This is a genomic window from Leminorella richardii (assembly GCF_900478135.1).
Classification (GTDB): domain Bacteria; phylum Pseudomonadota; class Gammaproteobacteria; order Enterobacterales; family Enterobacteriaceae; genus Leminorella; species Leminorella richardii.
Window position 1 is genome coordinate 2,147,675 of the sequence record NZ_LS483470.1, and the last position, 57,671, is coordinate 2,205,345.

Genomic DNA, 57,671 nt, shown 5'->3' on the forward strand with positions numbered 1-57,671 from the left:
ATGCGCTATGAATACACTGAATTCGTAAAACTACGTTTCGTAATAAGGAGCCACTATAGCGTTTTGCGAATAGTGCGCCAAGGCTGGCGTTGTGATGCACACACCTTTCTTCTGGCAGGATAAATAAGGATAATGCACTCATAGAAGCCCTCCACATTCAGGCGTTAGCAATAGACATGCTCTTTCATCAAGCCCGTTCAAGCCAAACAGAGCTGCTCTCATGCAGGATGAGGCATCTGCCGTGGTGATAACTCTAACACTGTTAACCCAACTGCTTACTGGAGCAGTGCTAGGCTTGATAATCAGCACGACCGGCGTTGGCGGCGGTATTCTCATTTTACCGGTTCTAACCTGGATGTTCGGTATGGATGCCCTAAGCGCCGTGGCGACCGCCAACCTGATGTCAATGCTGATGAAGCTCTCTTCCAGCTGGATGCACTTTCGGCTGGGAAATATTCCGATAAAGCTTTCACTAATCGTTCTATTCATCATGCTGCCAAGCACTCTGCTGGCAAGCTATGGCATTACTCTTTTGTCCAGCGTTGATGGGTGGCATGACCGCGTGCAGTGGGGAATTAACGGACTGGTCGTTATCGCGATAGCCCTTTCTCTGTTTATCTTTTGCACCCGAATGTTTCACCCTGACAGGGTTGCGGCGCAAAATGTAAACCAAAAGCGAAGTTTGGCCGCCTTTATCGTGCCCGGTACCTGTGCAGGTATAACGATTGGCGCGACCGGCGTTGGCGGCGGTGTGGTTATGCTCCCCCTTCTAATGAAGTACGCCAATATGAACATCAAGCATGCCATTGGCACCTCCGTTTTTGTGACCATGCTGCTTTCCGGCGCGTCAGCCTTTGCCTATGGACAAGGGGGATATACTGACGTCAGGCTGGCGCTGCTTCTCAGCGCAGGCTCTATTCTTAGCCTCCCGCTGGCGCGCTATTTGCTGCGCACGGTATCAGAGCAGGCTTTTCAGCGCCTCACCTTTGGGTTTATTGTTGTCAGTGCAGTAATGATGCTCTATCGGATGGTTTGACGAGATAAAAAAGAGCGGAAGAATCGTTTCTCCTCTTCTGTCTTCTCTCCCTATTTTACGCTTTTATGCGCCAACCTTTACACGACCTGAACAACGCCACGTGGAATCCAACGCTTTATCCACCTATAATAACGGTCGTTATCTACCCGTAAAAGGAAAGAAGAGATGAATAAACGACTTCCGGCCATCGCCCTGATGTTAAGCATCGCCAGCCCCTTGGCCCTTGCGGCGTCAAAAACGCCCGCGCTGAGCGAAGTTGCGCCTTACCCTGACGCGGAGAAAGGTCAGACCCGCTACGCTATTTTTCTTCCAGAAATGAAAAATGAAGACAGCCTGAAGGTTGAGCTGTTAATCGGTAAAGAAATGGACGTTGACTGCAATCGCCACATGCTTGGCGGCAAGCTTGAGTCAAAAGACCTCAAGGGATGGGGATACAACTATTACGTTGTCAACGAGATCAAGGGCCCTGCGGCAACCATGATGGCCTGCCCGGGCGGGGAAAAGAGCAAAGCCTTTGTCACTCTTCCACTGCAAAACGATCTGGTGCGCTATAACAGCAAGCTGCCTATCGTCGTCTATACCCCTAAAGACGTCGAAGTTCGCTACCGCGTCTGGTCCGCTGAAGTGGCCGTTACGCCTGCTGAAGTCAAATAGTTCCCCTGCGGCGATCCGTCGATCGCCGCTGTTTTCTTTGCTCTCTTACGATCGTTAGCCCATCAAGTTCAACCTGTTTTCCCGCTCTGCACCGCTCTAGAGCGATTCACTAGTACGCGCTTGGCAATATATTTAAAAGCACACTGTCGCCCATCTACTTTCTCTAAGTGAAATTAAAAAGCAGTAAGTTAAATAGACGTTATCGTATTTAAATAGATTCAAAACGCTGCGACATTTATACGAAAGAATTAGTGCTTTATTTCCTGAAGGCTTTTATCAAACCATCAGAATTTTCTTTTAAATACACCTTTTAAAAAATGTTAAAACGGTGAGTTATCTTATCCCTTATGAAATCGTTTCCCCAACCAAGGCTGGCAAGGCCGCTCTGACAGGAGATTCAAGAATAAATTGATATATCACCATGCAATAAACTATTAAAGAGAGTATGGTATCGGGGTGAAATTACGACGGGTGATAAAGAGTCTATTTCGATCGATTCTGAGTCCCGCCATTTTTTATTTTATGAGATGGTTAGGTTATTCCCACATGAAAACGCATGGAGTGAACGGCGTTCGACCGTTTAGTGCAATCATTGACGCCTGCTGGCGCGATCCCTATACAGTTCAACGTTTTTTAAAAGACGTTATTGCCGGTATTACCGTCGGCATTATCGCTATTCCCCTCGCAATGGCATTGGCTATTGCCAGCGGCGTTCCGCCGCAGTATGGCCTCTATACTTCCGCCGTTGCTGGGATCGTTATTGCCGTCACTGGCGGTTCTCGCTTTAGCGTCTCGGGGCCTACAGCTGCCTTTGTCGTTATTCTTTATCCTGTTTCCCAGCAGTTTGGCCTCTCAGGGCTGCTTATCGCCACTCTGATGTCGGGCGTTTTTCTGATCCTGATGGGCTTGGCGCGCGTTGGTCGTCTGATTGAATATATTCCGATTTCTGTCACGCTGGGCTTTACGTCCGGTATCGGTATCACCATCGCCACGATGCAAATTAAAGACTTCTTCGGGCTAACGGTAGACGTTCCTGAGCACTATATAGATAAAGTTGCCGCTCTTGCCAACGCGCTCCCCACTATCAGTTGGGCAGATACGCTTATTGCCAGCGTGACGCTGGCAGTTCTGATCCTCTGGCCTCGCCTCGGTCTGCGGCTTCCGGGGCACCTTCCCGCCCTTTTGGCCGGTACTGCTGTTATGGCGGCGCTTTCATGGGCGGGCTATTCTGTAGCAACTATCGGTTCCAAGTTTCACTACCTGATGCCGGACGGCAGCTCTGGGCAGGGCATTCCCCCTATTCTTCCCCAGTTCGTACTGCCCTGGAACTTCCCCGACGCGTCCGGTCAGCCTTTTGTTTTAAACTGGTCAACAATTTCTGCCCTGCTGCCTGCAGCCTTCTCTATGGCAATGCTTGGCGCTATTGAGTCACTGCTCTGTGCCGTAGTGCTCGACGGCATGACCGGCAGAAAGCACCATTCTAACAGTGAACTTCTCGGTCAGGGGCTAGGCAACCTTGCCGCACCGTTCTTCGGTGGCATTACGGCAACAGCGGCAATTGCCCGCTCTGCGGCTAACGTGCGCGCAGGTGCAACATCCCCAGTCTCGGCAATTATTCACTCTATACTGGTTATTCTGGCGTTACTGGTACTGGCACCCGCGCTCTCTTACTTACCGCTGGCCGCCATGTCGTCCCTGCTGCTTTTAGTGGCTTGGAACATGAGCGAGGCGCACAAAGTGGTTGATATCCTCCGGCGGGCGCCAAAAGACGACATCATTGTGATGCTGCTGTGTATGTCGCTTACAGTGCTGTTCGATATGGTGATTGCCATTACGGTAGGGATTGTGCTGGCTTCGCTGCTGTTTATGCGGCGTATTGCCCGCATGACTCGGCTCACAGACATTGCCAATAGCAGTAACGATAGCGACAGCTGTCTAGCCCTGCGAATCAGCGGCCCTCTGTTCTTTGCCGCTGCGGAACGCATTTTTAATGAGCTCACTCATCGCATAACCGGCAAAACCGTCATCGTATTGCAGTGGGATGCTGTACCGGTCTTGGATGCCGGTGGCCTCAGCGCGCTACAGAGATTTATCGATACGCTGCCAGAGGGCGTTGAAGTGATTAACTGTGATATTCAATATCAGCCGCTGAAGACGCTGGCCAGAGCAAAAATCAAGCCCGTTGCCGGTCGCCTCTCATTTTATTCAACGCTGGACGAGGCTCTGGCTGCGGCCAAGCGCTAGCCGGTTTACGTTTCATGCCATAAAAAAACCCTGTCGCCAGACAGGGTTGATAACAAGAGCTCGACAGTCTATTCGCCCCGTTTGCCTTGCGGGGCTTTTTATTTACAGTAGGCTCAGCGCTTCATCCAGCTCTGCCTGGGCCTCTTCAAGCTTACGGGTTTTCTGAGCAATCTTTTTCTGCTTGCCCGTTGACTCAGCCTTCGCTAGTTCAGCTCGGCGTTCAGCGACTTTACGTTCTTTATTCGCCACTTTTTCTTCGAGGTCTGCACGGTAGCTACCGTTAGTGCAGTTTGCTTCGACGTTTCGCAGGGCGCGCTCCAATCCAGCTAGGCGGTGAGGATTATTGTACTTCTTCGCGTACTCTATCTGTTCAGCGATTTTTTCTTTCTTGATCTGGCAGTGGTCTTTGCCTTCATAGCTGTTTCCTGCCATCACTGCGGGTGAAACAACAAGCGGCAGGATAAGTGCGATTTTTTTAAACATCAGTGCTCTCCCTAAGCATTATTTCCAATATCATTACTAATAACTATGGCTATGAGGCTGGCATGTTAGCACGAAAAAACACCCACACAATCGCGGGAAACATTAGGTAACATATCCTGAAGCATTCCTAATGATATCAAGAGAAAACAGACAAATAGCGTAAATATAACGCCTGTCTCTATTCCACAGTAAACCATTCTGGGGGCTTTTAGGCAGGCAAAAAACAAACGGGGGAGCCACTTAGTGATTCCCCCGCATTTTCCAACTTACCGGAAAGTATTAACGCTCGGTATCAAGCTCGGTAAAGCTCTTGACCAGATCGTCAATCGCTTTTATCTGCATCAGGAACGGCTCCAGCTTGTCCAACGGCAGCGCAGACGGGCCGTCGCACTTGGCGCTATTAGGATCGGGGTGGGCTTCAATAAATAGCCCAGCCAGACCCACAGCCATACCGGCACGAGCCAGTTCAGTCACCTGGCCGCGACGACCGCCAGAAGCGGCACCAAACGGATCGCGGCACTGTAGCGCATGGGTAACGTCAAAGATAACCGGGCTACCGCCGCTCACTTTTTTCATAACGTTAAAGCCGAGCATGTCGACAACCAGATTGTCATAACCAAAGTTGCTTCCGCGATCGCACAGGATAACCTTGTCGTTACCGCCTTCTTTAAACTTGTCGACGATATTTCCCATCTGCCCCGGGCTGATAAACTGTGGCTTCTTCACGTTGATCACTGCACCGGTGCGCGCCATTGCCTCAACGAGATCCGTCTGGCGGGCAAGAAACGCGGGCAGTTGAATCACGTCAACGACCTCTGACACAGGCTGTGCCTGAGCCGCTTCGTGAACGTCAGTAATAGTTTTTACGCCAAAGGTCTGCTTAAGCTCTTGAAAAATCCGCATGCCCTCTTCCAGACCCGGCCCGCGGTAAGAGTGAATCGATGAACGGTTAGCCTTATCAAAAGAGGCTTTAAATACATAGGGAATACCCAGCTTTTGTGTGACGGTGACGTAGTGTTCACAGATACGCATCGCCAAGTCACGCGACTCAAGAACGTTCATACCGCCAAACAGGACGAACGGTAAATCGTTCGCTACCTTGATTTCACCAATATTCACTACTTTCTGATTCATTCGGTTGGTTCCTTTGTAGTCATCAACGCAGTTTCGCGCCGTCTGTCAGTGCAGCGTAATGCTGCCGCTGTCTGTCTGCTCAATGTTGTTTAGCTGCATCTTAATCACCTCAGTAACCGGATCCTCTGGGCACTGTTCGATGAAATAGTTCAAGTCTCGCGCAGCGATGTGATTGCAGTCCAGCTGTGCATAAATAAGGCCGCGATCGCGAATTTCATAGGGGTCTTCCGGATCGAAACTCAGCGCAAGCTCACTGGCTCTGAGAGCCATCTCTGGCCTTTTTTCCTGCATCAGAGAGCCTTTAAGCGTGCCGAGCAGCTTAATGATAATCTGACTGTTTTCTGTGTCGTTCAAATCGTCGTAGGTCAGCTTAGCGTTAATGCCAAGGTGCCCCTTTAGCCAAATGTCTAAAACATGACAGGTTAAGGTTTCACCGTTAAGTGGATTAATGACCCAGCTGTCACCGTCAAGCCAGTCGGCCTTAACCAACAGCTGCGTTGGGAACATAACCGGATAAAGCGGGATCCCAAGGCGGTCTGCAATATAAATTAAAATGGTGCCTAATGAAGAAGGCGCACCGGTGTGCGTCTTCAGCACGTTATCCAGCCACAGCGTTTCAGACAGGTTGTAAACACCGTCGGCTGAACCAAATTTCCAAGTGTGGTAAAACAGCTCAAGCAGGCGCTCAAGCTGTAAATCAGCCCCCAGATCTTCTGGTATACGGCTGCGAGCCTGCGCGGCCAAGGTATCGAGTTCACTGCGCACGTCACTTTCAGAAAAGTCATCACGAATAAGCCGAGTGATGAGACAGATACCGTCCAACAGAGAGTGACTATTAAACTCAAAGTTGCTAATGCTATCGCGACTCATGCATACCCCATAATGAACGGCAGTTTAGTTACGGCTACTGTAACAATAAAATAGAAAACGAGCAGCGCAGCCATAAAGGCTGTCACGCGCAGCATTTGACTTATTGTACGACGACTCATGGCCAGATGTCCCAGCCCTATATAAAGCACGACGCCAACCAGCTTCTCTGTCATCCACGCCCCTTGTGGGGTCAAGGGGTAAAAATGTGTCATAAAAATCAGCGAAACGCCGGTAATAAACAGCAGCGTATCGTTAACATGTGGGAAAACCTTAACCACTGGGTGTTGAACCCAGGCGGCTCCTCGCCAGCGCCCTAAAAATCGGGCAATAAACAGCGTAATGCTGATAACAGCTGTTGCAATGTGCAGCCACTTAAACCACAAATACATAGAAACCTTCCCATCAATTAGGCACTAAACGGCCTTGGAGTATGCTAGTGGGTAAACCAGCGGCCAATCGTCACGCGATCGTTACCGCCGTAATCCTGATGGGTAGCAATCAGGTCAAAACCGCGCTGTTTAAACAGCACTCTGACCAACTCTCCCTGCTCCCAACCGTGTTCAACCAGCAGCCATCCGCCCTGTTTCAAATAGTCAGGTGAGTGCTGAACAATCCACTGTAAATCCGCCAGTCCGTTCTGTTCCGCCACCAGAGCGCTGTTTGGCTCGTAGCGAACGTCCCCTTGCCGTAAGTGCGGATCGTTCTTGTCAATATAGGGGGGATTGCTGACAATGACGTCAAAATAGCATTCGCTCAAGGGTTCAAACCAGTTTCCCTGAACAAAATGAACGTTGTCGATTCCCAACCGTTCTGCGTTGTCCTGCGCGAGTGCAACAGCGGCCGGCTGGAGGTCAATACCGGTGACGGAGCTATCCGGGCGCTCGCAGCCCAGCGCAAGGGCTATGGCTCCGGTTCCCGTTCCCAGATCAAGAATGTCACACTCAACCGTAGGCAGATGTTCCAGCGCCAGTTCAACCAGCCTTTCCGTGTCAGGGCGAGGAATAAGCGTTGCAGGAGAAACGTTAAGCATCAGCGACCAAAACTCTCGCTGCCCCACCAGATAGGCAATAGGCTCCCCCTTTTCTCTGCGAGCCAGTAGGCTTTCCAACTGAGCAAGCGCCGACGGTTCCAGCGGTGTTTCGCTGAACGCCATCAAGAAGGTTCTCGTCTTTCCGGTAACGAACCCAAGAAGAATTTCTGCATCGCGCTTGGGGCTATCACCGCCCTTTAAGCGGGCGATAGCCTGTTCCAACCACTGGTTAAAGGTCATCACGAAATCAGGCATCCTGTTCAGAAAGCGCGGCAAGCTGGTCAGCCTGATATTCCTGAACAATCGGCTGGATAAGCATATCCAGTTTGCCTTCCATTGCCTCGTCCAAGCGGTAAAGGGTCAGGTTAATTCGGTGATCGGTCACCCGTCCCTGAGGGAAGTTATAGGTGCGAATGCGATCGGAACGATCTCCCGAGCCCAACAGGTTACGGCGAGTCGAGGCCTCTTCCGATTGACGTTTTTGCATTTCTGCCTGGCGAATTCTCGCCCCCAGCACTGACATGGCCTTCGCTTTGTTCTTATGCTGTGAACGTTCGTCCTGACATTCAACCACAATGCCGGTCGGCAAGTGAGTAATACGAATGGCCGAGTCGGTGGTGTTTACGTGCTGTCCACCGGCGCCGGAAGAGCGAAAAGTGTCGATTTTTAAATCGGCAGGGTTAATTTCTGGCAGTTCAGCTTCAGGCACTTCTGGCATGATAGCGACTGTGCAGGCAGAGGTGTGGATGCGCCCCTGAGATTCTGTTTCCGGCACTCGCTGAACGCGGTGGCCGCCTGATTCAAACTTCAGCTGGCCGTATACACCCTCGCCAGAAATCTTGGCAATAACTTCTTTATAGCCACCGTGTTCACCGTCGTTAGCGCTCATCACCTCAACGCGCCAGCGTCGGGCTTCTGCATAGCGGCTATACATTCTGAACAGGTCACCGGCAAAAATAGCCGCTTCATCACCGCCCGTTCCCGCACGCACTTCAAGGAAGCAGTTGCGTTCGTCGTCAGGATCTTTCGGCAACAGCAGAACCTGAAGCTGCTGCTCTAACTCTTCCGCGCGGCGCTGCCCTTCGTCAATTTCTTCCTGTGCCATCTCTTTCATTTCAGGATCCGCCAGCATCAGCTGTGCGGCTTCGAGATCGTCCTGAACCTGCCGCCACTGGCGAAAGCAGGCAGTCACGTCGCCAAGCTGAGCATATTCGCGAGAAAGCGCACGAAACCGCTCCTGATCGGCGATAACAGTCGCATCGCCTAAATGCGCCTGCACTTCTTCATGGCGCTCCTGCAAAGCTTCTAGTTTGGCAACTATAGAAGGTTTCATTCGTGGCTAAACCCTATGATAAATAAGAAGATCACTAATACTGGTCCAGCCCTAGGCTGTCGCGCAATACGTTTAACTGTTCCAGATCGCCGCTGCTGGCGGCCTTCTGAAGCGATTTGGTTGGTGCGTGGATAAGTCGATTGGTTAAGCGATGGGAAAGCGCTGAGATCGTACTTTCTACGTCTGCGCCTTGGGCAATAGCGTCTAAAGCCTTTTTCACCAGCTCGTCGCGAACGTCCTCAGCCATGGCTCGATAGTCTTTTATCGCCGAAACCGCTGACTGAGAGCGCATCCAGGTCATAAAATTGGCGCTTTCCTGGCGCACAATGTCTTCCGCTTGAACTGCCGCAGCGCGGCGCTGGGAAAGATTATGCTCAATGATGGAGTGCAGATCGTCAACGGTATACAGGTACACGTTCGACAAGTCACCGACTTCGGGTTCAATGTCCCGAGGTACGGCTATGTCGATAAACAGCATCGGCTGGTTGCGACGGGCTTTCAGTGAGCGTTCCACCATGCCTTTACCAATAATAGGCAATGGGCTAGCGGTGGAGCTTATTACGATATCTGCCTTATATAAGGATGCATCGATTTCAGGCAGCGTAATCACGTCGGCGCCGACTTCATCTGCCAGAAGCTGAGCCCTTTCCCGTGTCCGGTTGGCAATAGTCATGGTCTTGACCTGATGCTCTCGCAAATAGCGAGCAACCAGCTCAATAGTCTCACCGGCACCAACCAACAGCACGTTAACGTTACTCATGGATTCGAAAATCTGGCGCGCAAGCGTACAGGCGGCAAAGGCAACGGAAACGGCGCTAGAGCCAATTTCAGTTTCGGTTCTAACCCGCTTAGCGACGGAAAACGACTTTTGGAACAGACGCTCAAGTTCGGTATTTAGCTTCTGACACTCTTGAGATTCAGCAAAGGCTTTCTTCACCTGCCCCAAAATTTGCGGCTCTCCCAGCACCAGAGAGTCCAACCCACAGGCTACGCGCATCAGGTGGTTAACAGCGTCAGAATCGCTGTGCCAGTAGAGGCTATCCGCCAGTTCTTCTTTCGACAGGTGATGGTATTGGCACAGCCAGTTAATAAGCTGCGCCCGCGCGCTGTCGTCAGACTCTACGCTTAAATACAGTTCGGTTCGGTTACACGTAGACAGCACTACGCCGCTTTGCACCAACGGCTGTTGGTGCAAACTGTTCAGCGCCTCACCTAGCGTATCCGGAGAAAACGAAATGCGCTCTCTTAAGGATACCGGTGCGGTTTTGTGGTTGATTCCAAGTGCAAGAAGCGTCATGAACTGCCGTTTTTATTATAAATCGACGGTTGAACCGTTATCTTAATGGCATATTCTACTTGATGCAGCCTGTCAATTAAAGTCGCGTATTGTCGGGGAGGCGCATCGAAAAACATCGCTTAAAAATTCATCACTCGTCGACGGGTTCTATACTGTGAGATAAGATCGTCGTTGACGTTTCGCGTTTCGCCTATTAGCGTTACAACACTCTACCGCAGAGAGGCGGTTATTCACCATCGACAGGATTTGACGATACCATGAAGAAATTCTTACGGCCCACCTCGTTCATTACGCTGCTTCCGCTAGCAAGCGTGCTGCTTACCGCCTGTACGATAACGGATAAACCAGGTCAGACTGGCACCACTCCCGAGTGGAAAACTCATGAACAGCAGGTTAAAGCGCTGGCTCAGTACGAAACGCGCGGCGCGTTTGCCTACCTGACAGACAGCCAAAAGCTTTACGCTCGCTTCTATTGGCAGCAGCAAAATCCTGAGCAGTATCGTCTGGTGTTGACTAACCCGTTAGGCAATACGGTGATGGAGCTTAACGTTCAGCCCGGCATGGTGCAGCTGGTTGATGACAAAGGGCAACGCTACGTCAGCGATAACGCTGAAAAAATGATCCACCAGTTAACCGGCATGACCATCCCTCTAGAGAATATGCGCCAGTGGATGATAGGGCTTCCGGCCAACGCGGAAGACTTTACCCTGACGCCAGAAGGTCGCCTGAAGAAAATCACGCTTGAGCAAAACGGCCAGCAGTGGACAGTGGAGTACCGAAATTACGACACTGAAGCGCAGCCGGTCCTTCCTAGTCTGGTTGAAATTACTCACGGTGACGAGCGCATTAAGCTGAAAATGGACAACTGGACGCGGCAATAATGAACGACTGGCCTTCCCCGCCAAGCTGAACCTGTTTTTGTACATTACTGGCCGTCGACCTGACGGCTACCATACACTACAAACACTGTTTCAGTTTTTAGACTACGGCGACACGCTGAACTTTCACGTCCGTCAGGACAATGACATATGCCTGCTGACGCCTATAGACGGCGTTCCCAATGAGCAAAACCTGATTGTCCGCGCTGCCCGTCTTCTTCAGCAACATACGGGCTGCCTTCTCGGTGCAGATATTACCCTCAATAAACGCCTGCCGATGGGCGGCGGGCTGGGCGGAGGTTCCTCAAATGCTGCCACGGTCTTAGTTGCCCTTAACCATCTGTGGCATTGCGGGCTTTCACAGGAAGCGCTTTGCGAACTGGGGCTGACACTCGGCGCTGATGTACCGGTTTTTATTTATGGCCACTCCGCGTTTGCCGAAGGCGTTGGTGAACGCTTTATTCCGGTTAAACCCGAGGAAAAATGGTTTCTGGTTGCCCACCCGGGCGTAACTATTCCAACCGTGACTATTTTTACCGATCCAGATCTGCAAAGAAATACCCCTGAAAGAAAGCTCGATGCGCTGTTATCTTCACCTTTTTCCAACGATTGTGAACCAATCGCAAGAAAAAGGTACCCCGAGGTTGAACAGCTTATTTCTTGGCTGTTAGAATATGCTCCGTCACGTCTTACGGGTACGGGTGCCTGTGTATTTGCTGAATTCAATACCGAGTCCGCTGCTCAACGTGTGTTACAACAAGCCCCTGAATGGTTACATGGCTTTATTGCGCGAGGCGTTAACGTTTCGCCGCTGAAAACATTCCTAACAGGGCAAGAGTGAGCGCCGCGCTAACGCGGTAAGCAGCGCTATTCTGGAGTCAGCGATGCTTACTGTATTTTGCGGTCTCAAATTTATCGTATGCCGCCCCCTTTCCACATCGGCGGCATCTTTCTGGATGCAAGCCTGAGGTTCTTCTCGTGCCTGACATGAAGCTCTTTGCTGGTAACGCCACGCCGGAACTAGCACAACGTGTAGCCAATCGTCTTTATACTTCTCTGGGTGACGCCGCTGTAGGCCGTTTTAGCGACGGTGAAGTGAGTGTTCAAATTAACGAAAACGTCCGCGGTGGTGATATTTTTATTATCCAATCCACCTGTGCGCCGACAAACGATAACCTGATGGAACTGGTTGTTATGGTCGACGCGCTGCGTCGCGCTTCAGCCGGGCGTATTACCGCAGTTATCCCCTACTTTGGCTATGCCCGTCAGGATCGTCGCGTACGTTCTGCTCGCGTGCCGATTACGGCCAAAGTCGTTGCTGACTTTCTTTCCAGCGTCGGCGTTGACCGCGTATTAACCGTCGATCTTCATGCTGAACAGATCCAGGGATTCTTTGATGTCCCGGTTGATAACGTTTTCGGTAGCCCTATCCTGCTGGAAGACATGCTGCAGCAGAATCTGGAAAGCCCTATTGTTGTGTCTCCAGACATTGGCGGCGTCGTTCGCGCGCGCGCTATCGCCAAACTGCTCAACGATACCGATATGGCTATCATCGACAAGCGTCGCCCTCGCGCTAACGTTTCTCAAGTCATGCATATTATTGGTGACGTAAACGGTCGCGACTGCATTCTGGTTGATGACATGATCGATACCGGTGGAACACTGTGTAAAGCGGCTGAAGCTCTGAAAGAGCGCGGTGCTAAACGCGTGTTTGCTTACGCAACGCACCCAATTTTCTCCGGCAACGCGGTCGACAACATCAAGAACTCCGTTATTGATGAAGTCATCGTTTGTGACACGATCCCTCTGTCGGCAGAAATCAAAGCTATCAACAAAGTTCGCTCTCTGACCCTTTCCGGTATGCTGGCTGAGGCTATTCGCCGCATCAGCAACGAAGAGTCCATTTCTGCGATGTTTGAACACTAAGCTTCACGTTTCAAATCGCCTGAAATGTAAAACCCCGAAAGCCAAGCTTTCGGGGTTTTCTTTTATCTTACGAGAATATCTTACAGGCAAAATTCAGAAGACGTCTCCCTTAAGCAGAAATATTTCCGCCTTCGTCTTACCTCCTGCCGTCACTCTTGCTGGGATCTACAGGTGTTTATGGCGATAGCGACGATTGTCGTAATGTTTAATCCACCAGTAGCGATCGGCAACCTTGTCACGTCCGCTGATACGCGCCCCAACTAGCCAAACAAAGGCACCGATGAAAATACCGGCTATCGGTAAGTTGGCCAAGTCGCCCGGCAGCATAACAACGTCCTTAACGTGAGAAATAATCGTCAGCCCTGCTCCGCAGATCATAAAGACGAGTCCCAGCACCATAAGAATGTTGCCCAGAATAACGAAGGTTTTCCGTTTCATAAGCACCTCCACATATTGCTTGCCAAAGTAATTATTAAGTCGCTTACCTTTGATATGAGTATAGGCAGCGATGCTGGGTAAATGTGTGGTTACGATCACAGGATGGACATTAATCCTTACAGTTTCCTTACACTCCCGACTCAGACACGGCTAATCCCCTCTTTTTTTTACGTTTAGGCTCTTTACACAAGTTTAAATATGCCGTTTTGTGATTTAGCCTATCGAAGGTTAGAATAGTCGCCTGTTTTTTTACTACGGACATCGCCTCTCCTGTCCGAGATCTCTCAATCTGGAAACCGTTCGTGAGCAGCATTAAACTGATTGTCGGTTTAGCGAATCCCGGAGCTGAATACGCACAGACCCGCCATAACGCAGGCGCTTGGTTTGTTGACCTATTGGCCGAACGCTATCATCAACCGCTGAAAGAAGAGCCTAAATTTTTTGGCTACACCTCTCGGCTCAACGTTGACGGTCAGGACATCCGCCTTCTGGTTCCTACCACTTTTATGAACCTCAGCGGCAAGGCCGTCGTTGCTATGGCAGGATTTTTCCGCATATCTCCCGAAGAGATTCTGGTCGCTCACGATGAGCTTGATCTTCCCCCTGGCGTAGCCAAGCTCAAGCTCGGCGGCGGTAACGGTGGTCATAACGGGCTGAAAGACATTGCTAACAAGCTGGGCAATAACCCTAACTTCTATCGATTGCGTATTGGCATCGGCCACCCGGGTGATAAAAATAAAGTCACGGGATTCGTTTTGGGTAAGCCGCCAGCCTCTGAACAAAAGCTGATCGATGACGCCATCGATGAAGCGGTACGCTGTACAGACATTCTTATAAAAGAGGATGTGACCAAGGCGATGAATCGGCTTCATGCGTTTAAAGCAAGTGCCTAACACAGCTCGTTGAAAGATAAAGAAAGAAAGAACCGCCGGTAAGCACCGGCGGTTACCGTAGATGGAAACTACCCCTTAATCTTACGGTATATAAACAGCACCAGCAGCGCGCCCAGAATCGCGATAGCCAGGCTGCCAATATTAAAGCCGTCTACCGTCCCCATACCCAGACGGGAACTGATAAATCCGCCAACCAGCGCGCCTATGACACCGAGAATCGTTGTCATAATGAACCCACCGCCGTCTTTACCCGGCATAATCCACTTGGCTAATATGCCAACGATAAGGCCCAGTACAACCCAAGAGATGATCCCCATATTTCCTCCTAAATACTTCTGTTAACAATGTCATCTTCATTTGAATTCAAGCCACCGGTATGAAGATGATGCGATCAGATCATAGAAGCCAAACCGCTATTACGCTATTTTTCCCAATTCTATGGCTCAAAAGATAAACAGCTTACCGTTAACCTCATGAAAAGATTAACATTGATAATTTTTTGTAAATAACTGAAAGATATTCCCTCCCGTTATAAACCCTTTTATTACCTCAAAATAATTAAAATGTCTTTAAAGATAAGCTATAACGATAAAAGGATATTTATTCAATCGTTGCTTTAAAAAACAATGAGAAACGCTTTTAATGCAAACAATAAATATACATTTTTACCCTCTTTCCCTTTAATACAAAAACACTTCTTCAACTTTACCCTCAACGCTTTTCATTTTTGTAAATGAATCCACAACGGAATCGTGTAAAGCACAAAGGCAAAAAAAGCGCATGGCACCAACATGAAAAAAATTCAAAAAAAATAAATAATATCAATAAATTAAATTAAACAAACGTACAAATAAACACCATGATAATAATCCCATAGCTAACATATAAAAGATGTTACCAAAGCCGTATTGAACGACACAGCTGCTATTATTAACGGCAATGACCGCAAAAATCACATCGTATTAAGCCGATTGTTTTATACACAATCAGCTAACTTAACATACTGACTTTATTGTCACTCGCGGTGAGTCATACTATTAGCGTTATGGCATAATTTGCTACTATTTTTCACTTTTCAGGCATTGTGTATTAAGGCCTATTGCGGTAAGCTGTGGAAAGTAAATCTATAATGGATGATAGATGAATATGCACTCGCACAATGATGAAGTGCATAAATCGAAAGGTGCACATGTGTGCAGTGATTTATGCCACTTAACTAAGATATCATTAAAACACGCTCACAATATGAAAAAGGTTGAAGCCCAATCATATTGGCGTCGTTGTGTGCTTTTTCTTTGCGCAAGTGCCGTTGTCACCCTCTTCTTTGGCATCGTTTTCTTTACTACCCCTACGCTTATTTCCTATGTAATTGAAATGGTTATTTCCATTATGGGGATTACTATCTCTCATGCTTGGTATCGCGTCACAGTGAATAATATTCACTGGCACAAAAGCTGGTATAAACACGTTAGCGGTCTGGAGAAGCAGCTTGCCGACTGTCCGAAAAACTCAGTCAGAATGATAACTGGGTTGCAATCGCCGCAGAGACTGAGTGATGCATTCATTCTCAATCGAACGCTTAACATCGTCTTTTTTCTGTTTTGGTGCACGCTTCCGGTTATTTCACTACTCAAGTTTTTCTATTACTTTGTTTACGTCAACGGTGTCTCGCTTTCCTTGGCCAATACCCTCTTCCTTTGCATTCCATTCCTCGTGATGATCTTTCTCTCTATCGCGCTTAACGTTTTCATGTGCATGTTCTCATCAAAAGACGATGCCGAAATTGATAACAGAGAGCTCGACATTACTCTTCAGTATAAAAACACCCCAAATCAGCAAGGCTAAGTTAAAACTCCTTTTTACCTCCCCCTTTTCTAACAACGGCTAGCAAATGCGATATTCTCAACAGTCGCACGCATGAAAGCTGACTCAGTGACCATTATCGGGTATTATTCTGCGGTTTCTTTTTTATCGTGAAACAGGCGCGTTCATTTCATACTGAATATGCGGCCTCGTTTCCATCGCAGCATACAACGAATAGTCTATTCTCGCTGGTGCAGTGATAAACCATATGACGCTGTTATAAGGTAATTCGGTGAATATACAGGCTCTCTTATCAGACAAAATTACTCAGGCTATGATTGCCGCAGGTGCGCAGGAAGACTGTGAGGCTCAAGTCCGCCAGTCTGCAAAATCCCAATTTGGGGACTATCAGGCCAATGGCATAATGGCTGTCGCAAAGCGACTGGGTCTTCCTCCTCGCCAACTCGCCGAACAGGTTTTATCCCATCTCGATCTTTCCGGCATTGCCAGCAAAGTTGAAATGGCTGGGCCAGGATTTATTAACATTTTCCTAGATACCCAGTGGCTGGAAAAGAATGCAGAAACTGCGCTGCAAAGCGACAGATTAAACGTCACGCTGGCTGAAAAGCAGACCATCGTTGTCGACTATTCTGCTCCTAACGTGGCAAAAGAGATGCACGTTGGTCACCTGCGCTCAACCATTATCGGCGACGCCGTGGTGCGCACGCTGGAGTTTTTAGGCCATAAAGTGATTCGCGCCAACCACGTTGGCGACTGGGGAACCCAGTTCGGTATGCTTATTGCCTATCTGGAAAAGATGGAAAACGAACACGCGGACAACATGTCCCTTTCTGACCTCGAGTCCTTCTACCGTTCCGCCAAGCAGCACTACGATAGCGATCCCGTCTTTGCCGAGCGAGCCCGAGAGTACGTCGTGAAGCTTCAGAGCGGCGATGAATACTGCCGCACCATGTGGCGTAAGCTGGTTGACGTCACCATGCAGCAGAATCTTGAAACCTATCAGCGTCTGAACGTGACGCTGACCGTCGACGACGTGATGGGTGAAAGCATTTACAACGCCATGCTGCCGGGCATCGTTGCTGACCTAAAGGCTAAAGGTCTGGCGGTAGAAAGCGATGGCGCAATCGTGGTTTATCTGGACGAGTTCAAAAATAAAGACGGCGACCCGATGGGCGTTATCATCCAGAAAAACGACGGTGGCTACCTCTACACAACAACAGACATTGCCTGCGCCAAGTATCGTTATGAAACACTGGGCGCCGATCGCGTTCTTTACTACATCGACTCTCGCCAACATCAGCACCTAATGCAGGCCTGGACGATTGTTCGCAAAGCCGGTTATGTACCTGATAGCGTACCTCTTGAGCACCACATGTTCGGTATGATGTTGGGCAAAGACGGTAAGCCGTTTAAAACTCGCTCAGGCGGAACTATTAAGCTATCCGATCTGCTGGATGAAGCCGTTGAAAATGCTGACGGCAAACTGCGGACACTGATCCTTGAAAAGAACCCGGACATGTCAGAAACCGAACTGCAAAACGTCATCGACACCGTCGGTATTGGCGCAGTGAAGTACGCTGACCTGTCCAAGAACCGCACAACGGACTATATCTTTGACTGGGATATCATGCTGGCGCTGGAAGGCAATACGGCTCCCTATATGCAGTACGCCTATACCCGCACCGCCTCTATCTTCAAGCGTGCAGGCATTAGCGAAAGCGCCCTTGCAGGCAGCCTAACCATTGGCGATGACCGCGAGAAGGCGCTGGCGGTTCGACTGCTCCAGCTTGAAGAAACCCTGTACAGCGTCGCCAAAGAAGGTACGCCTCACGTGATGTGTGCCTACCTTTACGACGTCGCGGTACTGTATTCAAGCTTCTATGAAAACTGCCCAATCTTAAACGCCGATAGTGATGCAGTGCGTCAGAGTCGTCTGAAGCTGGCTGCCCTCACCGCCCGCACTCTGAAGCTGGGACTAGATACTTTAGGTATTAAGACGGTTGAGCGCATGTAGTCCGCTGCGTGAATCGTTGCTGTTCTGCAAAAAAGGCGCCTTCTAGGCGCCTTTTACATTCACTTGGTCTCTCTACGTGATATAGCCAGACGGCTAAACGCCTCTGCGGGCAAAGTCGCGAATGCGGAAGCCCATCGCGGCCAGCGAGCCAAAATAGGCAACAACACCAGTAATCACGACCGCTAGCAGCCTTAAAATACGCATCAGCATGTTACCTTCATCCCATGCGGGCATCAGATATACCATCCCCAGCAGCGCCGCTGTCATCACTAAAAGCGCGATAATGAGTTTGATAAAGAAGGTTCGCCATCCCGCCTTCGGCTGGAAGTGGTTGCGTTTACGCAGCTGCCAGTACAGCAATCCGGCATTAATACAGGCCGCAAGGCCGATAGAAAGAGACAGCCCAGCGTGCTTCATCGGCCCAATAAACGCTAGGTTCATTAACTGAGTCGCACACAGAGTAAAGATAGCGATCCTGACTGGTGTCTTGATGTCCTGTCGAGAATAAAAGCCCGGTGCCAACACTTTCACCAAGATAAAGCCCATCAGGCCAACGGAGTAGGCAACCAGTGCCTGTCGCGTCATCATCGAGTCGTGAGCGCTAAACTCCCCGTATTGGAACAGGGATTTAATCAGCGGCTCTGACAGTACGCCCAGTGCCACCGCACAGGGTAAGGCTAAAAGGAAGCAGAGGCGCAGCCCCCAGTCCATCAATCCTGAATAGGCTTCTTTATCACCGCTGGAAAAGCTTTTTGCCAAAGACGGCAGAAGAATCGTTCCCAGCGCCACGCCCAGCACGCCAGACGGCAGCTCCATCAGGCGATCGGCGTAATACATCCATGAAACGGATCCCGATGCCAGAAACGAAGCAAAGATAGTATTGATGATCATCGAAATCTGCCCTACCGACACACCGAAAATCGCCGGTCCCATCTGTCTAAGAACCCGCCACACGCCGCTGTCTTTCAGGTTGACTTTCGGCAACACCAGCATGCCGATTTTTTTAAGATGGGGAAGCTGATAAACCAGCTGCAACACACCACCCACGACGACAGCCCAGGCCAGTGCCACGATCGGCGGGTCAAAGTATGGCGCGCCGAATAGCGCAAAGCCAATCATGCTGATGTTTAACAGCGTCGGCGCAAACGCCGGTACGGAAAAGCGGTTCCAAGTATTAAGAATAGCTCCAGCCAGCGACGCTAGCGAAATGAGCAAAATATAGGGGAACGTAATCTGTAGCAGCTGGATAGTAAGGGCATATTTGTCAGCATCGCGGGTAAAACCGGGAGCCGTCGCCCAAAGCACCCAAGGTGCGGCGAATATGCCAAGCAGCGTCACCAGCGCCAGCACCAGCGTCAGCAGGCCGGACACATAGGCGATAAACGTCCGGGTTGCCTCGTCTCCCTGCTGGGTTTTGTATTCTGCAAGAATCGGCACAAAGGCCTGAGAGAATGCGCCCTCTGCAAAGATCCGACGCAGCAGGTTCGGCAGCTTGAACGCCACAAAGAAGGCGTCGGTCGCCACGCCAGCGCCGAATGCGCGAGCAACGATCGCATCGCGGGCAAACCCCAGCACTCGGGAAACCATCGTCATTGAGCTGACGGCGGCCAGCGATTTTAGTAGGTTCATAATGTTAAAAGGCTTTGTATTTATCGTATTGCATTTATCGTATTGCCCACAGCGGCAATACAGAACTGGGCGTAGTTTACGTTGAGTCGGTGGAATCACCAATCGAAATGCGTATAAAAATGTGTATTCCCGCCGCGCCAAGGCTCTTCAGGGCGCAGCGGGATAGTATAAAACAGCTTAAAAATGTGACATTGTCACCAAGCTAGCCAATAAGATCGTCTAACGTTGTGTTGAGCTTCTCGACCAATGCTTTAAGCTGAGCGACCTCTTCCTCCAAGCATTCAACGCGCTCGGCTAAATCACCACTCGCCTGTGAACCAACAGCTGCGGCGCTGGCTGCTATCGAGCTGTCAACAGAACCACTGAACAGATGAGCGTAGCGAAGCTCTCTCTTCCCTGGCTCACGCGGCATTCTGACAACGAACGGGCCGTCCTCACGCTCGATCAGCCCCTCTAGCGCGTTTTCCACTTCTTCAACGTCATTAAACTCAAATAGCCGATTGGAGCGAGTACGCAGTTCCCCGGGCGTTTGCGGGCCTCTCAACAGCAGCAGACAAACAATTGCCAGCTCAGCCGCCGTCAGCTTCAGGTCACCGAATTCGGTGTTACAAAAGCGGTGAACATATTTAGCAACTCGGCTTCCTGTACCGCTAGAGGGGCGAACCAAATGCTTTTTCTGTAGTGTATCCAGCGTATCCTGTACGTCGCCCTCACTGAGCGACATGACCGGTTCACGGCTGGTTTTCTGGTTGCAGGCCAGCGTGAGGGCATTAAGAGACAGAGGATACTGCTCAGGCGTGGTAACCTCTTTTTCCAGCATGCAGCCAATAACGCGCACTTCTTTTTCATTTAAAACGTATTTCATTACCTGCGGTTCCTTACGCTAAAGGTTTCCAATCTGGATTTATCAACGCCATCATCACGTGATCTCGCCACTCGCCGTTAATGCGCAAATAGTGCTTTGCGTAACCCTCTCGCTCAAAGCCAAGCCTCGTTAGCAGATTGCCGCTGCGGTGATTATGGGGCATATAGTTAGCCATAACGCGGTGCATTCTCTGCTGTTGAAACATGTACCGTAGCGTGGGACGCAGCGCTTCGTACATCATGCCCTGTCCCTGCCACTTTTCCCCTAGGGAGTAGCCTAAAATGCAGGCATAAAAATCCCCTCGGATAACGTTGCTAAAGTTTGCAACGCCTCTAACTTCTTTCTCTTCTTCATCAAGCAGTAAAAAATAGAATGCGCTTCCCTGCTTGTGCAATTCATTAATGACATTCAGGCGAATCTGCCAGCCAGAAGGATAACAGTAGCTTTGGTCTCTGACAGGCTCCCAGGGACGCAAAAAATCCCGGTTCTCAGTGTAGTAATCTGCTAGTCGATAAGCATCGCGATCGCTGGCCAGTCGAACGACTAATCGATCTGTCGTTAAAGAGACTCTGGGTATATTTGAACGATAGCCAAACATTTCCCCCCCAAAAATTAATCTAGCGCATTAAAAGGCAAAGATAGTCTACTAAAATAGTATCTCTATTACGTAAATAAGTTCAGAATAGTCAAAAAAATCCTACTACTACTTATTTTTTCGCTTACGGTGAAAACATGCCTCGGGTATCGCACGTCAGGAATTTGGGTAAATACTTTTTGCTCTTGGATAACCTGCTGGTCGTTCTCGGTTTCTTTGTCGTATTTCCTCTCATATCCATTCGCTTTGTCGACCAATTGGGCTGGGCAGCGCTCTCCGTTGGGCTAGCGCTCGGTCTGCGCCAGTTTCTCCAACAGGGGCTGGGCATTTTCGGCGGTGCGCTAGCTGACCGATTCGGTGCAAAACCATTGATCGTCATGGGGATGCTGATGCGAGCCGCGGGCTTTGCCTCAATGGCTCTGGCAGACGCGCCGTGGATCCTGATGCTATCCTGCATGCTTTCTGCCTTCGGTGGGACACTGTTTGACCCACCTCGCATTGCTCTGGTTATCAAACTCACTCGTCCTCATGAACGAGGCCGCTTTTACTCCCTGCTCATGATGCAGGATAGCGCAGGCGTCGTTATTGGCGCACTGTTGGGAAGCTGGCTGCTTCAATATGACTTTCAGTGGGTATGTTGGTCCGGCGCGGGCTTCTTTATTCTAGCTGCCGCTCTTAACGCTTTCGTGCTGCCCTCTTATCGCGTATCCACCTCGGTGCGCGCCCCCATTATGAACGGCATCAAGGCTGCTGTTCGCGACCGCTTTTTCTGCCGCTATGTGCTGACGCTCACGGGTTACTACGTGCTATCGATTCAGGTCATGCTGATGCTGCCGCTCCTGATCAACGAAATTTCCGGCAAGCCAGAGACCATTCGCTGGATGTACCTGATTCAGGCCATACTATCTCTTACTCTGCTTTATCCCATTGCTCGCTGGAGCGAAAAGCGCTTCAAACTGGAAAGTCGCGTGATGACAGGGCTTCTGCTGATGACGTTTAGCCTGATGCCGCTGGGCTTTGTTAACTCTCTTTCCCTAGCTCTTGGGCTAATTTTCTTCTTCTATCTGGGGCTGATTATCGCCGAGCCTGCCCGTGAAACGCTAAGCGCCTCGCTTTCCGCCCCGCAGGCTCGCGCTAGCTATATGGGATTCAGTAAGCTCGGTCTGGCACTGGGCGGTGCCATTGGCTACACAGGCGGTGGCTGGCTGTATGACATTGGTCACCAGTTTAATCTGCCTCAGATACCCTGGGTGCTATTGGGCGTTACGGGGATCGTTACCGCACTGGCGCTCCATCGGCAGTTTATGCCTCACCAGATGAGGCCCAAAAAAGCCGCAATGTCGTAGCATGATGAAACTATTGCCTACCGACGCGGCGGCTTGTACCCTACGCAAAGAATCTCTCGTTTATTATTATCAAAGGTCAGCATGTTGAAACACATTCCACGCCTCGTTTTTTGCCTGTTCGTCGCTTTTCTGTTTGGCTGTAGCCAAATGTCACAGTATTCCTTAAGCGAGCAGGACATTAATAAGTACCTCAGCAAAAATACCGAGAAGGCTAGCCGCAGCTTTAGCCTAAGCGGTCTGGCTCAGGCCGACCTTTCACTGAACAACTTAAACGCTCAGATTGGTCGTTCAACACCAAACAAGATAACGCTTTCCGGTAATGCCTTGTTCTCCGTCTCTTCTCTACTCGGCAAACAGGATGCCAACCTTCAGTTGACCCTTAATGCCCGCCCTGAGTTTGACCCGGTGAAAAGCGCAGTCTATCTCAAGGATTTAGAACTGGTGGACTACGACCTAAAAACCAGTCAGGGAAAAGTGAAAAACGTCAAAACCTTTATCCCACTGCTCAACAGCGCGCTGCAGATGTACTTTAACGATCAGCCGGTTTATGTGCTGAATCCGGGCAATAGCGCTCTGGAGGCCTCAGCGCAAAAGCTGGCAAAAGGCATTCAGGTAAAAGAAGGTAAACTGGTCTTCGAATTTATCAAGTAGCTTACGCAGTGACCTAAAAAAAACAGGGCGCCAAGGCGCCCTGTTTTACGTTTCGAGAGCAGTTTATTCAGCCCTTCCTGATTTCACTGAACGCAACACAACAAACTTGCTGTTAGACGCCAAAAGCTCACAGTGGCCAAACAGCTTTTTCAGCTTCTGATGATACCCTAAATGGCGATTGCCAATAACCCGCAGCTCACCGCCGCCTTCCAGACATCGGCGCGCGTCGATAAACATCTGCCAGGCAATATCGTCAGTAATCACCTGCTGCTGGTGAAACGGCGGATTACAGATAACCGCGCTCAGGCTCCCATCTACAATCCCCATCAGTGAATGTCCCGCTTCAAAGCAACTGCGCGAGAGCGCCTGAGGCACGTTTTTCTCTACGTTCAACTGGCTAGAAGCCACCGCCATAAAAGACTCATCGCGAAATATCACGCTTGCTTGCGGATTTTGCGCCAGAAGCCTAAGCCCCAGAACGCCATTGCCGCACCCTAGATCGACCATATTTCCCGTTAAGTTTGACGGCAGGAAGTCAGAGAAAAAGCGTGCACCAATATCCAACGAGGAGCGGGAAAATACGCTGGGGTGGTTATAGAGAGTATAGGGAGTCCCTTCCAGCGGCCACGAAGCCAGCTCATTAAGGGGAGCCACGTCAGGCTTCTCTACTCGACAGAAAATCAGCCGAGCCTTTTTCCATGCCAGACTGGTGCGAGTTGGCCCCAGAATGTTCTCAAACAGGCGCAGCGTGGAGGTGTGCACGTCGCGAGCTTTTGCCGCAGCGATAATCTGCGTATCGGGCGTCACAACGTTTCGCAGCGCGTGCAGCTGTGATTCTAGCAGCGCCAGCGTCTTTGGCACTTTGATAAGAACCACCGACGGCGAGGCAGGAAACGGCGTCAGGCAGTCAATCAAAGTGACAGCGTCACCATCAAGACCATTGCGTGCAAGATTGCTTCGCGTTGCATACTGGCTGATAAAAGAGTCACCGCTGCAAACCGGATGATACTCTGCCAGAGCACAGGCTAGCGCGCCAAAGGCGTCATTGATGATAACCAACGGCCCACCGCTCAGGTTTGAACGGTCTAGCTCGTTGAGCAAATACTCGTCTGCTGCCTCCCACGCCCGCAGCGGGCTTTCGCGGCCGGGGTCAGGAAAGCGCTTTAGAGAAAGGAGAGACAGCGTTCGTTCTCCCAGCGATATCTGCGCCTCGTTTTGATCAGTCATTCTGCGCCGTCGACTCCGCCAGCTCATCGCGCATCGCCTGCAGCGCTTCACGGGTCACTATCGCCAAAGTGCGGTAAAACGCCGTTGTTGCATGGGATTCCACTCGGCCTAAAAAGCGCCCGCACCAGGAAAAAAGGTAGTCGTCAAATAGCGCCAGCTGTGCCTGAGTTTCGTCAGCATCAGTCTGATTATCTTCAATCCAGGAAGCAGCCAGCAGCAGTTGACCAAAGCCGTTGGCCGGTGCAGAAGACAAAGGCACACCGCGTTCAGTTAAAAACGCTCTGGTCTCTTCTTCGCCCGGCCCTTCATAACCAGACGCCAGCGGTGAAACGCTGCCGTCTGTACCGAACATGCTGAAATAGTCTTCCGCCAGCGTCTGGCGATTGACATCACTCCCCATGCGCTCTAGCAGCTCGTCCTGCTCCAGCGGCCAGTGCTGCTTTAGCTTACCCTCACTCAAAAGCCCAAACAGCGGATCCAGCACCGCATCGTCCGGAGAGCGGGAAAACAAAGAGCCTAATATTCGACAAACAATTGAAAATTCATTCATGGCGTTCACTCACTCATTCACACTATAGGCCCTGCACACGACCATCTTTTGGATACTTCACCGTATAGGAAAGGCCAAGCGTGCGGGACTCGTTGGGAGCCAAATTCAAAGACCACTGAACCTCGCCCTTCTCTTTATCAAACGTTGCGCCGTCATAGCTGACATTATCGACTACCACGTCGCTGCTGCGGCTCATCGGTACCTGATCGATAACCGTCAGGGCGATGGGTTCGCTGCGCGTATTCTTCATTTCCATTTTATAGGCATAGCGGCGCTGGCTGGCATTGCCGAAGAACTCTGCCTTTTCCGTTGTCTTGACGTCATTGTCGCGGCTCACCAACACTTTTCTATCCCGACCAAGGGAGATATCCAGCGTCTTTTGAATACGCCACGGATCGATAGTTCCCTGACCGACAAAAGCGCCCTCATAAAACACACTGGAGCGCCCCGGCAGCAGATTCAGGCTTTCCCATTCCTTCAGCTGCACCTGTAAGAAAGCCTCCCGCTCTATTTTCGGCACGGCAACATAGCGATAGTCGCCCTGAACATCAAGCTGTTTTATCACAACCGAGTGCCCCTTTCCGTCAGCCGCAATGCGATAAGGTAAAGAGATACTAAACCGCGCGTTCAGCCCGCCGGAGTCGGTCACAACATAGTTTGACATCGACTTTTTGGCAAAAGCCGCACCGCCGGACTTCTCTCTCTCGCTCTCATCCTTCATTTCCATGAGTGGTGCAGGAGGCGCAGCGTCTAATACCTCGGTTCTAACTTCAGCTCGACTACTCACCTTGCCGGAAAAGGATGATGGGCGATACAGATCGATATACCACGGCGACACGGTTGGAGCCTGAGCTCCCCGGCTTGGGTTGCCGGTCGATAGGGTAAGCTTGACGTTGTCCCAGTCAATACCGCTGTTTTGATAGACGCTGGCTTTATAGGTCAGCTGTACCGGCTGAGAAATGCTGTCCACTCTGACATCATAGGTAGGAACCCATCCGGCATCGACAACCGCGTAGGACAGGCTAACGTTACTGGTGATAGCTTTAGGGGTATAAAACTTCACTACTAGCTGATTGACTGCCCGCTCATCTTTTTGCTGTGCGTCCGCTAGTTGCTGATTGAGCTTCGCAATATTCTTCTCAATCTCTTCAGCGCGCTCTTTCAGGGTGATATCAGCCATCAGCGCTTCATTCATCTTGTCACTCACCAGCTGTAGCATCTGGTTGACCTGATCGACAGTCGCCCCTTCCCGTTCCCCGCCCACACTGCGGTTACTTTCCAACACCGCCAGCTGTGCCTGAATAACCTGACGGCGGGCGTTAATCCGGTTTTGCTCACGCAGTTCTGTTTCCAACTGTTTTTTCAGCGTCTCAACCTGAGTAGAAATGCGCTCGTTCAGGTAGTCACGGCGAACGCTAAACGACTTGATAACTGCACCGCCACTAGCCTCTAATTGGAGGCTCTGTTCATTAAGCCCGTTAGCGATATTGGTAAATACTACTTCGCTCTCGCCTGCGGGCAGCGACACACTATTGGCGTTAAACAGCTCCGCTCCACGCAAAAAAACCGTCACGTCGTGCAGGCTCGCTTTTTCCATCGGCGGATTGGCCAGAGCCGATGCAGAAAAGGCTAAAGCCATGGCGCTGCACAGCAGCGAAGAAGAGAAAGGAAAGGCATATTTCATCGTTTTATCCTTAAAATCGTCATGAGATGCCGCGCGTTTGCGCGTTAAAGATTGGCGAATTCCGCAATGTGCGGCTTTCCGTGAGACTCAAGAAAGTCGAGAACCCGGCGAGGCGTCACGTTGAGAATGCGTGCTTCAGGGAAATCGACCTGTTGTAATGCTTCCATTGCCTTTTCAAAGCCGCCCAGCGAATGAGCGAAATGAGAATCCGAACCAAGTGCCACCCAACCGCCCGCATCGCGAACCGCTCTGGCAACCTCAACACAGTTTTTCTCACTGCCTGCGCGAGAATGCAAAAAAGAGGAATTATTGATTTCTAGCGCAACGCGATGTTTAGCGGCAGCTTCAGCAACCGCCTGAACGTCAATTGGGTACTTGGGATTGCCCGGATGGCTTATCATCTGAACTTTACCGCTGGCGATAGTCGCGATCATCGCCTGTGTGTTTTCCGCTTTGCTCATTGGAGCAAGCACCGGCTCGTGAAAGCCTGCAATCACTAAGTCCAGTCCTTTGGCTATTTGCTCATCGCAGTCCGTTTCGCCCTGAATATTTTTAATGTTAGCCTCAATACCGTACAGCAGGCCAACACCGTCAATCACGCGGGGGATCACTGCCATATTCATAAAGTGCCAACGGTGCGGCGCATCCACCATTCCCGGCCCGTGATCGGTGATAGCAAACAGCGTAATGCCTTTTTGTTTGGCTATGGCAAAATAGTCACTGACCGTGCTGTAAGCGTGGGTACTGGCAACAGTATGAGCGTGTAGATCGACCGGATACATAGCTGACTTCCTTTTTTAATACCAAAACACGATGCCTCAGGATAGTTACAGCACTTCCCCCTTCTCCGCTAGGGTTTAGCCCTTTCCTGACGCAGCTGAACAACAGTATACCTTGAGTTATTCGCATTCCGGATAATTACTTTCCCGCGCGCTTTTATCTTGAAGTTGCTGATAGCTTGAGCAAACGGATAAAGAACGCGAATTTATGCTTGACCGAATCAGGTCTTCTCCCTATAGTAGCGCCCCGTTGGCCTTTGTTATAAAGGCAACAGCAAAATACGGTGAGATGTCCGAGTGGCTGAAGGAGCACGCCTGGAAAGTGTGTATACGGCAACGTATCGAGGGTTCGAATCCCTCTCTCACCGCCATATTTTAAGACTCGCTCTATAGCGGGTCTTTTTTATTTCAGCAGACATCCTCTGCATTTTTGCTTCCACTATCCATCTCTATTTCGTCTATAAAAAGCCAGTTTATTTATTTCATTTGATGCAATAACACGCTTTACGCCGCTTTCAAAATTCAAATAACGCGACATTTTTCAACATTATCTGTAGAAATGCGAAGCAGATCGCCAACGCTTATTAAATCACCGATATAATAAGGTGACTTATCATTTCTAACGGTAGCGCCTATCGTGGAAAAAATGAATTTCGATCTGCACCAGCTTCGCGCCTTCGTGACCGTTGTCGAAACCGGGTCTTTTAGCGCAGCGGCTAACAGACTAAACCAGACCCAGTCGGCGGTATCCCAACTGATTCTGAACCTCGAACAGGCGCTAGGGCAAAAGCTTATAGACAGAAGCACGCGGCCGGTAAAGTCGACGCCAGCGGGCGCTGAGTGCTATAAGTTCAGCATAAAGATCCTCTCTCAGTGCCAACAAATGCTCAGTTGGCTACGCCGTTCAGACAGCAAAAGACTAGCTACGCTTAAGATCGGACTGGTTGATTCAGTGGTCGCGACAGTCGGAATTCAGCTACTAAAATGCCTACAGCCTAGAGTAGAACGGGTAACTCAGATCACGGGAACGCCCCCTGAGCTACTGTCCGCCCTGCAAAACGGCTCATTGGATCTGGCTGTGGCGTTAACCTATGATGAGATCCCCGACGGCATAACAAGCTACCCGCTGCTCACTGAACGCTTTTTCTCAGTCATGCCCAGTCAGTGGCCTATGCAGACCATAGAACAGCTTTGCCAAGATCACAGCATGATTGCCTATGCTCAGGGAATGCCAACCGGCAAACTCACCCAGCGCTGGCTTGAACAGCACCAGCTGCGCCCTACCATTCAGTTTGAGCTAACGCGCTCCGATCACGTGCTCTATCTCGTCGCCGCAGGCCACGGCTGGCGCTAACCGCTCCAATGTTTTTAGCCAATGACCTGAGCCTGATGCCGTCCCTCAACTGCTGCCCTATTCCTGCCCCAGGGCTTACCCGTGAGATTGCTATCTTTTGTCGAACTGGAGAGTTTGAAGACATTGTTCCCTCTTTAGCGAACGACGTCAGAAGGCTTTTGGATGCCTCTATCTATCAGCACCTGTCAGAACGCTGGCCGTGGATCAGCGTAGAGAGTGCGGAGAGTGCGGAGAGTGCAGTAACAGAATAGACCTGCCGATCGCCCATAAAAAAACGGCTCCCGATGATAAGGAAGCCGTTTTTTATGTATTACTGCTTGCACGATGTGTTGTGCAAGCAGCTAATCCGCTTAGAAGCTATAGCGAACGCCAAGATGGCCGCCGTAAGGCATTTCTACGTGGCTACCCTCAGCATAGTTAAATTCCGCGTAAGTTGACCACTTGCTGTCCAACTGAGCCGTAAAGCCTACGCCGTATTTACCTACAGTACCGGACATATCGTTAGAGAAACGCTCGGTGCTGTTGATAGTTACGTCGTTATCCTTCTTGAACTCATGACTTACAGCCAGTCGCACATAAGGCTTAATCAGCGCACCATTTTCCAGCAGGAATGACTTGCCAAAGGTCGTACCGACTTCACCCTTCATAGACTCCGCCGAGTCGGCCTTCACCTTCATGCCGCTGCTGAAGCGATATCCGGTTTTTTCACCGCGGAACACGGAGCCCAGCACGTAAGGCTCAATAAAGTAGCTGTCCACTTTAATGTGCTTGCCCGCTTCAAGTGAGAAGCCGATGCCGTTGCTGTTGTCCTTCGCCGTCGTTTTACCGTCGTTAAATCTGGCGCTGTTTTCCGTTCTGAAGTGGTTAGCCTTCAGCACGCCGTCCAGATAGAAGCCGCTGTCGTGCATCCAAGTGGTATACAGACCCAGCGCATAGCTATCTACTTTACCGTCACTGCTGCTCGCATCCAGTTCAGAGTGGGTATATGAGAACATGCCGCCGATCAGCAGGCGAGCGTTGTCCAGCGCAATCGCGTGGTCACCACCCAGCATGACACCGTTCATGTCCTGCTTATAGCCAACGTTGTCGGTAGAAATGCGATAGCGGTTAGTAATGTATTTACCCCATGCGCCATCCTGTGCGCTTTGGTTATCTCGCAGATCGCCCAGACGCGTTCTCAGAGTAGAGAGTTCACCGTCCCAAATAGTCGGCGTCACGTTAGCCATCGCAATGGCGTTTTTACCGCCTTCGGAGATTTCAGGCTTCGGATTTGGGTTAGGCCCTGGATTTGGGTTCGGATCGGGATCTGGATTCGGGTTTGGATTTGGATCCGCAGCCTTCGGAGACAAATACCAGTTATCGCTGTCTGTGCCAGTGCCCTGTACTAGGTAGTACTTATAGGCACCCAGATCGACACTGCCGTTCACCAGCGTAAAGTTGCTGCTGTCGCTGCCGTTGGCGAAAATCAGGTGATGAGGATTAACCCCAGCGCGGCTTCTTAACTCGCTGCCGGAATCCATGACCTTGACGTTAAACGCACCGTCGATACTGTTGCTGACATTCAGGAAGTCGCCCAGTCCGCCGTTGATGTTGGTGTTCATCACGAAAGTACCTGAACCTTTCAGATCCTGAACCTCCAGACGACTGTATACACCAGCGTCTCCTCCGTCCTTACGCCCGAAGACCACGGTGCCGTTGTTAGTCAGCGTTTCAACCGTAGCTTCAGATTCAGCCGTATTTCCATTGTGCTGAACGTACATGAACGCCGTGGGGCTAGTCAGGTTGACTTGTGTAGCATAAGCGCCTTTACCACCCAGATCTCCCGTCCACGAGTGAAGGTCACCGCCTTCCATTGTCAGAGAACCGTCGTTGACGTCCAGCGTACCGGTAGAGTATGCACCGTAGGCGATCGTCGACTCACCGCCGTTTTGAATCGTGGTGTTCGAAATGTGGCCAAGCTCGTTAACCTGCTGCTTGCCGCCATCAACCAGCGTTTTATCCGCATCTGCATAGAATTCGACGCGCTGTACGCCGCCCTGATGAATAACAGAGTCGGTAGCAATCTGCGTTTGACCAAGCACGTTCTCACCAACCCAAACGCCCTGCCCGGTCCATTCACCGTTAGCCCAGCCGCCTTTTTCACCGCTGACGATTTGTAGACCATACACCTGAGTTCCGATCGCTTCGCCGGTTTGAAGACGCTGTACACCACCGGCATACACCGTCGCACCTTTCACCGTTTGGCCATCAACGCGCATGTTAGCGTCAGAGGTCCACACGCCGTTCTCCCACGAGCCGTCAACGCCGCTGATGACCTGAATACCGTAAACCTGAGCACCTTCGGAAACACCGCGAGTGACGAGCTGAGTTGCGCCACTGAGTACGGTGGTATTTTTATCTGCCGTCCAGTCTTTACCTGCACCAGAGTAAACCTGCTGGATAGCGCCGTCATACAGCACAGTATCAATAGCCAAACCGCTGGTCATCTGGTGGCTGCCGCTGCCAATATGGGTATTGGTGGCCGTCCCGCCGTAAATGACGTGCTTACCGCCGTTGATGACTAAAGTATCTTTGGTATTGGATGTGCTGGTTACCGACTGTTCCAGATAGCCGCCGTCAATCAGGTTAGCCTGTGCGTAACCCCGGGTGCCAACAACCATTCTGCCACCGGTGTTAACCACTGTATTATAGGCTTTGGCGTCGTTACCCAGACTGATGCTGCCGAGATTTCCAACCACTGTGTCATAGGCAATAGAGTCTTCCATCATAGAGAGGAAGCCACTGTAAATTTTGTTCGGATCGGTTGGACTAACAATGCCGCCTTTCACCTCGTTGCCAATTGCAACGCTCCCGCTTCTAAACGTCAGCTGTAAAGAATCTACTTTGTTGTTCAGACTATAGGAATTATTTTCAACATAGAGAAACTGTTCAGGGAACCAGGTTCTGGTAAACGTTTCACCATTGATATACTGATTACCAGTAATAATTGACTGATATTTAGCATCCCACTTTCCCTTTGCCGTCGGCCAGCCGTCAGTCGCTGTGCTGAGGATGTTATTTATATCCGGCGTAGCAACTTCGGAAGGAAACGGTTTTGGGGGAACAGGGGCATCTGAGCCGTAAGCTGCAAAAGAGGCTGAAAACAGTGCAGGCAATGCCAACACTAGCTTATTAAGCTTCATATATAAGTCCTTTTTAAAAAGATAAATTCCTATATCAACTTAAATGATAACGATACCTGTTTAACTTCATATCCATGCGCGCTTTGATGAGAGCTTCCAGCTTAGATTGAGTAACGTCCATTAAAGTCTCTATAGGGATGACGCATATAATAAATATGTTGTTTTCATATTTCAATGAAATAAAAAATTATTATAAAATCACAATTTAAAGAGTTGTATTTTTTGTTTTATAATGGAAAATTTCTTTAAAAACAAAATGATATGAAATTTTAATCAATTACTTAATGGGGTGTAAAATATATATCCCCATAGAAAAAATGCAAATAATAAGAAAATGAATATTACCCCATTAAAACCATTTTAAAAAATAATGAAATAAATAATTTTCTTTATAAATCAGCATGATTCGGCTATTTCTTGAAGAAACCCAATCTGTTTTTACCCAACTAAAATATTTATCTATCGTTTAAATAGATATAGCCTATCTTATATTGCTTTTTGTCATATTAACAATAGTGAAAAAGACTAGAACAGGAAGGCTGATAAAGAAAAAGCGGCATTCATTTATGCCGCTTTTTCTCTGACTACGCTCAGTCGTGCTGAGTCACTCGATGCTGGTCAGTCTTTTGTCGAATTTCCTGACAGGCTGCACCAGTTATTTTTCTCGTTAATTCCACCATCTGGAGACGTATAGCCAAGGCAGCCCATAATACTGTCATATAGCTCTACATGACGACGGGTGAGATCTTTATCTGCCTGCGCCTTCAGGCTTTCAAACATTTTTGCTTTCTCTGGCGACTCCAGATAGCTATCTGACATCCACACCAGCAGAGGAACCCTAAACTGCTCCGACGGCGCCATATTGCGCGGAGTGCCGTGCAGATGCTCCAAATCATTAATCGACTCACCGTGGTCGGCGGCGTAAAACACAATCGCTTTCTTGTCTCGCAGCAAATCAAACACGCTGCTGATGAAGTGATCGACATAGCTTACCGAGTTGTCATAAGAGTTAATCAACGACTCTTTATCGCACGGGCTGTCTTTTCCTATGCACTCTGGCTGCCACTGGGCAAAACTGCGCGGGTAGCGCTGAGTATAGTTATAGTGTGAGCCCTTAGTGTGAAGAACAATCAAGTGTTTCCCCTGTGGGTTCTCCCGCAGAGATCGACTCATTTCTTCCACCAGAACCATATCGTCTACGTGCTTGCCGCGGTTGCGAGGTTCAGCCCCAATCTGCTCGCGATAGGCAATGTTGTCCGCCATGGTGTTACTGTAAAACCACAGTTCGCTCTGCATAGCGTACAGCGATGAACTAAAGCCAAGCTGTTTAAGCACTGCAAATATATTTTGCTCTTTTAGCGTTCGCTGAGGATTTTCATCCGCACCGCCCTCTCTGACAAACATACACCGTAGAGACAGCTTGGTCGCCGTATCGCAGGCCTCGCCGCGAAAGGCGATAAGATTCTTTTCTTGCGCCAGCTTCGGCGTCGTGTTGCGTTCGTAGCCTAAAATGCCCATGTGATCCCAACGGGTCGTCTCTCCGATAATAAACACCACATAGGCGTCATCCAGATCGCTTGGCGCTCGATAGGTAAATTCCGTTGCCGGATTCAATAGAGAACGACTGTCGGAAGACTCATCAAACTGCGTCCAGGCAAACAGGCCCAGCGCTGACAGCCAGTTGGAAGGTAAATAAGAATTGGAGACAACACCACCGTAGCTGGGTAAGTCTACACCAGTGGTACGCTCCACTTTCTTTTGTTGAAGGTCTAACAGGCGAATCGGTCCCCAGACCAGCAGGCCAGACAGTAAAACAATAAGCAGGCTCTTCACCCGCAGGCCGCGCGTTTTCAGCTGCCATAAAAGGGTATCTCGACCACGGTTAATCCAAATCGCCCCTAGCGGAAGTGCACTAATTAGAATAACCCAGGCGACAAACTGCCACCCAACAACCTCTTTCGACAGATCGATATCCGTGGTCATGACTGATGCAATAATGCCGTAGCCGATCACCACGTTCAAAAATGTCATATAGTAGCTGGCTCCGGCGGAACACAGCACAATAAAAGAAGTCAGCAGACGCCAGACGCAATTGCCCAGCAGAGACAGCACTCTCAGCAGGAAAAATGTCGCCAGTACTGTAGCTGACAGCTCGACTATGGCTGCCGCCCCTTTCCACACGGTAAAGTCGTAAGAGTAACCAATGAATCGACGGTAAAGTACCGCACCGTTCATAAACAGCCCAATGTAAAGGGCCAACAAAAAACTCAGCTTCTGCTGCGTTATCGATCTTATATATTCCATGCAGGCTGCCTGGGAGAAGAAAAACATTACCGCGAATGTGCATATACCTTACGGCTAGGCGTCAAAGCGAATAAGCGCTCCTAAAGTTTTCTTAAAGAGCCTCTAAGTAGACCGCGAACAGTGAAAAAAGTGTCCTATTAAATCAGGAACCGTTCGCTTTTTTGCAATCCCGCGCTCTGAAAGCAAAAACGGGCAAAATCTGCCCGTACTGACGCGCCGTTATAAAGCATTTTCTACACGCTATCTACAAAAATAATTCTCCCAATAAATAGTTAGTCTATTTATTAACCAGCAAAGTGGCTCATTGCAGTTAGCTGACGACCTCAGACAGCCGGACAAACTCCTGCCACGCGGTTCGTTCATAAGTCAGTGGAGTAAGCGTAATGTATCCCTTTTCAACAGCAACAATTTCACCGTCTTCACGCGTCTCCGGCTCACCCTCTTGAATACGTATCCAGTAATAGGCCTCTCCATGAGGATCGAGGGTCTTTGTCGCGCTGAGTTTTTCAACGTTCCCCCTTCCCTGAGTCGTGACTTTTAAGCCTTTAACCTCTTCAGGCGCAACGGTTGGAAAATTCACACTCAGACAAACTTCGGAGTCCCAGCTAAGCTTCACTAGCTTTTGCAGCGTCTCGAGTAAATAGCGCTCGGTACACGACCAGTTCACAGTACCGTCCGCGCTATCGTTCTGGCTTAAGGCAATGGAAGGGACACCCATTAGCATTCCCGTCATCGCAGCGCCAACCGTGCCCGACAGCAGCGTTTCAAAACCAAGGTTTGACCCAGCATTCACCCCAGACAGCACCAAATCGGGGGGAGCGTCTTTCATGATTTGATTTATCGCTAGCGCTACACAGTCAGCCGGCGTGCCGTAAACGCCATAGCGACGTTCACCGCGAGAAACAGCGCGCAGCGGCTCCCTCAGGCTAATGGCGTTTGACACACCGCTTTTATCCAGCGCAGGGGCAACAATCCACACTTCCTCGGCAATCAGACTCGCTGCCCGTTCAAGCAGCGCCATTCCCGGCGCGTCAATACCATCGTCGTTAGTTAACAGGACGCGGCGTAGGCTTTTTTCCACCATTGTTCTTCTCCTTAGGGACGATCGCTTTATCAATGAAATCGTTTCAGCCTACCCAAAAATTCACTGAGGGAAAAGCCAAAACCCCCCTCAACAGAGTCGTCATGGAGATTAACGCGGCATAACGTGTATAATAGCGCATCGTTTTAGGCGAACTCTCGCTCATAAAATTAATAACCAATTGATATTAAAAGATTTAAGGTGATATAAACTATGGGATTCAAATGTGGCATCGTCGGGCTGCCTAACGTGGGTAAATCCACCCTGTTTAACGCATTAACCAAAGCGGGTATTGAAGCGGCTAACTTTCCGTTCTGCACTATCGAACCGAATACCGGCGTTGTTCCCATGCCAGATCCCCGCCTCGACAAACTGGCTGAAATCGTCAAGCCGCAGCGCGTTCTGCCTACAACTATGGAGTTCGTCGATATTGCTGGGCTGGTAAAAGGCGCTTCTAAAGGGGAAGGTCTTGGCAATCAGTTTCTCACCAACATTCGCGAAACCGAAGCCATTGGCCACGTTGTTCGCTGCTTTGAAAACGACAATATTATTCACGTTTCCGGCAAGGTAAACCCGATAGAAGATATCGACGTCATCAACACTGAGCTGGCACTGTCGGATCTGGAAGCCTGTGAGCGCGCGATTCATCGCGTACAGAAGAAAGCCAAAGGTGGAGATAAAGACGCCAAGGCCGAACTGGCCGCGCTGGAAAAGTGCCTGCCCCACTTGGAAAACGCGGGTATGCTGCGCGCGCTAGACCTTTCTGACGAAGAAAAGTCCGCCATTCGCTACCTGAGCTTTTTAACCCTGAAGCCGACTATGTACATCGCTAACGTCAACGAAGACGGCTTTGAGAACAACCCCTATCTGGATCAGGTAAAAGCCATTGCAGAAAAAGAAGGCTCCGTCGTGGTCGCCGTTTGTGCCGCTGTCGAATCCGACATTGCTGAGCTGGAAGATGACGAACGCGATGAGTTTATGGCAGAAATGGGCCTGACCGAGCCGGGCCTGAACCGCGTGATCCGCGCCGGTTACAGCCTGCTTAACCTGCAAACCTATTTCACCGCCGGTGTAAAAGAAGTGCGCGCCTGGACTATCCCTGTCGGCGCAACCGCACCTCAGGCGGCCGGGAAAATCCACACCGACTTTGAGAAAGGCTTTATCCGCGCCCAAACCATCGCCTTTGACGACTTCATCACCTATAAGGGTGAACAAGGCGCTAAAGAAGCGGGCAAAATGCGCTCTGAAGGTAAAGACTACATTGTCAAAGACGGCGATGTGATGAACTTCTTGTTCAACGTGTAATTAGTTTTTATTGCCTCATGAGGTTTCATTAAATCTCGCTGCAATCATAAAAACCCATAAAACCCATGCAATTGCATGGGTTTTTTCATTATCTAACAGTCGGCTAAGAGCAAGTCGCGGATATGGTCATCTAGACACTGTTTGACCTGATATACCGCCATCAGCGGTGAAAATAAGTCTTTAAACTCTACCGTATTTAAAAGCGTCAAAATGATTTTTCGCGAATGGTGAAATATTCTACCGGTTTAAGCTATTCCACCATCGAGAAATTTACTGAGATGTTACTGTGCCCAACGGTATTTTGCAGCGTATCAGACGCAATTATCCTACCGATTGACGTATAGCTGTAGGATGTCTGAAATGTCTGGTAAAAAAGCACCAGGGTTTGGCGACCGTATAGCATGAGCTCCCCCTCGTGAATGGTTCCAGGGCCGATCGGACTAATGGGTAACGTACTGGATAAGTCAGCAAATTTCTCATTTCCGTTAAGCTCCTGCATGGTCAGAGTCAGTGGGAGCCGTTTAATAAGTGCCTTTGTTGTCGGATTATCCTCAAGCTCAACGTCATAACTCTGCTGATGGATGGTCATCTTGATTTTTATCGGGTTCTCCTTGCCTGGCTGGGGCAAGTTATTAGCATGAACTGGAAACACGCCATTTGCGATCAGGCAAAATGATAGAAATAGCCGTTTTTTCAATCTGACTCCCTCCCAAAAATGTGCCACACCTTTACGGGTGTGGCTTTTATCATTATTTCAGGCCGGCTTTGAAGAATGATGTCAGCTTCTCAAAAGGAATTAGGTCAGTACGATCGTACAGATCGACATGGCCTGCACCAGGAACAACATACAGCTCCTTCGGTTGACCTGCACGCCTGTAAGCATCTTCGCTAAATTCTTTCGAATGCGCCTGGTCGCCAGTAATAAACAGCATTGGGCTCGGTGAAATCGTCTCAATATCATTGAACGGATAGAAATTCATAAATTTGCCGATGCTGCTCAACATGGGTTTGGTTGTTAGCTCTTCTTTCTCGCCCTGCGGAGTGTAGCCGCCTCGAGCAGTGCGATAGAAATCAAAAAACTCTCGCTGAATGGCCGGTGTTGATTCATCTAGCTGATTAACGGTTCCCGGAATATAGGCCTTATCTGCGCCTTTAAATTCTGCAAACCGCTGTTCAATGGCCGATTTAATAAAGGCTTTGCGCTGCTCTGGCGTCTGGGAATGGTTCAGACCATTTCGGAAAGCAGAGCCCATGTCATACATGCTGACGGTGGCGATCGCTTTCATTCGTGGGTCAATTTTAGCCGCGTTGATCACAAAGCTGCCGCTGCCGCAGATCCCCAGCACGCCGATATTCTGGGGATCAATATAGGGCTGCGTGCTGAGATAATCGACCGCGGCACTGAAGTCGTCAGAATAAATTTCTGGTGAAATCAGATGTCCCGGCTTGCCTTCACTTTCCCCCCAAAAAGAGAGGTCAATCGCCAGAGTCACAAAGCCCTGTTCTGCCAGTTTTTGTGCATACAGATTAGAGCTTTGTTCTTTTACCGCCCCCATCGGGTGTCCGACAATAACGGCCGGATTTTTAGCATTCCGATTCAGCGTGTTCGGGATGAACAGATTGCCCGCGACGTTCATCTGATACTGATTTTTAAACGTCACCTTTTGCCATGTAACCTTATCGCTTTTATAAAAGTTGTCCGCGCCTTTTGACATGTCCGCCGCGGTGGCGGCGAATGAGCTGATTAACAGCCCCAGCGCCAGAGTCATATTCTTCATGAAGTTCATCCTCTCGTGTGCGTGATATGTTTACGCGATGTCAGAAATGCCAGTCCTGCTGCGGCAATCAGGAGCCCTCCGCTCAGGATAAAAGTGCTCTGCCAGCCGGTGTGGTCGAATGCGAGACCGCCGAGCGTGGAGCCCAGCGCGATGGATAGCTGTATCACCGCGACCATTAAGCCGCCGCCTGTCTCGGCGTCATCTGGCAGCGTGCGTGCCACCCATGTCCACCATCCGGTTGGCGCAGCGGTTGCCATCAATCCCCAGAACCCCAGCAGCAGTGCCACAGCCCAGACGTTGTGACCCAACAGTATCAACGTCCCGGCAATGGCGGCCATCAGCAAAGGGATAACAGTCAGCGTAGGATAAAAGCCCGCTTTCAAAAAAACGCTAATCACCAACGTCCCGATAAAGCCCGCTACGCCGATGGTCAGCAAAATGAGCGTTAACGTGTCGATCTCCACCTGTGTGACGGTTTCAAGGAACGGGCGTACGTAAGTGAATAACGAGAACTGCCCCATAAAGAACAGCCCACAGGCCAGCAGACCAATCACGACAAGCGGGCTGGAGAGAAGGTGAAAAAACGAGCCGCGAGCTCGTGGGCTTTTATCAGCCATCATCATGGGCAGGCTGAAACACTGCCAGATGAAGGCCGCTATCGCCACCGGGACCAGGCACAAGAAGGCTCCGCGCCAGCCAATCACCGCACCGAGATAGCTGCCAAGCGGTGCCGCCACGACGGTAGCAAGGGCGTTTCCGCCATTGAAGATGGCCAATGCACGAGGCACCAGATGCTGCGGCACCAGCCGAAGGGCAGTGGCGGCAGACATCGACCAGAACCCGCCAATCGCAATACCAATCAGGGCTCGGCCCGCCATATAGATCATGTAGTTGGAAGACAGAGCGACAATCATTGCCGATATAGCCATTAACGCCGTCATGCTCAGCAGCAGATATTTACGATTCAGATTTCCAGCCAGAGTGGAAAGAGACAGGCTAGTTAGCACCGCCAACGCCCCAGAAATGGCAATCCCCTGCCCGGCCAGCCCTTCACTCACCCCCAGATCGGCTGCAATGGGTGTCAGCAGGCTCACCGGCATAAATTCCGATGCGATAAGCACAAAGATGCATAGCGTCATCGCCAATACGCCGCTCCAGTAGGCGCGATCCTTATCACGTGCTGTTTCGCAGGTCAGTGTGGACATTATCTACTACCTCTGAATTTTGGCCCGGCTAAATTCAGGCAAGCCATGGCCAAGCGCTATTCACGGGAATAACGACAAAAAGTGCATGAATAAAACGCGTTGTTCACGATTATCTCTTGCTGAAAGTTTTACATGAGAAGTGTAGGCTGACTAGCTAATGAATACTTAATGGGCTTATAAGTCTGACTTATTAATTGGGGATTCCTGCCGGATGAAACGCAATCTGAACGATCTTTTCTATTTTGTCACCGTTGCTCGTGAAGGAAGTTTTACTCGCGCGGCGGCTCATCTTGGCGTGACGCAGCCCGCGCTTAGCCAGGCAATTTCTGCACTGGAAGAACGTATGCAAATTCGTCTCCTCATGCGAACCACCCGCAGTGTGTCGCCAACCGCTGCCGGAGAACGCTTGTTACAGGGCATCGGCAACCGCATTGATGAGATTGAAGCCGAGCTGGATATGCTCACGGAGTTGCGTGATAAACCCGCAGGTACGGTGCGGATCACCTGTGGGCCGGACGTTTTACGTACCACGCTGTTACCCAAACTGACGCCGCTTCTGCACGAGCATCCGGATATCCATATTGAGTTCGACGCCAACCACGGTTTTCGCGATATTGTTGCGGACCGTTTTGACGCCGGTGTTCGCCTGGGGGACACCATTGATAAAGACATGATAGCCATACCAATTGGCCCAGAATTACGTATGGCAGCCGTGGCTTCGCCAGATTATTTCTCGCATCATCCCATTCCGCAAACGCCGCATGAACTGACGCAGCACTGCTGTATTAATCAGCGCATGGTCAAATCCGGCGGGCTGTACGTCTGGGATTTTGATCAGAATGGTGGCGATTTAAACGTGCGCGTTAGCGGGCAGGTAACGTTTAACACTTCAGAACACATTGTTTATGCTGCGCTGGCGGGTTTGGGTATCGCTTTTCTACCTGAGGAAGAATTTGGTACTCATATGAAAGAAGGCCGCCTAATCCGTGTGCTTGAACCATGGTGTCAGCCCTTTCCTGGATACTATTTGTATTACCCCAGCCGCAAGCAAGTCTCTCCCGCATTCTCACTGGTGCTCGATGCCCTGCGCGTTCACCGGAAACGACAACCGGTAAACACGGCAACTTTAGAGGGCAGGAACAACTAACTCATCGCACATAATCAAACAGATAGAGCACTCACCATCATACTGCATAGAAATGGCTCCCCACTTACATCACCCTTGGTACGCTCCTGGGTAAAACATTAATCAATGCATTGATAAATAAAAGAAATATTACTACCTATTCGGATGAACAAGAGTTGGTTGGAGCTGTGATAACTAACCCCAGTTAACAGCATCAACCAAAGTGAGTATAGGCGTGAGTATGAAAATATATTTAAATAATAAAAATGTTAAATATCAATATAATAAATAGAAAATCACGATTCAACGTCTAAATAGTTTTACTGATTTCAGGGCATCTCACGATGCCTTGCGGATAACATATTGATTGTGCGAAATATAGAGCTTACTATCGTTTGCTACACGAGTGCCAAAACGGCGGTTTTTACTTCAAGGAAAGCAAGACTATGATGAAGCATATTGTTTTTTTGCAGTTTAAAGAGTCTTTAACCAAGCAAGATATCCAGCTCGTTTTCGATCGGTTAGGCGAACTACGCGAACCCATTCCGCAGATCAAATCCTATAAGTATGGCAAGTATGACAGTAACGAGGGTGCTAATCAGGGGTTTGATTACGGTTTTGAAATGGAGTTCGACAACGCCGCAGATCGTGACATCTATCTTCACCATCCCGTTCACGTTGCGCTGGCCGGCACTATTATCCCCCAGTTGAAAGACGGCCTCAATTCTCTGCTGGCTTTTGACTACGATCCCACTAAAGGATTGTAATAAATTGCTATATAGATATTAAAAAATATCCTCCGACATAGCCGGAGGATACTTTTTAACGGTGCCATAATTTTCTTACTTAAGCAGACCCGCAAAATTAATCCTGACGCACTGCTTTCGGCTTGCCCTTTATTCGCTGTGTTAAACCCTTGAGAAAATTACGCAGCAGCTGATCGCCGCACTCTCGGTAATTTTTATGATCTGGCTTGCGGAAAATTGCCGTTATCTCCGGTTTGGAAATGCGAAAATCCACGCTTTGATAGATTGCCAACATGTCATCTTCCCTCAGGGCAAAAGCGACTCTCAGCTTTTTCAACATCACATTGTTAGTCACCTTCTTTTCCAGCGGCGGCGGTGGTAAATCATCGTTTTTGCCACGACGGAAGAAGATCAGTCCGTTTAAAAAATGCGCCATCACTCGATCGATACAGGGCTTAAACTCCGGCTCATCCTCTTTTTTCAGCCAGAAAGCCATGTCACCGCGGGTGACTTCACATCCCCCCAGTTTAATAATTTCGACCATCTGAGCGTCGCTTAGCCCCAGCATATAGCGTACGCTGCGCAGCACGGCGTTATTCATCATAATATTTGTTATCCGTTATTTCGTATTCCCCACATGCGATTGGCTCGCGGGGTTTAAACCTGAGTAAGAGGCATAATAAAGAGGAGTATCGATATTCTCAATTGTTATCACTGCAGGGATTGATGCATTCTAACCCTAAGTCATAGCGGCGTTTAGTGAGCGCTTAATAATTTGGCTATGGCTTCCAAAGCAACCTTTAATTCAACCTGACTTTTAGCCGCCGTTAAACTGATTCGAATGGCATTTAGCGGAGCCGTTCTCACAGCGAAAACGTCTGCTGGCACAGCGTTAATCCCCGCCTGAGAACATAGAGCGACCAGTTCAGGCTTCTCGAAAGGAGCCGTAAGCCACACGTGTGGGCTTGCACAATCAATATCCAGCATGTATTTCCCCACAAGCTTACGAGCCAAACGCCACCGCTGTGCCACTTCTTTGCTCTGCCAGTTTAGCCTTTTCTCAGCCGTTCCATCCTCAATCCACTGATTCGCTATCGCTAGACTTAGTGAAGATACTGCCCAATGTGTTAGCTGAGCATCCGGATCTATCCTGCTTAATATGGGGACGGAGGCCGCGATATATCCTAGCCGTAGCCCCGCCGCCACTGTTTTAGAAAAACTGCTGATAAAAACGCTACGATCCGGCACTAAGACGCTCAGCGGTGGCTGTTCAATCAATCCGCCATATACATCATCTTCAATCATAATAATTTGATATTTATTGATAATATCAGCAATCTCGCTACACCGCCGAGGCCCCATAATCGCCCCTGTCGGGTTTTGCAGTGACGGCGTTAAAACAACGACCCTAGCACCCGTAGTTCTAATCATTCGATCAAACTCGTCCGGAATGATGCCCTGCTCATCCAGCATAATTCCGTGCAGCGGTAAATGCAGCTGACGCGCTGCTGATTTAATCCCTGGAGCAGTTAACTCTTCAACCAGAATAGGGTCTCCCGCCTGACAAAGAGAAAGCAATACCGTTAGCAGTCCCTGCTGGGCTCCTGCGCATAGCTTAATATTTTCAGGTAAATAGCTAACTTTACGTAGTTTAAGCCATTCGGTAGCCCGTATTTTTCCTAACTGAATGGCATCCGGCGTTAAATAATTCTGCACGCCGTGCCATCCGTCAGACGTCGTTAACGCTATTAGTGTTGAAGCCATATCCTGATTATCCCGATCGATAGCGGGAAGATTAGTTGAAAGATCGATGTGCTCTTTTAACGGCTGTGGATTCTTTATCAAGAATAGTGATGCCTCTTTGCTCCCTTGCAGCACATAGGTTCCACGCCCCACTTCACCGCTAACCAGATGACGGCGAGCAGCCTCCTTATAGGCTAGCATCGTCGTACTCGGATTTAGTCCCAGCCTCCAGGCCAGCTGTCGCTGTGGCGGCAAACGCTCCCCCACTTTGAGTTCACCTTTTTCAATCGCCTCGGCAATAGCTTCAACCAACAGAATATATTTGGGCTGATTCGTCTCTTTTAATATTGGGATCCACATTATTGCCTGCCATACAATATAATAATTTACCCATACAATATCGATTGCTACTCTCTGAATCAATGAATAACAGCTATGGGAGGTCGGCCATGTTCGATCTAGACGAGTTACGCACCGCTGCCAATAAAGTTCACCGCATTATGCAGGCTACACCACAGTACCCCTGGCCGTTACTGGGTAAACGTTTACACTGCGAGGTATGGGTTAAACATGAAAACCATACGCCAACCGGCGCTTTTAAAATAAGGGGTGGAATTACCTTTATTGACCGTCTATTAAAACAGCAGCCCAACCTTAACGGCATCATTACTGCAACACGAGGGAACCATGGGCAAAGTCAGGCGTTAGCGGCAACAAAAGCCGGGTTGCCTTGTTACATTGTTGTGCCAAAGGGTAACTCACCTGAAAAAAATGCCGCCATGCAGGCTCTAGGTGGCCAAATCATCGAACACGGCGCTGATTTTGATGAGGCCCGAGTTAAAGCCGCTGAAATAGCCAAACAAAAAGGCCTCTACTTTGTTCCCGCTTTCCACAAAGATATTATCCTCGGGGTTGCAACCTACGCACTGGAGCTTTTTGACGCTGTAGCAGAGCTAGACACCGTTTACGTACCAATCGGAATGGGTTCTGGCATCTGTGGCTTAATAAAAACCCGGGATCTGCTTGGAATAAAAACAAAAATCGTTGGCGTCGTCTCTAGCCATGCTGACGCCTTTGCCCAAAGTTTTGAACAGGGGAAGATTATTACGACGGAAAGCGCCAATACCATTGCCGATGGCCTTGCCTGTCGTATGCCGCTGGCTGAATCATTTGCCATGATTAAAGCCGGTGCAGAACGCATTGTGAGAGTCACGGATGATGAGATCTGTCACGCTATTCGCATTTACCATGAAGACACTCACAGCATGGCTGAAGGCGCTGGAGCAGCAGGTCTGGCAGCATTAATAAAAGAACGCGCGTTACAGAAAGACAAAAAAGTGGCCGTCATTCTGAGCGGAGCCAATATCGATCGCCAGCTCTATGCCAGTATTTTGCAGTAACAGCGCGTTCTATTGAGATATAGGATTTTTTCCATCACCCTACTGACTAGCCCTTGAAATAGCCTATTCTTTGTTTTATGGTGTTTTTATATTTAGATAATTATCTAAATATAAAAACACCACGAGGGTCTTATGAAAGACGTATGGAACGCCCTGTCCGATCCCGTTCGACGCAAAATTTTGCAGCTGCTTAAAGATGACAATTTGAATGCAGGTGATATTGCTACACATTTTACAATATCAAAGCCGTCAATTAGCCATCACTTAGATGTGTTAAAGCAGGCAAAGCTGGTTTCTTCGGAAAAGAAAGGACAACAGATTGAATATTCAATTAACACAACGGTATTTCAAGATGTACTTGGGTTTATAGCGGAGTTCTATAAGGAAGGTAAGCATGAAAAAAATTAACCTGTTAACAGTACTGATTCTGTTATCTTCACTCATTGTCGTCTTCCTTGTCACGACGCTGCCAGACAGGGTTCCAATACACCTTGATATGAACGGCGCCGTAGATCAATACAGCTCAAAGTGGTTTGTTCTATTGGGCTCATGCCTCGCCTCTATTGCGACGCTTTTGGTACAGATTTACCTGCGCAAAACACACAATAAAGCACCTGAAGCGTTACAGGGAATGATGTCAATTCTTCTGGTTGTTGCTTTAACCATTTGCTGGCTACCCTATGTTATTGCCACTGAATTTGGTCAGCAAAATTTACTGCTATATATAGGTGTTTTTTTAGGCGGTCTATTTATTGTCATGGGAAACTCGATGGGATTATTGAAAATCAATTCTGTTGTTGGGTTCAGAGTAAAGTGGACCATGACCGATGAAGAGATATGGCGAAAAACCCATCGCTTTGGTGGCTATGTCATGGTCATTGCCGGAATACTCATCCTGATCTCAGCATTGATGGCTTTCTTATTTTTTAGCCCAACGTTCTTATTCATCGCTATTTTGGTCATTACATTATCTATGGTGTTAACAACGACACGTCACTCATACGTACTGTATAAACAAAAGCATAAAATTTAGCGTATCTGGCACCACCACAGCGCGGTCGAAAATGAATACCGGAGTGAGTATAATCCCACAACTTATTCAATGAGCTTAGAAACAAAAATGACAAAACTCACCTTACAAGAGCAGATGCTAAAAGCGGGACTAGTAACCAGCAAAAAAATGGCCAAAGTCCAAAGAACGGCTAAAAAATCACGCGTTCAGGCTCGTGAGGCAAGAGAAGCCGTAGAGGAAAATAAAAAAGCACAGATCGAACGCGACAGGCAGCTAAGCGAGCAGCAAAAGCAGGTGGCGCTAACTAAAGAGTATAAGGCTCAGGTAAAACAGCTCATTGAAATGAACAGAATCGCTATTTCAAAAGGCGATATCGGCTTTAACTTCACAGATGGCAATTTAATTAAAAAAATTGCGGTGGATCAGTTGACTCAGGCTCAGCTTATCAATGGTCGTCTCGCCATTGCTCGCTTGAGTACTGATAGCAGTGGTGAAAGCGAATACGCGATTATTCCCGCCAGCGTAGCCAATAAAATTGCGCAGCGAGATGCGAACAGCATTGTGTTACATAGCGCACTGAGCCAAGAAGAGCAGGATGAAGACGATCCGTATGCTGACTTTAAAGTGCCTGACGACCTGATGTGGTAATGAGCTAATACAGCTAATAATAAAAAACGATGACGTTTGATCGGGGAAAAGCGATAGACGCCTATCATAATCTGCCCTCACTGCTGTTCAATTGCAGCGTGGACATATTAAATCGAAGCGTGAAGACATTATTCTTTTCTCTCCTGCTTTCCCTTTTATACTCCACGCCGTTATCAGTACGGCGTGGAGTTTTACTTTATGGCTCCACTACTGATTGCCCCACCACATTCTCGCCTTTATTCCCCAGTAGCTAGTCCACCCAGTGGTGCTTGAAACCACCTTTCCCTTATCTATAATCACAAAAGTTGGCGTCACGCCGATGCCCCATTCAGCAGAAAGTCTCCCCTGTTCATCGTTAACTACGGGAAAAGTGAGCGCTTTCGCGCTCATACCCTGTATAAGGCGCCGATCGTCACCGGAACGAATAGCAATGCTCAGCACGTTAACCCCTTCCCTGCTCAACTCGTCAACCGTCGGAGAGGTTAGCTTACAGATGCCGCACCAGGTTGCCCAAAAGTAGACCAGCAGCGGCTTTTCAGCACTGAGGGCGACAAACGATACGGTTTGACCGCTAGTCAGTGTCATCTCTGGAAGCGTTGCTATCGCCGGAGGCTCTGGCCTACGCCACTGATCCATTCCCCAGATCAATGCCGCCAGTACCATCATAAAAACGGCCAGCTCCTTGGCCCATTTCTTCCAGCGCATTATGACGACTTCCGTGAGAGTTTGGCTTCAACCAGCTGCTCCAAATCTTCATAGCCAATCGCTCCGGGGATCAGCTTTTCACCAATCAGGGTCGCGGGGGTTCCCTGTACGCCAAGCGCCTCCGCCAGAGTCAGACTGCTGCGCAATTCATCAGCCGCTTTTTCATCGATCCTCAATGCATCGTTGTCTGTTGACTTTAGCGCGTTGGCAATACTGCTTTCGCTGTGATATCCCTTTTTTGACATCAGGCGCTGATGCAGCGCACCAAAGCGTGAAGGGTTCTGCTTCCATAAGGTCAGCGCGTACTCAGAGGCAATGTGTGACGTTTCACCTTTAAACGGCAGGAGCTTAATGACTACAGCAACGTCTGGATATTTGTTAACGATTTTTTCCACAAGAGGATCAAACTGCTTGCAGTACGGACAGTTATAGTCGGTAAACAGTACCAGCGTCAGCTTAGGGTTTTTAGCGCCTATTCTCGGGCTAGCTGCGTCACTAAACAGCGCCTGACTGTGCTGTTTTATCGCTGTGCTGAGCTGGGCACTGGCTCGTTCAGCGCTTTGCTGCTGCCAGGCGGTGACCGCATCCTCCAAAATCTGTGGGTTATTGACTAACGTTTCGCGAATAAGGTCACGCACCTGATTTTGCTGTTCCTGTGTCAATGGCGCCGCCGTGACAATAAAGCTCATTGAGGCCAAAGCCATAAGGCTGATTTTCAAAAAGGTTGAGAGTGAAAAGTTCATTCTGTTATTCCTTCGCGTGAGAAAGCGTATTCAATAGGGTTTGGCGGTCCAGCAGTGGGGACAGTACTTCTCCGCTGGGTAATCCAGGGCCATAGATTTGGTTAAACGGCACGGCAACTGCACCGCGCTTTTGCAAAAACTCGTTGATTTCAGTGGAAGGCTTTGTCCAGTCTCCGCGCAGCGCCACAACGTCTGGCTGACTGAGAGCCTGCTGTACGTCATCGTGCAGCAGCACGTTGTACTTATTGGCTTTACAGGTCACACACCAGTCTGCTGTCACATCGATAAACAGGCGCTTATTTTCACGCAGCGCCTGTACAATCGCCTGTTCGCTCAGCGGCTGCCACGCCACTCTATCGGTCATGGGAGAACGCCAGCCGTTAGCCGTTAACGCTCCAGCAGTTAAAGCCACACCGACAGTCAATAGCAGTACAGCACTCCACGTTAACATCGCTCTACGTCCATAATGTGCACCGGTCAATGTCAACATAACCAATAACAGGGCTACGGCTAATCCCACCACGGCTACTGTACCGATATGCACAAGCAACAGACTAAGCAGCCACAGGCAGGAGGCTAGCATCATCACGCCTAATACAGTGCGCAGGCGGTTCATCCATCTCCCAGGCTTAGGAAGCAAACGGGCAATGGCTGGAAATGCGGCTATCAGCAGCCAGGGAAGACTCATTCCAATCCCTAGTGCGCTAAAGACCAACCATAAGTCGGTTAACGGAGCCGCTAGGGCAAATGCCAGCGCCGTGCCAAGAAACGGTGCAGAACAGGGCGTTGCCAGCAGTGTAGCAAATGCACCTTGCCAAAAATGACTACTGTTTCCCTGTCCTCCAGCCGTGGCCAATTGCGTGGTTGCTCGACTGCCTAAATGGATAGAGAAAAAGCCAAACAGGTTGGCGCTAAAGACTGCCGTCACCAGTGCCATTAAGCCGATAAACCACGGGCTCTGGAACTGAATCCCCCACCCTACAGCTTGCTGGCTTAGGCGCAGAGTGGTCATTAATCCAGCCAGAGCCCAAAATGAAACGAGGATACCGCTGGCAGATACCAGAAATTGTCGCCTCACTACAGCGCACGCACGGTTTTCCATCTGGAGTACTGAACCCAGCTTCATCGCCAATACCGGCAGAACGCAGGGCATCAGGTTCAAAATAAATCCACCCATCAAGGCGAACAGCAATGCACTACCCAGACCTAACGATGAAGTAGAGTTTGGTATTGCATGACTTACACTGACGGCAGCCTGCTGCGACAGATCACCATCGCTAATCACTAGACTGAGGAGCTGCCCATTCATATCAGGAGCGCTTCCCTCCCATCCATCAGTCACCTGTACCGTGGCCAGCAGGCGTGTACCATCAACCCGTATTTGAGGTTTAGAAAAATTCGCGCCTTCAGGCACATCAAAAAAGATTTCCGGCTTCTGCCACCCTTCGGCACGAAGGGCACTCAGGCGCAGTTCACCGCCGAGATAGCCAGCCTGTAGTTCACTAAACACACCCTCTTCCAGCGGCAGAGAGCCCATAGCGCGGCTAAAGGCGTGATCGAAATTCTGAGGTGCAGGTTCAGTGAGATCGATATCGAAAGGAAAATCAGTAAGTACGCAAACGTTGCTACAGGTGGAGAGTGTCAACGTTCCACTCAGATGCGACTCGTTCTTAGGCAGCCGTAACGTAAGAGGAAAGACAGTATCGCCCTGATAACCCTGAGTTGAAATACTGGCAACGTCAAAGCGCTGAGGCGTCGGCCATCCCCAGTTCAAATATTCGACAGGGGTTTGCCACTGAATGGCCGGAGCAATTCCACCTTCTCCGGGAGATCGCCAGTAGGTCTTCCACCCTTTTGCCAGTCGTACGTCCAACAGCAGGCGCACGGTACCGCTTTCAGCAGATTCAGCGCTGAGCTGGACTTGAGCATGGTCATTTTGCGTACTGGTTAACCAGCCGCTGTCGGCAGCCCACGATGCGGGCAGCCCTAGGCACAGGCTGAACGCCAACGCCCTGATAAATAGGTACATATAAGTTCTCCAAAAATGAAGTCTCTACATCATCAATGACGACAGTGAGCTCTTATTCTTGGAACGTACACAGCCTGAGATGAACCCGCAAACGAGGTAAAGAAACGGCGCGCGGAGGCGGGATAAATAGACGAAGCTGGCGAGGGGGCTCAAACAGTAAGGCAACAAACAGCAGCAGCGCAAAAAACAGATGTTCAGCTGCGATACCGCTCACTGCCAGCAGTGACTTAGCGCTGAGCTCACAGGGCGAGTTTTGCGCTTGGCTTTCACCATAATCACTGCCCTGCACAACAGCGGTCGTTTCTGTCTCGATATATTGACTCAGCATATGCAGACTGGCCATGCGCTGCGCCGTACAGGTAAGCACAGCCAGACAGGCCAATATTAAAAACCACTTTGCGATACGCTGCCGTTTAGCCATAAGTCGTTAAGAAATGATACCTTTTCATCATAGTCGCTCAATCTTACTCAGTAACACTGGATAAGCAACTTATTAATATTATCTTTACATTATAGGCAGAAAGGCGCGCAGCCTAAACACACCCCCTCTCGGCGAGAAAGCGCCTTCACGAAGCGATTGTCCACGCCAGCCCAAGCCGGCTGAGTGCGCTCTTCTGTTACGCTCTTAATGTGATAGGATCGTTTTCGCTGTAGCCAAATACCACACTACAGCGAACTCGCTAGCCAATGAGACAGCTTTAGCCGACAAGCCTATCAACAAAACCCAACTATTTTTTACTGCTTATATGAATACTGTACGGCCTTGCTCTGTCAAAATCACGACCGCACAGCCTTTTCATTCATTTTGCTTGAAAAAGCTTTTATCTTAACTGATATATTTATCTTAATTACTTAATAGAATATCAATCATTATTATTTTCAGAAAAAATAATAAAAAAATCCCTTACCTATCTATTTAAAGAGGGAGGTTTTTATAAAAACCCATTAAAAACCACTTATTAAATGAAAACAAAATAGGTATAGTTACGGTATAAATAGCGAAAAAAAACTTAAATGCAGTATTTAAAACCAAAGGAAAGAGACAAGAACAGAGATCTATTAACATTGGAAGAAACAGTTATTAAACGATCTTCTATTGAGTAAATTCATCACCTAAAAGCGCCAGGCCGCCTCAAAAAAACACCAACAACATTCATAGATTAACCGATCAACATAAAAAAACAATATCATGTTTTCATTGGCATTTTGTAACAACAAAGATAAAATTCAATTATATTTAACGATCAATAAAAATATTACAATAGTTAAAATCTATTAATAATGAATTTTCGATCTGTAAAAACAATTTTATTAAGTCTACTGAGTTAACTATAATCCAAAAATACTAACGATAAATAGACCATTATAATAAAGCGGCAACATGCTTCTGAGACCACTTATGTCTAGCTATAAAGTTCCGTTACCTAAATGTCCTCTCTGTGAAAGCCATCAAGGCGTTATCCGCTATGGATACAGCAAAACCAAAGCACAACGCTATCGCTGTATGGCGTGCCAAAAGTCTTTTCAATTAAAATATATTTACTCTAGGGAAAAACACGAAGCCTATTGCTAGCCTTAAAAAATAATAAATAAAATCCACACGTTATCGACAATAGGCTATATATAAAACTCACTCAATGAGTACACATCAATAAAGAATCGGAGGGATATACCTGAAGAACACAGCCCCTCCGTTTGCTACGTCAATATCTACTTCAGCAGTCTGACTTTTACCCCTTTGCCTTTAATTTTTCCCTGCTGTAACTGCTTCCACGCGTGGCGTGCGACCGACTGTTTTACCGCGACATACGCGTGCATGGGGTGAATGGCAATCTTACCGATGTCTGCCCCTTCTAGCCCCAAGTCACCGGTTAAGGCGCCCAGAATATCCCCCGGACGCATTTTGGCTTTCTTTCCACCGTCGATACACAAGGTTGCCATCTCGGCTTCCAGTGGAGTAATACGCAAACCGGACGGCGGCGTCAGCCATGTAAGCTTTAGATTAAGTGCCTCTTCCAGCACGTTGGCGCGCGGAGCCTCTTCCGGCGCACAGAGGCTAATAGCCAGCCCGCTTTCACCGGCGCGGGCGGTACGGCCAATGCGGTGAACGTGCACTTCAGGATCCCACGACAGCTCGTAGTTAATCACCATTTCCAGCGCTTTGATATCCAGCCCGCGTGCGGCAACGTCAGTCGCGACCAGCACCCGACTGCTGCCGTTGGCAAAGCGCACCAGCGCCTGATCGCGATCGCGCTGTTCCATATCACCGTGCAGCGCCAGTGCGCTCTGCCCGCAGTCGTTCAGGGCATCGCATACGGTCTGGCAGTCTTTCTTGGTATTGCAAAACACCACACAGGAAGCGGGCTGTTCGCGACTTAGCAGCTTCTGTAACAGATCGATCTTGCCGCTGCGGGAAACCTCATAAAACTGTTGTTCAACAGCAGGAAGCTCGTCCACGGCATCAATTTCAATCGTCAAAGGAGCGCGCTGAATACGGTGGCTAATCGCGGCAATGGCCTCCGGCCAAGTCGCAGAAAACAGCAGCGTCTGGCGATTTACCGGAGCGTGGGAAATCACCTCATCAATATCATCGGCAAAGCCCATATCAAGCATGCGATCGGCTTCGTCCAGAACTAGAGTTCGCAGAGCATCCAGACTGACAGTCGCCTTTTGCAGGTGATCCAACAGACGGCCTGGCGTGGCGACAATAACGTGTGGAGCGTGGCTCAGCGAGTCGCGCTGGGCATTAAACGGAACGCCGCCGCAAAGGGTCAGCACCTTGATGTTTGGCACATAGCGAGCCAGACGGCGCAGCTCGTTTGCCACCTGCTCGGCTAGTTCACGAGTTGGGCAGAGCACCAGCGCCTGAGTGTTGAACTGCCCGGCCTCAATATGCTGTAACAGCCCCAGCCCGAAAGCGGCGGTTTTCCCACTGCCGGTTTTCGCCTGCGCGCGGACGTCTTTCCCTGCGAGAATTGCCGGTAACGCTTCGGCCTGTACTGGGGTCATGGTCAGATAGCCCAGCTCGTTAAGATTAACAAGCTGTTTGGCAGGAAGCGCGTTAAGTTCAGCAAATGAAGTCACAGAGAAAATTCCAGATAATATAAAAAGGCTCGTAGGCCGCAATATTAGCCTATTGTCGTCTATTAACCTATTGCCATTGACCTATTTTCATTGCTCTCTCGCCATTGACTGACTGCACAATACTCAAAAGGTACACCATAAAAAAACCCGCCTTTCGGCGGGCTTTGCATGGCCATTTGCGCTTAGTCTGCGTTAAAAACTGTACTTTATACCCAGTATTGCCTGAGTATCGCTATAGCCTTTACTCCCCACCTGCTGACCCACGTTACCCCACAGGGTAAGTCCAGTAGACATTTGCCCTTCCACGCCCAGCTTCAGTTCGCCGATATTCTTAGTACCGCTGATACCGTTGTGCTGACCGTTCATGGTTACGCCAAAGTCTTTAGTATTGTGGAGCCAGTTAGCTTCAATAAAGGGTTCAAAGGCACGGTTTTTGCCCTTATCAATATCACTATGGCCGTTGGCGAACGCGCGAAGGCCTAAACGGGTCTGGATATTGCCGCTGCCGTCAAAGGAAACGCGGGTACGACCTTTGGAGTCGTCCTCTACGTGGTCTTTCGACCGCACGCCCATCCAGGTCACCTGCGCCTTTGGCTGCAAATAGAAGGCTGCACCGTCCGCCTGCCGTTCTGCCAGCTTGAAGGTATAGCCGGACTCAACAGACGCCGTCACACCGCGTGACTTATACTTTTCAGTGCTGAGTCTATCGCCGCTCACTTCGTTATCAAACCAGTTGTACAGCGCCCAAGCGTCAACGTAGCTGCCGGTTTTTTCTTGCGTATTCGCATACCAAGTGCCGTAAAGCCCCGCGCTGTAGCCTTCAACAGAGCCTCTGGAGCGATCCGGTGAATATTTAGCTTCCGTATTGCTGTGCTGATTGGCGTAGCCGACCATCGCCCCTAAGTGCCAGCGGTCAAGGCCGTCAGAACTCCACTGCGCCAGATCTCCACCCATCTGCATCACATAGCGGTTGCTCTGCGTTCTAAGCTGACCGCTACTGTCGCGAGAGCGATTGTGCCCGCCAACGTGACGCATCCACATGCTGGTGACGCGCTTTTCACCGGTCAGCACGTCGGTATACTGGGTTTCTCCCAGTCGATCGTGCAGGCGCATTAGGAACAGCGTGTTCGCCGCCATGTGGTTTGCCATATAGCTGCCGGACTCTGGTCGATACTTATTGATAGTCTCTGGCGTCACTGTCGGAGGTGGCGTAATGCCCGGGTCGACAGGTGGAGTCACCGGCGGCGTTACCGGCTCAAGCTCGCTAGTGAGGTACCAGTTGCTGCCTTTTTTCACGATGTCATATTCGTAAAGTCCGGCAACAATGCGCGTATTGTCCATCTTCTTGAACACTGCGTCTGACGCTCCGCCGACGGTCACAATCTCAATACCCTGCTGTGTCAGGGCTCCGCTTCCACCCACCTGATTAATCAGCACGCTGGTTGTGCCCGCTTCAGTATTCCCTTCTACGATCAGCCTGTCCGTTGGCGAAGCGTCATCGTGAAGCACAGTGTTAAGCACTAGCTGGCCGCCGTCACCGCGATAGTTCCCGGTAATGGTTAAAGTATCTCCGGCTGCGCCGTTGTCCATAGCGATACGTCCGTTGTTCTCAACGCTGCCGTAGACGCTGCGAGCCGCCGCGGCAGTGCCGGACTGATGGATAAGACTGGATGAGCCGTCAATAACCAGCTGTCTGGCGCGGTCTAGTGTCGATTCAAACAGGCTATCTGATAGGGTCAGCGACGCACCGTTGTTTAGGCGAACGCTGTCCCAGTTCGCTACGTTTGTCCCTTCTCGGCTGTTGCCAGCCAAAGAGGTATAGCCAACGAAGCTCAGACCGTTAGCCTCAAGCGTGTTATTTTCTGCGTCGGTTTGGACATACATAGGGTCGTGGCCGTTGGCCTTTACCAATCCGGTAATATCAATGCCCTGGTTGAGGATCAGCGTATCGCTGCCGCGCCCCATAATAATTTCACCGTCAATCAGCCCGCTGTTGGCGGTTAAAACGTCATCACCCCGATCGAGGCTGATCACACCGTAAACGCTACCGCCGTCAATACTCACGTACTCAACGCCCGTTCCTTTCCCTTGAATCGCAGTGCCGTTACGCACATCTAGGGTTCCCTTGATGCTGATGTCGCTGATATCCGTCGTCGAGTTATTTACGCGAATACCGATGGCGTCGCTCTGAATATTAGTCAGGCTGGCGTTAGCCCCTACGTTAACGAGAGTTCGAGTGCGATTCGCCAACTGCTGGTCAATAACGCTTTGTGACTCACCCAAGACGATCGCGCCTTTGCTGCCCAGCTTGGTATTCACGTTCAAAATAACGTTCTTACCGCTGTCAACAACGGTCGTTCCGCTAGATGTCAGTGCGGCATCTTCATTGATGCTCACGTCCATACCGCCAGCGCCAAAGGAAGACATGTCCAGATCGCCGAAAGAAACCAGCGACGTGCCGTGCATCATTATCGATGTAGATGAATTCGACAGGTTCTCTATTGTCGTTTTGCCACGGAAAAACAGCTGAGAGTTTGTGCCAGAACCGGTCATGCCCGTCACAATGATGGCACCTCTTAGAGAGGGATCAAGAATTCTGAATATCGATTCCCCTTTTACCTCAACGGTACCGTTAAGCGCGGAGATAAACGAGTTATCGACTCGCCCCAGCATGGTCAGATTTTTTTCAATCGTGAGTGTACCGGGTGAGGACAGCAGAATACCGTAGTTTTGGCTAGGCGTACTGCCGTTAAGATTCACGTTCAGATCGCCGGCAAAGTTAAGCGTCCCGCCGTTTGTCAGGGAAATCGCCTTGCCGTTACTTCCGCTGTTACTGGTAATATTGACGCTGTCTGCTGAAAAAGACAGGCTAGTTCCGCTACCCGCAACACTCACCTGTGTAGCATCGGTAGTGCCCAGCGTGGCGTTTTCAACATAGCTGACATCAGTTGTACATTGACTGTTTGCTGTCGCTGCGATGGCGCTCGTTACGCCCCCCGGACCTCCAGTCTTAGTCGTACAGGCAGCCCAGCTTTGTGCGCTGACGCCAAAGGCTCCAATAAGCACTGCGGCAATTGAGTTGAGATAGAAACGTTTTCCATTACGGCGCGAGATGTCCATACTTCCTCCATGCATGAGTGGAACACTCATTAATATCCATTCTTTTAGCTTAAAAAAAACTTTTCACTATATACCTATGCATAATACAGCAACAAAATAAAAAACGAATCAAAAATAAACAAACACACAATAAATATAACTAAAATAAATATAATTCATTGTTTTAATTGTCATTTAATTAATAAAATAAAATTCATGTAATTCAATGAATTAATGAAACCCACTGAAATTTCAAAAAATTTTAATTTCAAAAAAATATTAAATAGCTTCAATTTGAATTAAATTATGGTGTTTTTATTATATTAGAATCGCTATATTAGATAGTTTCATAGGGAGTTCTAACTAACGGGAGGGAAACACCGTGAAAAAAATACTGGCTGTATCACTTTTACTGTTACTAACAGCATGCTCCAGCACGACGGCCACTGGCGTAGGAGCATCTGGCGGAACGTCCGGCGTAAGTATTGGTGTCGGCGGAGGGATAGGATTTTAACTCTTGAAACGCAAATCAGAGTGAAGCCCATGTTAATCGATAGAGCGTCGTTTTTATTCGATCTTTAAAGTAAGAAACCCTGATTTACTCAGGGTTTCTTGTTAAATACTTATTCTTCATGCAGCGCCAGCTTTGGCCTAGCCTGCCCTGTTTGGCGCTTCCTTAAATACATAAACCAAAAAGGCAGCCCCACCATCATCCCACCGATAATATTTCCAATCGTCACCGGCAGCAGATTTTTCAACAGAAAGCTTTCCACCGTCAGTTCCGCAAATTTCTCGGGGCCAAGATTAACCGCAAGCCAGAATTCTGGTGCTGCAAAATTTTTGATGACAATCCCCATGGGAATCATAAACATATTGGCAATACTGTGCTCAAAGCCGCTGGCAACGAACATACCAATAGGGAAAATGAGAATAAACATTTTATCCATGAGACTTTTGCCTGCATAGTTCATCCAAACGGCCAGACAGACCATAACGTTAGCCATGATCCCTAAAAAAACCGCCTCAATGAATCCGTGCTCAACCTTGTGCAGCGCTGTATTCAGCACGTTTAACCCCCACTGCCCGTTCGCCGCTGTGTGCTGACCGGCAAACCACATGATGGCCACCAGCGACAGCGCGCCGACGAAGTTCCCGACATAAACATTAATCCAGTTTGCAGCCATACTGCTTAGGTTAATCTTTCCACCGGCTCTTGCCACACAGGTCAAAATGGTTGAAGTAAACAGATCGACGCCGCAGGCAACGACCAGCATTAACCCTAAAGAAAAGCAGGCGCCACCGAGAAACTTTGACCAGCCAAAGGGAACGTCGGCCGTTCCCGTCGTCACTGTAATATAGAAAACAAAAGCAATGGAGATAAACGCTCCCGCCAGCAGGGCAGAAACATAGACGTGCGCCAAGGGCTTATTGGTTTTATAAACCCCGACGTCTTCTGCAACCTTAGCCATCTCAGGCGCCGACAGGCACCCTAGGCCTCTGCTATCGCTACTGTTCATACTGTGCTCTCTTAGTTTCAACAGCTACGTGACCTACAGAAGAAGCCACCAAAACAACATAGAATGCGCAGTCCATCCGCATGTCGTAGCCGTATATGTTGAATACATAGGTGAAGCCGCCGCCACAGACCGAATCCGTCAGTCCGCCCGGCGTCTATAAAAAGAAAAGCACGTTCCATGCCAAATCGCAGGAGAAATTAACTTGATGAAAAACAGTAAAAAGGACTTTC

Annotated in this window: 51 protein-coding genes, 1 tRNA gene and 1 pseudogene; 22 read left to right on the forward strand and 31 right to left on the reverse strand. The window is 49.4% G+C overall.

Annotated elements, in window-relative coordinates; translation table 11 throughout:
* The first annotated feature begins 241 nt into the window (after positions 1-241).
* From DQM29_RS09875 to dauA, 3 genes are all read left to right on the forward strand, one after another.
* Positions 242-1,036, forward strand: coding sequence for a sulfite exporter TauE/SafE family protein (locus DQM29_RS09875; protein ID WP_241966738.1), 795 nt, complete (start codon positions 242-244; stop codon positions 1,034-1,036).
* Between the two features lie 165 nt (positions 1,037-1,201).
* The gene (gene eco / locus DQM29_RS09880; protein WP_111740539.1) at positions 1,202-1,690 is read left to right on the forward strand and encodes a serine protease inhibitor ecotin; all 489 of its coding nucleotides are present in this window, start codon (positions 1,202-1,204) and stop codon (positions 1,688-1,690) included.
* 546 nt (positions 1,691-2,236) lie between these two features.
* Positions 2,237-3,934: a C4-dicarboxylic acid transporter DauA gene (gene dauA / locus DQM29_RS09885; protein ID WP_111740540.1), complete on the forward strand. Its 1,698-nt coding sequence runs from the start codon at positions 2,237-2,239 to the stop codon at positions 3,932-3,934.
* A 102-nt stretch (positions 3,935-4,036) separates the two neighbouring features.
* On the opposite strand, the gene DQM29_RS09890 is transcribed toward dauA, so the two are convergent.
* The 7 genes from DQM29_RS09890 to hemA form a co-directional block, all read right to left on the reverse strand.
* Complete coding sequence (locus DQM29_RS09890) at positions 4,037-4,417, reverse strand: DUF1090 domain-containing protein (protein ID WP_145960356.1); 381 nt, start codon at positions 4,415-4,417, stop codon at positions 4,037-4,039.
* 279 nt (positions 4,418-4,696) lie between these two features.
* A complete protein-coding gene (kdsA, locus tag DQM29_RS09895) occupies positions 4,697-5,551 on the reverse strand; it encodes a 3-deoxy-8-phosphooctulonate synthase (protein ID WP_111740541.1) in 855 nt (284 codons plus the stop codon).
* Positions 5,552-5,596: 45 nt separating this feature from the next.
* On the reverse strand, positions 5,597-6,421 hold the full coding sequence (gene sirB1, locus DQM29_RS09900; protein ID WP_111740542.1) for an invasion regulator SirB1: 825 nt from the start codon (positions 6,419-6,421) through the stop codon (positions 5,597-5,599).
* Positions 6,418-6,810 (reverse strand): SirB2 family protein, encoded by a 393-nt coding sequence (locus DQM29_RS09905; protein WP_111740543.1) that lies wholly within the window; start codon positions 6,808-6,810, stop codon positions 6,418-6,420. Before DQM29_RS09905 ends, sirB1 begins: the two co-directional genes overlap by 4 nt.
* A 44-nt stretch (positions 6,811-6,854) precedes the next feature.
* Positions 6,855-7,691, reverse strand: a complete 837-nt coding sequence (prmC, locus tag DQM29_RS09910; protein WP_111742059.1) for a peptide chain release factor N(5)-glutamine methyltransferase — start codon at positions 7,689-7,691, stop codon at positions 6,855-6,857.
* 7 nt (positions 7,692-7,698) lie between these two features.
* Positions 7,699-8,784 carry a peptide chain release factor 1 gene (gene prfA / locus DQM29_RS09915; RefSeq protein WP_111740544.1) on the reverse strand — a complete coding sequence of 362 codons (1,086 nt, stop codon included), beginning with the start codon at positions 8,782-8,784 and terminating at the stop codon, positions 7,699-7,701.
* Positions 8,785-8,818: 34 nt separating this feature from the next.
* Positions 8,819-10,081: a glutamyl-tRNA reductase gene (gene hemA, locus DQM29_RS09920; protein ID WP_111740545.1), complete on the reverse strand. Its 1,263-nt coding sequence runs from the start codon at positions 10,079-10,081 to the stop codon at positions 8,819-8,821.
* Positions 10,082-10,338: 257 nt separating this feature from the next.
* Here hemA and lolB point away from each other — a divergent pair, with 257 nt between their 5' ends.
* The 3 genes and pseudogenes from lolB (at position 10,339) to prs (ending at position 12,885) form a co-directional block, all read left to right on the forward strand.
* A complete protein-coding gene (gene lolB / locus DQM29_RS09925; protein WP_111740546.1) occupies positions 10,339-10,962 on the forward strand; it encodes a lipoprotein insertase outer membrane protein LolB in 624 nt (207 codons plus the stop codon).
* Positions 10,959-11,800, forward strand: a pseudogene (ispE, locus tag DQM29_RS09930) (4-(cytidine 5'-diphospho)-2-C-methyl-D-erythritol kinase). Before lolB ends, ispE begins: the two are co-directional and overlap by 4 nt.
* A 137-nt stretch (positions 11,801-11,937) precedes the next feature.
* Entirely contained in the window at positions 11,938-12,885 is a 948-nt protein-coding gene (gene prs / locus DQM29_RS09935) for a ribose-phosphate diphosphokinase (RefSeq protein WP_111740548.1), read from the forward strand.
* 165 nt (positions 12,886-13,050) lie between these two features.
* On the opposite strand, the gene ychH is transcribed toward prs, so the two are convergent.
* Positions 13,051-13,323 carry a stress-induced protein YchH gene (ychH, locus tag DQM29_RS09940; RefSeq protein WP_111742060.1) on the reverse strand — a complete coding sequence of 91 codons (273 nt, stop codon included), beginning with the start codon at positions 13,321-13,323 and terminating at the stop codon, positions 13,051-13,053.
* Between the two features lie 302 nt (positions 13,324-13,625).
* On the opposite strand from ychH, the gene pth reads away from it, so the two are divergent.
* Positions 13,626-14,216: an aminoacyl-tRNA hydrolase gene (gene pth, locus DQM29_RS09945; protein ID WP_111740549.1), complete on the forward strand. Its 591-nt coding sequence runs from the start codon at positions 13,626-13,628 to the stop codon at positions 14,214-14,216.
* A 68-nt stretch (positions 14,217-14,284) separates the two neighbouring features.
* On the opposite strand, the gene DQM29_RS09950 is transcribed toward pth, so the two are convergent.
* Positions 14,285-14,533, reverse strand: coding sequence for a GlsB/YeaQ/YmgE family stress response membrane protein (locus DQM29_RS09950; RefSeq protein ID WP_111740550.1), 249 nt, complete (start codon positions 14,531-14,533; stop codon positions 14,285-14,287).
* 823 nt (positions 14,534-15,356) lie between these two features.
* Between DQM29_RS09950 and DQM29_RS09955 the strand changes: the two genes are divergently transcribed.
* The gene (locus tag DQM29_RS09955; protein ID WP_111740551.1) at positions 15,357-16,061 is read left to right on the forward strand and encodes a RipA family octameric membrane protein; all 705 of its coding nucleotides are present in this window, start codon (positions 15,357-15,359) and stop codon (positions 16,059-16,061) included.
* A gap of 250 nt (positions 16,062-16,311) precedes the next feature.
* A complete protein-coding gene (gene argS, locus DQM29_RS09960; RefSeq protein ID WP_111740552.1) occupies positions 16,312-18,054 on the forward strand; it encodes an arginine--tRNA ligase in 1,743 nt (580 codons plus the stop codon).
* Positions 18,055-18,147: 93 nt separating this feature from the next.
* Here argS and murJ read toward each other — a convergent pair whose 3' ends face one another.
* From murJ to rimJ, 3 genes are all read right to left on the reverse strand, one after another.
* Positions 18,148-19,683, reverse strand: coding sequence for a murein biosynthesis integral membrane protein MurJ (gene murJ / locus DQM29_RS09965; protein WP_111740553.1), 1,536 nt, complete (start codon positions 19,681-19,683; stop codon positions 18,148-18,150).
* 202 nt (positions 19,684-19,885) lie between these two features.
* Complete coding sequence (locus tag DQM29_RS09970) at positions 19,886-20,548, reverse strand: YceH family protein (RefSeq protein WP_111740554.1); 663 nt, start codon at positions 20,546-20,548, stop codon at positions 19,886-19,888.
* 13 nt (positions 20,549-20,561) lie between these two features.
* On the reverse strand, positions 20,562-21,146 hold the full coding sequence (gene rimJ, locus DQM29_RS09975) for a ribosomal protein S5-alanine N-acetyltransferase (RefSeq protein ID WP_111740555.1): 585 nt from the start codon (positions 21,144-21,146) through the stop codon (positions 20,562-20,564).
* 134 nt (positions 21,147-21,280) lie between these two features.
* Between rimJ and mdtH the strand changes: the two genes are divergently transcribed.
* Both mdtH and DQM29_RS09985 read left to right on the forward strand, forming a co-directional pair.
* A complete protein-coding gene (gene mdtH, locus DQM29_RS09980; RefSeq protein ID WP_111740556.1) occupies positions 21,281-22,489 on the forward strand; it encodes a multidrug efflux MFS transporter MdtH in 1,209 nt (402 codons plus the stop codon).
* Positions 22,490-22,570: 81 nt separating this feature from the next.
* Positions 22,571-23,140, forward strand: coding sequence for a lipoprotein (locus DQM29_RS09985; protein WP_111740557.1), 570 nt, complete (start codon positions 22,571-22,573; stop codon positions 23,138-23,140).
* Between the two features lie 63 nt (positions 23,141-23,203).
* Here DQM29_RS09985 and rlmG read toward each other — a convergent pair whose 3' ends face one another.
* The 4 genes from rlmG to DQM29_RS10005 are packed head-to-tail and all read right to left on the reverse strand — an operon-like array spanning position 23,204 to position 27,383.
* On the reverse strand, positions 23,204-24,367 hold the full coding sequence (gene rlmG, locus DQM29_RS09990; RefSeq protein ID WP_111740558.1) for a 23S rRNA (guanine(1835)-N(2))-methyltransferase RlmG: 1,164 nt from the start codon (positions 24,365-24,367) through the stop codon (positions 23,204-23,206).
* On the reverse strand, positions 24,360-24,917 hold the full coding sequence (locus DQM29_RS09995; protein WP_111740559.1) for a TorD/DmsD family molecular chaperone: 558 nt from the start codon (positions 24,915-24,917) through the stop codon (positions 24,360-24,362). The genes rlmG and DQM29_RS09995 overlap by 8 nt, the downstream gene beginning before the upstream one ends.
* A gap of 22 nt (positions 24,918-24,939) precedes the next feature.
* Positions 24,940-26,601 carry a DUF4139 domain-containing protein gene (locus DQM29_RS10000; RefSeq protein WP_111740560.1) on the reverse strand — a complete coding sequence of 554 codons (1,662 nt, stop codon included), beginning with the start codon at positions 26,599-26,601 and terminating at the stop codon, positions 24,940-24,942.
* A gap of 44 nt (positions 26,602-26,645) precedes the next feature.
* On the reverse strand, positions 26,646-27,383 hold the full coding sequence (locus tag DQM29_RS10005) for a phosphatase (protein ID WP_111740561.1): 738 nt from the start codon (positions 27,381-27,383) through the stop codon (positions 26,646-26,648).
* Positions 27,384-27,663: 280 nt separating this feature from the next.
* Here DQM29_RS10005 and DQM29_RS10010 point away from each other — a divergent pair.
* The 3 genes from DQM29_RS10010 (at position 27,664) to DQM29_RS18110 (ending at position 28,985) form a co-directional block, all read left to right on the forward strand.
* Positions 27,664-27,751 (forward strand) — tRNA-Ser (locus DQM29_RS10010).
* A gap of 275 nt (positions 27,752-28,026) precedes the next feature.
* Complete coding sequence (locus tag DQM29_RS10015) at positions 28,027-28,734, forward strand: LysR family transcriptional regulator (RefSeq protein WP_232054956.1); 708 nt, start codon at positions 28,027-28,029, stop codon at positions 28,732-28,734.
* Positions 28,735-28,742: 8 nt separating this feature from the next.
* A complete protein-coding gene (locus DQM29_RS18110) occupies positions 28,743-28,985 on the forward strand; it encodes a hypothetical protein (RefSeq protein ID WP_145960357.1) in 243 nt (80 codons plus the stop codon).
* Positions 28,986-29,084: 99 nt separating this feature from the next.
* On the opposite strand, the gene DQM29_RS10020 is transcribed toward DQM29_RS18110, so the two are convergent.
* From DQM29_RS10020 to surE, 3 genes are all read right to left on the reverse strand, one after another.
* A complete protein-coding gene (locus DQM29_RS10020) occupies positions 29,085-31,916 on the reverse strand; it encodes an autotransporter outer membrane beta-barrel domain-containing protein (RefSeq protein ID WP_111740563.1) in 2,832 nt (943 codons plus the stop codon).
* Between the two features lie 618 nt (positions 31,917-32,534).
* Positions 32,535-34,220: a kdo(2)-lipid A phosphoethanolamine 7''-transferase gene (eptB, locus tag DQM29_RS10025; RefSeq protein WP_111740564.1), complete on the reverse strand. Its 1,686-nt coding sequence runs from the start codon at positions 34,218-34,220 to the stop codon at positions 32,535-32,537.
* Between the two features lie 310 nt (positions 34,221-34,530).
* Positions 34,531-35,304: a 5'/3'-nucleotidase SurE gene (gene surE, locus DQM29_RS10030; protein ID WP_111740565.1), complete on the reverse strand. Its 774-nt coding sequence runs from the start codon at positions 35,302-35,304 to the stop codon at positions 34,531-34,533.
* 210 nt (positions 35,305-35,514) lie between these two features.
* Between surE and ychF the strand changes: the two genes are divergently transcribed.
* Entirely contained in the window at positions 35,515-36,606 is a 1,092-nt protein-coding gene (gene ychF, locus DQM29_RS10035; RefSeq protein ID WP_111740566.1) for a redox-regulated ATPase YchF, read from the forward strand.
* A 250-nt stretch (positions 36,607-36,856) separates the two neighbouring features.
* Here the strand turns inward: ychF and DQM29_RS10040 are convergent, their stop codons facing one another.
* The 3 genes from DQM29_RS10040 to DQM29_RS10050 are packed head-to-tail and all read right to left on the reverse strand — an operon-like array spanning position 36,857 to position 39,589.
* Complete coding sequence (locus tag DQM29_RS10040) at positions 36,857-37,303, reverse strand: cyclophilin-like fold protein (RefSeq protein WP_232054895.1); 447 nt, start codon at positions 37,301-37,303, stop codon at positions 36,857-36,859.
* 52 nt (positions 37,304-37,355) lie between these two features.
* Complete coding sequence (locus DQM29_RS10045) at positions 37,356-38,384, reverse strand: alpha/beta hydrolase (protein ID WP_111740567.1); 1,029 nt, start codon at positions 38,382-38,384, stop codon at positions 37,356-37,358.
* Positions 38,385-38,389: 5 nt separating this feature from the next.
* Complete coding sequence (locus DQM29_RS10050; RefSeq protein WP_111740568.1) at positions 38,390-39,589, reverse strand: MFS transporter; 1,200 nt, start codon at positions 39,587-39,589, stop codon at positions 38,390-38,392.
* 211 nt (positions 39,590-39,800) lie between these two features.
* Between DQM29_RS10050 and DQM29_RS10055 the strand changes: the two genes are divergently transcribed.
* Positions 39,801-40,736 (forward strand): LysR family transcriptional regulator, encoded by a 936-nt coding sequence (locus DQM29_RS10055; protein ID WP_111740569.1) that lies wholly within the window; start codon positions 39,801-39,803, stop codon positions 40,734-40,736.
* Between the two features lie 425 nt (positions 40,737-41,161).
* Complete coding sequence (locus DQM29_RS10060; protein ID WP_111740570.1) at positions 41,162-41,482, forward strand: Dabb family protein; 321 nt, start codon at positions 41,162-41,164, stop codon at positions 41,480-41,482.
* A 97-nt stretch (positions 41,483-41,579) separates the two neighbouring features.
* Here DQM29_RS10060 and DQM29_RS10065 read toward each other — a convergent pair whose 3' ends face one another.
* Positions 41,580-42,065, reverse strand: a complete 486-nt coding sequence (locus DQM29_RS10065) for a YehS family protein (RefSeq protein ID WP_111740571.1) — start codon at positions 42,063-42,065, stop codon at positions 41,580-41,582.
* A 152-nt stretch (positions 42,066-42,217) separates the two neighbouring features.
* Entirely contained in the window at positions 42,218-43,564 is a 1,347-nt protein-coding gene (locus DQM29_RS10070) for an aminotransferase-like domain-containing protein (RefSeq protein ID WP_111740572.1), read from the reverse strand.
* 89 nt (positions 43,565-43,653) lie between these two features.
* On the opposite strand from DQM29_RS10070, the gene DQM29_RS10075 reads away from it, so the two are divergent.
* The 4 genes from DQM29_RS10075 (at position 43,654) to DQM29_RS10090 (ending at position 46,264) form a co-directional block, all read left to right on the forward strand.
* Positions 43,654-44,604 carry a threonine dehydratase gene (locus DQM29_RS10075; RefSeq protein ID WP_111740573.1) on the forward strand — a complete coding sequence of 317 codons (951 nt, stop codon included), beginning with the start codon at positions 43,654-43,656 and terminating at the stop codon, positions 44,602-44,604.
* 132 nt (positions 44,605-44,736) lie between these two features.
* Positions 44,737-45,012: an autorepressor SdpR family transcription factor gene (locus DQM29_RS10080; RefSeq protein ID WP_111740574.1), complete on the forward strand. Its 276-nt coding sequence runs from the start codon at positions 44,737-44,739 to the stop codon at positions 45,010-45,012.
* On the forward strand, positions 44,999-45,637 hold the full coding sequence (locus tag DQM29_RS10085) for an SdpI family protein (RefSeq protein WP_111740575.1): 639 nt from the start codon (positions 44,999-45,001) through the stop codon (positions 45,635-45,637). The genes DQM29_RS10080 and DQM29_RS10085 overlap by 14 nt, the downstream gene beginning before the upstream one ends.
* Positions 45,638-45,724: 87 nt before the next feature.
* Positions 45,725-46,264, forward strand: a complete 540-nt coding sequence (locus tag DQM29_RS10090; RefSeq protein ID WP_111742062.1) for a DUF2058 domain-containing protein — start codon at positions 45,725-45,727, stop codon at positions 46,262-46,264.
* A 207-nt stretch (positions 46,265-46,471) separates the two neighbouring features.
* Here the strand turns inward: DQM29_RS10090 and DQM29_RS10095 are convergent, their stop codons facing one another.
* Genes DQM29_RS10095 through DQM29_RS10110 form a run of 4 tightly spaced genes read right to left on the reverse strand, consistent with a single transcriptional unit; the run spans position 46,472 to position 50,162 of the window.
* Positions 46,472-46,972 (reverse strand): protein disulfide oxidoreductase, encoded by a 501-nt coding sequence (locus DQM29_RS10095; RefSeq protein WP_172622643.1) that lies wholly within the window; start codon positions 46,970-46,972, stop codon positions 46,472-46,474.
* Complete coding sequence (locus DQM29_RS10100; protein ID WP_111740577.1) at positions 46,969-47,712, reverse strand: DsbA family protein; 744 nt, start codon at positions 47,710-47,712, stop codon at positions 46,969-46,971. Before DQM29_RS10100 ends, DQM29_RS10095 begins: the two co-directional genes overlap by 4 nt.
* A gap of 4 nt (positions 47,713-47,716) precedes the next feature.
* Positions 47,717-49,741: a protein-disulfide reductase DsbD family protein gene (locus tag DQM29_RS10105; RefSeq protein WP_111740578.1), complete on the reverse strand. Its 2,025-nt coding sequence runs from the start codon at positions 49,739-49,741 to the stop codon at positions 47,717-47,719.
* Between the two features lie 52 nt (positions 49,742-49,793).
* Positions 49,794-50,162 carry a copper resistance protein gene (locus DQM29_RS10110; RefSeq protein WP_111740579.1) on the reverse strand — a complete coding sequence of 123 codons (369 nt, stop codon included), beginning with the start codon at positions 50,160-50,162 and terminating at the stop codon, positions 49,794-49,796.
* A gap of 978 nt (positions 50,163-51,140) precedes the next feature.
* On the opposite strand from DQM29_RS10110, the gene DQM29_RS18735 reads away from it, so the two are divergent.
* Positions 51,141-51,314 carry an IS1 family transposase gene (locus DQM29_RS18735; protein ID WP_170126519.1) on the forward strand — a complete coding sequence of 58 codons (174 nt, stop codon included), beginning with the start codon at positions 51,141-51,143 and terminating at the stop codon, positions 51,312-51,314.
* Between the two features lie 137 nt (positions 51,315-51,451).
* On the opposite strand, the gene dbpA is transcribed toward DQM29_RS18735, so the two are convergent.
* From dbpA to focA, 3 genes are all read right to left on the reverse strand, one after another.
* A complete protein-coding gene (gene dbpA / locus DQM29_RS10120; protein WP_111740581.1) occupies positions 51,452-52,825 on the reverse strand; it encodes an ATP-dependent RNA helicase DbpA in 1,374 nt (457 codons plus the stop codon).
* Between the two features lie 192 nt (positions 52,826-53,017).
* The gene (locus DQM29_RS10125) at positions 53,018-55,945 is read right to left on the reverse strand and encodes an autotransporter outer membrane beta-barrel domain-containing protein (protein WP_232054896.1); all 2,928 of its coding nucleotides are present in this window, start codon (positions 55,943-55,945) and stop codon (positions 53,018-53,020) included.
* Positions 55,946-56,547: 602 nt separating this feature from the next.
* Entirely contained in the window at positions 56,548-57,441 is an 894-nt protein-coding gene (gene focA / locus DQM29_RS10130; protein ID WP_111740582.1) for a formate transporter FocA, read from the reverse strand.
* Positions 57,442-57,671: the final 230 nt, after the last annotated feature.

Coding starts and splice junctions, on each gene's coding strand:
- eco (WP_111740539.1), top strand. CDS start 1,202: ATGAATAAACGACTTCCGGCCATCGCCCTGATGTTAAGCATCGCCAGC.
- dauA (WP_111740540.1), top strand. CDS start 2,237: ATGAAAACGCATGGAGTGAACGGCGTTCGACCGTTTAGTGCAATCATT.
- DQM29_RS09890 (WP_145960356.1), bottom strand. CDS start 4,417: ATGTTTAAAAAAATCGCACTTATCCTGCCGCTTGTTGTTTCACCCGCA.
- kdsA (WP_111740541.1), bottom strand. CDS start 5,551: ATGAATCAGAAAGTAGTGAATATTGGTGAAATCAAGGTAGCGAACGAT.
- sirB1 (WP_111740542.1), bottom strand. CDS start 6,421: ATGAGTCGCGATAGCATTAGCAACTTTGAGTTTAATAGTCACTCTCTG.
- DQM29_RS09905 (WP_111740543.1), bottom strand. CDS start 6,810: ATGTATTTGTGGTTTAAGTGGCTGCACATTGCAACAGCTGTTATCAGC.
- prmC (WP_111742059.1), bottom strand. CDS start 7,691: ATGACCTTTAACCAGTGGTTGGAACAGGCTATCGCCCGCTTAAAGGGC.
- prfA (WP_111740544.1), bottom strand. CDS start 8,784: ATGAAACCTTCTATAGTTGCCAAACTAGAAGCTTTGCAGGAGCGCCAT.
- hemA (WP_111740545.1), bottom strand. CDS start 10,081: ATGACGCTTCTTGCACTTGGAATCAACCACAAAACCGCACCGGTATCC.
- lolB (WP_111740546.1), top strand. CDS start 10,339: ATGAAGAAATTCTTACGGCCCACCTCGTTCATTACGCTGCTTCCGCTA.
- ychH (WP_111742060.1), bottom strand. CDS start 13,323: ATGAAACGGAAAACCTTCGTTATTCTGGGCAACATTCTTATGGTGCTG.
- DQM29_RS09950 (WP_111740550.1), bottom strand. CDS start 14,533: ATGGGGATCATCTCTTGGGTTGTACTGGGCCTTATCGTTGGCATATTA.
- DQM29_RS09955 (WP_111740551.1), top strand. CDS start 15,357: ATGAATATGCACTCGCACAATGATGAAGTGCATAAATCGAAAGGTGCA.
- murJ (WP_111740553.1), bottom strand. CDS start 19,683: ATGAACCTACTAAAATCGCTGGCCGCCGTCAGCTCAATGACGATGGTT.
- DQM29_RS09970 (WP_111740554.1), bottom strand. CDS start 20,548: ATGAAATACGTTTTAAATGAAAAAGAAGTGCGCGTTATTGGCTGCATG.
- rimJ (WP_111740555.1), bottom strand. CDS start 21,146: ATGTTTGGCTATCGTTCAAATATACCCAGAGTCTCTTTAACGACAGAT.
- mdtH (WP_111740556.1), top strand. CDS start 21,281: ATGCCTCGGGTATCGCACGTCAGGAATTTGGGTAAATACTTTTTGCTC.
- DQM29_RS09985 (WP_111740557.1), top strand. CDS start 22,571: ATGTTGAAACACATTCCACGCCTCGTTTTTTGCCTGTTCGTCGCTTTT.
- rlmG (WP_111740558.1), bottom strand. CDS start 24,367: ATGACTGATCAAAACGAGGCGCAGATATCGCTGGGAGAACGAACGCTG.
- DQM29_RS09995 (WP_111740559.1), bottom strand. CDS start 24,917: ATGAATGAATTTTCAATTGTTTGTCGAATATTAGGCTCTTTGTTTTCC.
- DQM29_RS10000 (WP_111740560.1), bottom strand. CDS start 26,601: ATGAAATATGCCTTTCCTTTCTCTTCTTCGCTGCTGTGCAGCGCCATG.
- DQM29_RS10005 (WP_111740561.1), bottom strand. CDS start 27,383: ATGTATCCGGTCGATCTACACGCTCATACTGTTGCCAGTACCCACGCT.
- DQM29_RS10015 (WP_232054956.1), top strand. CDS start 28,027: ATGAATTTCGATCTGCACCAGCTTCGCGCCTTCGTGACCGTTGTCGAA.
- DQM29_RS18110 (WP_145960357.1), top strand. CDS start 28,743: ATGTTTTTAGCCAATGACCTGAGCCTGATGCCGTCCCTCAACTGCTGC.
- DQM29_RS10020 (WP_111740563.1), bottom strand. CDS start 31,916: ATGAAGCTTAATAAGCTAGTGTTGGCATTGCCTGCACTGTTTTCAGCC.
- eptB (WP_111740564.1), bottom strand. CDS start 34,220: ATGGAATATATAAGATCGATAACGCAGCAGAAGCTGAGTTTTTTGTTG.
- surE (WP_111740565.1), bottom strand. CDS start 35,304: ATGGTGGAAAAAAGCCTACGCCGCGTCCTGTTAACTAACGACGATGGT.
- ychF (WP_111740566.1), top strand. CDS start 35,515: ATGGGATTCAAATGTGGCATCGTCGGGCTGCCTAACGTGGGTAAATCC.
- DQM29_RS10045 (WP_111740567.1), bottom strand. CDS start 38,384: ATGAAGAATATGACTCTGGCGCTGGGGCTGTTAATCAGCTCATTCGCC.
- DQM29_RS10050 (WP_111740568.1), bottom strand. CDS start 39,589: ATGTCCACACTGACCTGCGAAACAGCACGTGATAAGGATCGCGCCTAC.
- DQM29_RS10055 (WP_111740569.1), top strand. CDS start 39,801: ATGAAACGCAATCTGAACGATCTTTTCTATTTTGTCACCGTTGCTCGT.
- DQM29_RS10060 (WP_111740570.1), top strand. CDS start 41,162: ATGATGAAGCATATTGTTTTTTTGCAGTTTAAAGAGTCTTTAACCAAG.
- DQM29_RS10065 (WP_111740571.1), bottom strand. CDS start 42,065: ATGATGAATAACGCCGTGCTGCGCAGCGTACGCTATATGCTGGGGCTA.
- DQM29_RS10070 (WP_111740572.1), bottom strand. CDS start 43,564: ATGTGGATCCCAATATTAAAAGAGACGAATCAGCCCAAATATATTCTG.
- DQM29_RS10075 (WP_111740573.1), top strand. CDS start 43,654: ATGTTCGATCTAGACGAGTTACGCACCGCTGCCAATAAAGTTCACCGC.
- DQM29_RS10080 (WP_111740574.1), top strand. CDS start 44,737: ATGAAAGACGTATGGAACGCCCTGTCCGATCCCGTTCGACGCAAAATT.
- DQM29_RS10085 (WP_111740575.1), top strand. CDS start 44,999: ATGAAAAAAATTAACCTGTTAACAGTACTGATTCTGTTATCTTCACTC.
- DQM29_RS10090 (WP_111742062.1), top strand. CDS start 45,725: ATGACAAAACTCACCTTACAAGAGCAGATGCTAAAAGCGGGACTAGTA.
- DQM29_RS10100 (WP_111740577.1), bottom strand. CDS start 47,712: ATGAACTTTTCACTCTCAACCTTTTTGAAAATCAGCCTTATGGCTTTG.
- DQM29_RS10105 (WP_111740578.1), bottom strand. CDS start 49,741: ATGTACCTATTTATCAGGGCGTTGGCGTTCAGCCTGTGCCTAGGGCTG.
- DQM29_RS10110 (WP_111740579.1), bottom strand. CDS start 50,162: ATGGCTAAACGGCAGCGTATCGCAAAGTGGTTTTTAATATTGGCCTGT.
- DQM29_RS18735 (WP_170126519.1), top strand. CDS start 51,141: ATGTCTAGCTATAAAGTTCCGTTACCTAAATGTCCTCTCTGTGAAAGC.
- DQM29_RS10125 (WP_232054896.1), bottom strand. CDS start 55,945: ATGGACATCTCGCGCCGTAATGGAAAACGTTTCTATCTCAACTCAATT.
- focA (WP_111740582.1), bottom strand. CDS start 57,441: ATGAACAGTAGCGATAGCAGAGGCCTAGGGTGCCTGTCGGCGCCTGAG.